The sequence below is a fragment of the Shewanella phaeophyticola genome, assembly GCF_025398315.1.
Taxonomy (GTDB): domain Bacteria; phylum Pseudomonadota; class Gammaproteobacteria; order Enterobacterales; family Shewanellaceae; genus Shewanella; species Shewanella phaeophyticola.
Window position 1 is genome coordinate 2,768,227 of sequence record NZ_JAODOQ010000001.1, and the last position, 57,671, is coordinate 2,825,897.

Annotated in this window: 38 protein-coding genes and 11 pseudogenes (2 of these 49 only partly in view); 9 read left to right on the plus strand and 40 right to left on the minus strand. The window is 44.5% G+C overall.

Annotation, left to right across the window (positions count from 1 at the left end; genetic code table 11):
• The 7 genes and pseudogenes from N4T56_RS12840 to N4T56_RS12870 all read left to right on the plus strand — a co-directional run.
• A pseudogene (locus N4T56_RS12840) lies at positions 1-7,266 on the plus strand (phosphopantetheine-binding protein) (it extends 933 nt beyond the left edge of the window).
• A complete protein-coding gene (locus N4T56_RS12845; RefSeq protein WP_261733512.1) occupies positions 7,263-7,463 on the plus strand; it encodes a hypothetical protein in 201 nt (66 codons plus the stop codon). Before N4T56_RS12840 ends, N4T56_RS12845 begins: the two are co-directional and overlap by 4 nt.
• Positions 7,450-8,502, plus strand: a complete 1,053-nt coding sequence (locus tag N4T56_RS12850) for a PfaB family protein (protein WP_261733513.1) — start codon at positions 7,450-7,452, stop codon at positions 8,500-8,502. The genes N4T56_RS12845 and N4T56_RS12850 overlap by 14 nt, the downstream gene beginning before the upstream one ends.
• 11 nt (positions 8,503-8,513) lie before the next feature.
• Positions 8,514-9,335, plus strand: a pseudogene (locus N4T56_RS12855) (PfaB family protein); the annotation flags it as partial.
• Positions 9,332-15,126 (plus strand): annotated as a pseudogene (locus tag N4T56_RS12860) (hotdog fold thioesterase). The pseudogenes N4T56_RS12855 and N4T56_RS12860, both read left to right, overlap by 4 nt.
• A gap of 18 nt (positions 15,127-15,144) precedes the next feature.
• Positions 15,145-16,775 (plus strand): annotated as a pseudogene (pfaD, locus tag N4T56_RS12865) (eicosapentaenoate synthase subunit PfaD).
• 27 nt (positions 16,776-16,802) lie between these two features.
• Positions 16,803-17,060, plus strand: coding sequence for a hypothetical protein (locus N4T56_RS12870; protein ID WP_261733514.1), 258 nt, complete (start codon positions 16,803-16,805; stop codon positions 17,058-17,060).
• Positions 17,061-17,129: 69 nt separating this feature from the next.
• Here the strand turns inward: N4T56_RS12870 and N4T56_RS12875 are convergent, their stop codons facing one another.
• The 4 genes and pseudogenes from N4T56_RS12875 to N4T56_RS12890 form a co-directional block, all read right to left on the minus strand.
• Positions 17,130-17,819: a fumarylacetoacetate hydrolase family protein gene (locus N4T56_RS12875; protein ID WP_261733515.1), complete on the minus strand. Its 690-nt coding sequence runs from the start codon at positions 17,817-17,819 to the stop codon at positions 17,130-17,132.
• A 283-nt stretch (positions 17,820-18,102) separates the two neighbouring features.
• On the minus strand, positions 18,103-19,113 hold the full coding sequence (locus N4T56_RS12880; protein WP_261733516.1) for a succinylglutamate desuccinylase/aspartoacylase family protein: 1,011 nt from the start codon (positions 19,111-19,113) through the stop codon (positions 18,103-18,105).
• Positions 19,113-20,019 (minus strand): annotated as a pseudogene (gene rimK, locus N4T56_RS12885) (30S ribosomal protein S6--L-glutamate ligase). Before rimK ends, N4T56_RS12880 begins: the two are co-directional and overlap by 1 nt.
• Positions 20,020-20,023: 4 nt before the next feature.
• Positions 20,024-20,455, minus strand: a complete 432-nt coding sequence (locus N4T56_RS12890) for an ATP-dependent zinc protease family protein (RefSeq protein ID WP_188917977.1) — start codon at positions 20,453-20,455, stop codon at positions 20,024-20,026.
• 553 nt (positions 20,456-21,008) lie between these two features.
• Between N4T56_RS12890 and N4T56_RS12895 the strand changes: the two genes are divergently transcribed.
• Together N4T56_RS12895 and N4T56_RS12900 are read left to right on the plus strand one after the other, a co-directional pair.
• Positions 21,009-21,680, plus strand: a complete 672-nt coding sequence (locus N4T56_RS12895) for a DUF2461 domain-containing protein (RefSeq protein WP_261733517.1) — start codon at positions 21,009-21,011, stop codon at positions 21,678-21,680.
• Between the two features lie 184 nt (positions 21,681-21,864).
• Positions 21,865-23,226, plus strand: a complete 1,362-nt coding sequence (locus tag N4T56_RS12900) for an RsmB/NOP family class I SAM-dependent RNA methyltransferase (RefSeq protein ID WP_261733518.1) — start codon at positions 21,865-21,867, stop codon at positions 23,224-23,226.
• A 113-nt stretch (positions 23,227-23,339) separates the two neighbouring features.
• Here N4T56_RS12900 and N4T56_RS12905 read toward each other — a convergent pair whose 3' ends face one another.
• The 36 genes and pseudogenes from N4T56_RS12905 to N4T56_RS13075 all read right to left on the minus strand — a co-directional run.
• On the minus strand, positions 23,340-23,738 hold the full coding sequence (locus N4T56_RS12905) for a DUF2802 domain-containing protein (protein WP_261733519.1): 399 nt from the start codon (positions 23,736-23,738) through the stop codon (positions 23,340-23,342).
• A gap of 77 nt (positions 23,739-23,815) precedes the next feature.
• Positions 23,816-24,310 carry a chemotaxis protein CheW gene (locus tag N4T56_RS12910; protein ID WP_261733520.1) on the minus strand — a complete coding sequence of 165 codons (495 nt, stop codon included), beginning with the start codon at positions 24,308-24,310 and terminating at the stop codon, positions 23,816-23,818.
• A 2-nt stretch (positions 24,311-24,312) separates the two neighbouring features.
• Positions 24,313-25,407: a chemotaxis protein CheW gene (locus N4T56_RS12915; RefSeq protein ID WP_261733521.1), complete on the minus strand. Its 1,095-nt coding sequence runs from the start codon at positions 25,405-25,407 to the stop codon at positions 24,313-24,315.
• The gene (locus tag N4T56_RS12920; protein ID WP_261733522.1) at positions 25,391-26,185 is read right to left on the minus strand and encodes a ParA family protein; all 795 of its coding nucleotides are present in this window, start codon (positions 26,183-26,185) and stop codon (positions 25,391-25,393) included. The genes N4T56_RS12915 and N4T56_RS12920 overlap by 17 nt, the downstream gene beginning before the upstream one ends.
• A 36-nt stretch (positions 26,186-26,221) precedes the next feature.
• Positions 26,222-26,686: a membrane anchored protein in chemotaxis locus gene (locus tag N4T56_RS12925; protein WP_261733523.1), complete on the minus strand. Its 465-nt coding sequence runs from the start codon at positions 26,684-26,686 to the stop codon at positions 26,222-26,224.
• A pseudogene (locus N4T56_RS12930) lies at positions 26,679-27,892 on the minus strand (protein-glutamate methylesterase/protein-glutamine glutaminase). Before N4T56_RS12930 ends, N4T56_RS12925 begins: the two are co-directional and overlap by 8 nt.
• A 24-nt stretch (positions 27,893-27,916) precedes the next feature.
• Complete coding sequence (locus tag N4T56_RS12935; RefSeq protein WP_390904054.1) at positions 27,917-29,827, minus strand: chemotaxis protein CheA; 1,911 nt, start codon at positions 29,825-29,827, stop codon at positions 27,917-27,919.
• Complete coding sequence (locus N4T56_RS22800) at positions 29,718-30,149, minus strand: Hpt domain-containing protein (protein WP_390904055.1); 432 nt, start codon at positions 30,147-30,149, stop codon at positions 29,718-29,720. Before N4T56_RS22800 ends, N4T56_RS12935 begins: the two co-directional genes overlap by 110 nt.
• A gap of 15 nt (positions 30,150-30,164) precedes the next feature.
• Positions 30,165-30,903, minus strand: a pseudogene (locus N4T56_RS12940) (protein phosphatase CheZ).
• A gap of 13 nt (positions 30,904-30,916) precedes the next feature.
• Positions 30,917-31,300, minus strand: coding sequence for a chemotaxis response regulator CheY (cheY, locus tag N4T56_RS12945; RefSeq protein WP_007649667.1), 384 nt, complete (start codon positions 31,298-31,300; stop codon positions 30,917-30,919).
• A gap of 45 nt (positions 31,301-31,345) precedes the next feature.
• On the minus strand, positions 31,346-32,065 hold the full coding sequence (locus tag N4T56_RS12950) for an RNA polymerase sigma factor FliA (RefSeq protein ID WP_261733524.1): 720 nt from the start codon (positions 32,063-32,065) through the stop codon (positions 31,346-31,348).
• A complete protein-coding gene (locus N4T56_RS12955; RefSeq protein ID WP_261733525.1) occupies positions 32,058-32,942 on the minus strand; it encodes a MinD/ParA family protein in 885 nt (294 codons plus the stop codon). The genes N4T56_RS12950 and N4T56_RS12955 overlap by 8 nt, the downstream gene beginning before the upstream one ends.
• Positions 32,943-32,946: 4 nt before the next feature.
• Positions 32,947-34,336, minus strand: a pseudogene (flhF, locus tag N4T56_RS12960) (flagellar biosynthesis protein FlhF).
• A gap of 29 nt (positions 34,337-34,365) precedes the next feature.
• Positions 34,366-36,465: a flagellar biosynthesis protein FlhA gene (gene flhA, locus N4T56_RS12965; RefSeq protein WP_261733526.1), complete on the minus strand. Its 2,100-nt coding sequence runs from the start codon at positions 36,463-36,465 to the stop codon at positions 34,366-34,368.
• Between the two features lie 114 nt (positions 36,466-36,579).
• Complete coding sequence (gene flhB / locus N4T56_RS12970) at positions 36,580-37,713, minus strand: flagellar biosynthesis protein FlhB (RefSeq protein ID WP_261733527.1); 1,134 nt, start codon at positions 37,711-37,713, stop codon at positions 36,580-36,582.
• Positions 37,714-37,722: 9 nt separating this feature from the next.
• Positions 37,723-38,526, minus strand: coding sequence for a flagellar biosynthetic protein FliR (gene fliR / locus N4T56_RS12975; RefSeq protein WP_261733528.1), 804 nt, complete (start codon positions 38,524-38,526; stop codon positions 37,723-37,725).
• Between the two features lie 3 nt (positions 38,527-38,529).
• A complete protein-coding gene (fliQ, locus tag N4T56_RS12980) occupies positions 38,530-38,799 on the minus strand; it encodes a flagellar biosynthesis protein FliQ (protein WP_188917944.1) in 270 nt (89 codons plus the stop codon).
• Positions 38,800-38,810: 11 nt separating this feature from the next.
• Complete coding sequence (fliP, locus tag N4T56_RS12985) at positions 38,811-39,536, minus strand: flagellar type III secretion system pore protein FliP (protein ID WP_390904120.1); 726 nt, start codon at positions 39,534-39,536, stop codon at positions 38,811-38,813.
• A 35-nt stretch (positions 39,537-39,571) separates the two neighbouring features.
• Positions 39,572-39,973 carry a flagellar biosynthetic protein FliO gene (fliO, locus tag N4T56_RS12990; protein ID WP_390904121.1) on the minus strand — a complete coding sequence of 134 codons (402 nt, stop codon included), beginning with the start codon at positions 39,971-39,973 and terminating at the stop codon, positions 39,572-39,574.
• Positions 39,974-40,015: 42 nt separating this feature from the next.
• Positions 40,016-40,399 carry a flagellar motor switch protein FliN gene (fliN, locus tag N4T56_RS12995; RefSeq protein WP_160054621.1) on the minus strand — a complete coding sequence of 128 codons (384 nt, stop codon included), beginning with the start codon at positions 40,397-40,399 and terminating at the stop codon, positions 40,016-40,018.
• A 10-nt stretch (positions 40,400-40,409) separates the two neighbouring features.
• The gene (gene fliM / locus N4T56_RS13000; protein WP_261733531.1) at positions 40,410-41,438 is read right to left on the minus strand and encodes a flagellar motor switch protein FliM; all 1,029 of its coding nucleotides are present in this window, start codon (positions 41,436-41,438) and stop codon (positions 40,410-40,412) included.
• 29 nt (positions 41,439-41,467) lie between these two features.
• Positions 41,468-41,990: pseudogene (gene fliL, locus N4T56_RS13005) on the minus strand (flagellar basal body-associated protein FliL).
• Between the two features lie 92 nt (positions 41,991-42,082).
• Positions 42,083-43,918: a flagellar hook-length control protein FliK gene (locus tag N4T56_RS13010; RefSeq protein ID WP_261733532.1), complete on the minus strand. Its 1,836-nt coding sequence runs from the start codon at positions 43,916-43,918 to the stop codon at positions 42,083-42,085.
• Positions 43,919-44,200: 282 nt separating this feature from the next.
• Entirely contained in the window at positions 44,201-44,647 is a 447-nt protein-coding gene (gene fliJ / locus N4T56_RS13015; protein ID WP_188917937.1) for a flagellar export protein FliJ, read from the minus strand.
• Positions 44,648-44,650: 3 nt separating this feature from the next.
• A pseudogene (gene fliI / locus N4T56_RS13020) lies at positions 44,651-45,993 on the minus strand (flagellar protein export ATPase FliI).
• Positions 45,990-47,057, minus strand: a complete 1,068-nt coding sequence (gene fliH / locus N4T56_RS13025; RefSeq protein ID WP_261733533.1) for a flagellar assembly protein FliH — start codon at positions 47,055-47,057, stop codon at positions 45,990-45,992. Before fliH ends, fliI begins: the two are co-directional and overlap by 4 nt.
• Before the next feature lie 106 nt (positions 47,058-47,163).
• Positions 47,164-48,210 (minus strand): flagellar motor switch protein FliG, encoded by a 1,047-nt coding sequence (fliG, locus tag N4T56_RS13030; RefSeq protein ID WP_261733534.1) that lies wholly within the window; start codon positions 48,208-48,210, stop codon positions 47,164-47,166.
• Positions 48,203-49,885 (minus strand): annotated as a pseudogene (gene fliF / locus N4T56_RS13035) (flagellar basal-body MS-ring/collar protein FliF). The gene fliG and the pseudogene fliF overlap by 8 nt, the downstream one beginning before the upstream one ends.
• Before the next feature lie 72 nt (positions 49,886-49,957).
• Positions 49,958-50,299 carry a flagellar hook-basal body complex protein FliE gene (gene fliE / locus N4T56_RS13040; RefSeq protein ID WP_238107128.1) on the minus strand — a complete coding sequence of 114 codons (342 nt, stop codon included), beginning with the start codon at positions 50,297-50,299 and terminating at the stop codon, positions 49,958-49,960.
• A 189-nt stretch (positions 50,300-50,488) separates the two neighbouring features.
• Entirely contained in the window at positions 50,489-51,838 is a 1,350-nt protein-coding gene (locus tag N4T56_RS13045) for a sigma-54-dependent transcriptional regulator (RefSeq protein ID WP_261733535.1), read from the minus strand.
• Positions 51,831-53,042: a sensor histidine kinase gene (locus tag N4T56_RS13050; RefSeq protein WP_261733536.1), complete on the minus strand. Its 1,212-nt coding sequence runs from the start codon at positions 53,040-53,042 to the stop codon at positions 51,831-51,833. The genes N4T56_RS13045 and N4T56_RS13050 overlap by 8 nt, the downstream gene beginning before the upstream one ends.
• Positions 53,043-53,459: 417 nt before the next feature.
• On the minus strand, positions 53,460-54,890 hold the full coding sequence (locus N4T56_RS13055; protein ID WP_261733537.1) for a sigma-54 interaction domain-containing protein: 1,431 nt from the start codon (positions 54,888-54,890) through the stop codon (positions 53,460-53,462).
• A gap of 428 nt (positions 54,891-55,318) precedes the next feature.
• Positions 55,319-55,723, minus strand: a complete 405-nt coding sequence (gene fliS / locus N4T56_RS13060) for a flagellar export chaperone FliS (RefSeq protein ID WP_261733538.1) — start codon at positions 55,721-55,723, stop codon at positions 55,319-55,321.
• A gap of 6 nt (positions 55,724-55,729) precedes the next feature.
• Positions 55,730-56,056, minus strand: coding sequence for a hypothetical protein (locus tag N4T56_RS13065; RefSeq protein WP_261733539.1), 327 nt, complete (start codon positions 56,054-56,056; stop codon positions 55,730-55,732).
• Between the two features lie 13 nt (positions 56,057-56,069).
• Complete coding sequence (fliD, locus tag N4T56_RS13070) at positions 56,070-57,434, minus strand: flagellar filament capping protein FliD (protein WP_261733540.1); 1,365 nt, start codon at positions 57,432-57,434, stop codon at positions 56,070-56,072.
• 107 nt (positions 57,435-57,541) lie between these two features.
• A protein-coding gene (locus N4T56_RS13075; protein WP_261733541.1) for a flagellar protein FlaG crosses the window boundary here: on the minus strand, positions 57,542-57,671 show its 3' end. 272 nt of this gene lie beyond the right edge of the window; the window shows 130 of its 402 coding nt (coding positions 273-402); its start codon lies beyond the right edge, outside the window; it ends in the stop codon at positions 57,542-57,544.

The following is a 57,671-nucleotide window of genomic DNA, read 5'->3' on the forward strand; positions in this document are numbered from 1 at the left end:
TCTTCTGACGGTAAATTTAAGAGTATTTATGCGCCGCGCCCTGAAGGCCAGGCCAAAGCATTAAAGCGTGCTTATGATGATGCCGGTTTTGCCCCGCATACAGTAGGACTCATTGAAGCCCATGGTACAGGTACTGCTGCAGGTGATGTTGCCGAGTTTAATGGCTTAAAATCAGTTTTTGCTGAAGATAACGACAGCCAACAACACATCGCGCTTGGTTCGGTTAAGTCTCAGGTTGGCCACACAAAATCAACCGCTGGTACCGCGGGAGTAATTAAAGTGGCGTTGGCATTGCACCATAAAGTATTACCGCCGACGATTAATGTGAGTAAGCCACATCCAAAACTGGGCATCAGTGATTCACCGTTTTATCTCAATACCGAAACTCGCCCATGGTTACCTCGCCCTGACGACACGCCGCGCCGCGCCGGTATTAGCTCGTTTGGTTTTGGTGGCACTAACTTCCATATCGTGTTGGAAGAGTACCGTCAAGATCACGCCCGTAATGACAAATACCGTCAACGCGCGGTGCCACAAAGCTTGTTAATCAGTGCGGATAACAAGGCGGCACTGCAAAGTAAATTGGCTGAGCTACAAGCTGAAATAGCCGCCATCGATACCAGCAAAGCCAATAGTCAAGAATTGGCATTAACCGAGCTAGCCCAGCGCTTTGCCATTTCTGACATTACGCCAACAGCAGCACGTTTAGGCTTAGTTGTAGCGTCAATTGCTGACTTAACCGTGCAGCTTACTCAAGCCCTAGCCCAGTTAACTAACAATCATGCCGATAACTGGCAATTACCCTCTGGCGCAAGTTATCGCAGTGCCAGCTTAGTCAATAAAAAAGCAGCACCTAAGGTGGCGGCATTGTTTGCAGGCCAAGGGGCGCAATATGTCAACATGGCCACCGAGCTTGCATGTTTCTACCCTGAAATGCGCCAGCAATTAATGCAAGCAGACAAAGTCTTTGCCAAGCATAAGCAAACGCCATTATCACAAGTTATCTACCCTATTCCGGCTTTTGAGGCGCAAGAGATTGCGGCGCAGCAAGCCGCACTAACCAACACAGCTTATGCTCAAAGCGCCATTGGTGCGGTCAGCATGGGCCAATACGCACTGTTCACTCAAGCCGGTTTTAGCCCTGACATGGTCGCGAGCCACAGTTTTGGTGAACTGTCAGCCTTATGTGCAGCTGGGGTTATCAGCCAGGACGATTATTATCAATTAGCCTTTGCTCGTGGCCAGGCCATGGCTGCCACACCTGCCGATCAAGACCCTGGCGTCATGTACGCCATCATTGTGCCGCCACAAGCAGCCGAACAAGGTGTCAGTCAGTTAGAAAACTGTATCAGTGCCTTTGATGGCGTAAAAGTCGCTAACTACAATGCGCCAACGCAATTAGTGATTGCAGTACCAACAGAGGCTTGCGCAGATGCAGCAAAAGCCATTACTGCAGAGTTAGGCTTTAAAGCCATTGCCTTGCCAGTATCAGGGGCGTTCCACACACCTTTAGTTGGCCACGCGCAAAAGCCGTTTGCCAAAGCGATTAGCAAGGTTAAGTTTGCTAAGCCTAACGTGGCGTTATACGCCAACGGTACAGGTCAGCGTCACCCAAGCGACGGCAAAGCAATTCAAGCCGCCTTTAGCGAACATATGCTGCAGTCAGTGCATTTTAGCGAGCAACTCGTTGCCATGTACGATGCTGGCGCGCGAGTATTTGTTGAGTTTGGCCTAAAAACATTTTACAAAAGCTGGTTGAGGCCACATTGAGCAACAAACCTGAAGCGGTCAGTGTTGTTAGTCTAAACCCTAATCCGAAAGGCAGTAGCGACACTCAATTGCGTCAAGCGGCAACGCAATTAGCGGTATTAGGTGTGGCATTAACTGAGGTTGACCCTTATCAAGCGCCAATAGCAGAGCTTGCTAAAACCTCGCCGATGAACGTCAAACTGACAGCGCAAAACTACATCAGCCCAAGCACACAAGCAAAGATGCAAAAATCATTGCAAAGTGGCGAAGTCACCAGCAAGACAGTGGAAGTGCCTGTCGAGAAAATTGTGGAAAAAATAGTGGAAAAACAAGTGATCAAAACCGAATATGTTGAAGTGGCCAGTGCACCTACTGCATCAGCTGAAACGCCCATTGCACAAGCGCCTCTTACACAAGCAACTGCGCAAGCTAGTCAAACATCAGCTCAAGCGCACACAAAGGTAAGTAACGACAGTTTAAATGCATTTTTTGCAGCGCAGCAACAAACAGCTACGTTACATCAACAGTTTTTAGCCATTCCACAGCAGTATGGTGACACCTTTAATCAACTGATGACAGCCCAGGCGCAAATGGCATCATCAGGGGTTGCTATCCCCGAAAGCTTGCAACGCTCGATGGAACTATTCCACCAGCATCAAGCGCAAACACTGCAAAGTCACACACAGTTTTTAGCACTGCAAGCGCAAACCAGCCAAGCTGCATTAGCCATGTTACAAGGGCAAGCACCCGCCGCTGTAAATACCTTTGCCAATAACCTTGCAGCGCCACAAGCGGTTACAGCACCTGTTGCGGCAACCCAAACACCAGTAATGGCTCAAGCCGCTGCGCCAGCACCTGTTGCAGCCGCGGCCACAACACCAGCACCTACACCCGCAGCAGTATCAGAGCCAATCGCTCAAGTAGCTCAACCAGCAGCACCGATGCCTGCAACGGCACCAGTAGCAAGTGCATCTACAGGCTTATCGGCAGATGCAGTGCAGCTCACCATGATGAATGTGGTTGCCGACAAAACCGGTTACCCAACTGAAATGCTTGAACTTGGCATGGACATGGAAGCCGATCTAGGTATCGACTCAATCAAGCGAGTGGAAATTTTAGGCACAGTACAAGATGAGCTACCAGGCTTGCCAGATCTTAGCCCAGAGGATCTAGCCGAATGTCGCACCCTAGGTGAGATTGTTAATTATATGCAATCTAAGCTGTCTGCCGCGCCAGCGTCTGTATCGACTCAAACCGCTAGCGCACCTGTAGCACAAGTAACAACTTCGCCAACATCAGGTTTAAGTGCCGATACCGTATTAACCACTATGATGGCAGTGGTGGCCGACAAAACAGGTTACCCAGCAGAAATGCTTGAGCTCACCATGGACATGGAAGCCGATTTGGGTATCGACTCAATCAAGCGCGTCGAGATATTAGGCACAGTGCAAGATGAGCTACCGAGTTTACCTGAGCTCAACCCTGAAGATTTAGCGGAGTGTCGCACCTTGGGTGAGATTGTTGATTATATGCAATCTAAGTTGTCAGCTGTGCCAGCTCAAACATCAGTGCCAACATCTGGCTTAAGCGCTGAGACCGTATTGAATACCATGATGGCAGTAGTCGCTGACAAAACCGGTTACCCAGCCGAAATGCTTGAGCTCACCATGGACATGGAAGCAGACTTAGGTATCGACTCAATCAAGCGCGTGGAAATTTTAGGCACAGTGCAAGATGAGTTACCAGGCTTACCAGAACTCAGCCCTGAAGATTTAGCAGAGTGTCGCACCTTGGGTGAGATTGTTGACTATATGCAATCTAAGCTTGCACCAGTACAGGGATCAACAGTGCCAGCCCCAGTGGCCGCATCTACTCAAGCGATAACAGTCCAAGCGTCTCCAATTCAAGCATCAGGCTTAAGCGCTGAGACCGTACTGAATACCATGATGGCAGTAGTCGCTGACAAAACCGGTTACCCTGCTGAAATGCTCGAGTTGACCATGGACATGGAAGCCGATTTGGGTATCGACTCCATCAAGCGCGTGGAGATTTTAGGCACGGTGCAAGATGAGCTGCCGGGCTTACCAGAGCTTAGCCCTGAAGATTTAGCTGAGTGTCGCACCTTGGGTGAGATTGTTGACTACATGCAATCAAAGCTTGCACCAGTACAGGAATCAACAGTGCCACCCCCAGTGGCCGCATCTACTCAAGCGATAACAGTCCAAGCGTCTCCAATTCAGGCATCAGGCTTAAGCGCTGAGACCGTACTGAATACCATGATGTCAGTGGTTGCCGATAAAACCGGTTACCCAGCCGAAATGCTCGAGTTGACCATGGACATGGAAGCCGATTTAGGTATCGACTCCATCAAGCGCGTAGAGATTTTAGGTACGGTGCAAGATGAGCTGCCGGGCTTACCAGAGCTTAACCCAGAAGATTTAGCAGAGTGTCGCACCTTGGGGGAGATTGTTGATTACATGCAATCGACCTTGTCTGCCTCAACTGAGTCAGCCTCAACTGTGTCTGCAGCGCCAGCGGTACAAGTCGAAGCCTCAAACTTAAGCGCGGAAACCGTGCTCACGACCATGATGGCAGTGGTAGCCGATAAAACCGGTTACCCAGCAGAAATGCTTGAACTCACCATGGACATGGAAGCTGATTTAGGTATCGACTCAATCAAGCGCGTAGAGATTTTAGGCACGGTGCAAGATGAGCTACCGGGTTTACCAGAACTCAACCCAGAAGATTTAGCCGAGTGTCACACCTTAGGTGAAATCGTCAGCTATATGCAAGGTAAGCTAGGCGCACCAGCCTCTGCTACCGTTACGGCAACATCGAATACTGAAGTTATCGATACATCTGACTTACCGCCACACAGCGGGGTAGCGCTAAAAAAGTTGCCAGCGGCGGATAAACTAGATGCATGTTATTCAACAGACAGCTGCATTGTCATCACAGATGATGGTCATAATGCCGGTGTACTTGCTGAAAAACTTCATGCTAAAGGATTAACCGTCGCCGTTATTCGTAACCCAGAAACCATCAGCACAGCTCACTCGCCTTTAAGCAGCGACATCAGTAGTTATGCCTTAACCAACATTGATGATGCAAGCATTGCCAAGGTGATCAATGAGATTAGTGCTTCACACCCCATTGCGGGCTTTGTGCACTTACAGCCACAGTTTAACGCTGACAGCAAAGACTTAGTCAGCTGCAATGAGGCAGCAAAATCCGCTGTTGATAACGCCTTTTTATGGGCGAAACATCTGCATGCTGAATTTACTAAACCCCTGCAATCACGCTTAAGTTACTTTACCGTAAGCCGTATCGACGGTGGCTTTGGCTACCTAGATAGCGCAGCACTAAGTAAAGCTGAATTAAACCAAGCGGCACTGTCTGGCCTCACCAAAACCTTAAGCCATGAATGGCCAAATGTGTTCTGCCGCGCGCTTGATATCGCCAATAACATTGATGCCAAAACATTTGCCAATGCCATTATTGCTGAACTGTTTGATGTTAATGGTGAAGCACCCAGTGCTAAACGCATGACCGAAGTGGGCATTAGCCAGCAAGGCCGCGCAACATTAATTGCAGCAAAAACTGGCAGCTCGCAATACCCAGCAGCAGTGTTAACCCAACAAGACAACATATTGGTCACTGGCGGCGCTAAAGGTGTCACCTTTGAATGTGCGCTTACACTGGCAAAACAAAGTAAATCACACTTTGTACTTGCTGGTCGTAGTCAGCACCTTGGCAATAACATGCCAGCTTGGGCGCAAGGTAAACAAGCCTCAGAGCTGAAAGCGGCAGCCATTAGTTACATTCAATCTCAAGGCGAAAAACCCACACCAAAGCAAATTGATGCATTAGTGTGGCCAGTACAAAGTAGCTTAGAGATTGACCGTTCCCTCGCCGCCTTTACCAAGGTAGGCGCCAGCGCGCAATATGTGGCGATGGATGTCAGCAATGCTAAAGGCGTTATCGACGCACTTGCAGCGTTAACTGATGCTAACGATAAAAAGTTAGTCATCAATGGCGTCATTCATGGCGCTGGCGTATTAGCAGATAAACACATTCAAGACAAAACCTTAGATGAACTGAATCGCGTTTACAGCACTAAAGTCACTGGCATCACGAGCATCATTAATGCGCTTGATCCACAAGAGATCAAATTGGTCGCCATGTTCTCATCGGCGGCAGGGTTTTATGGCAATACAGGTCAAAGCGACTATGCGATGTCGAATGAAATTCTTAATAAAACCGCATTAAAATTGGCCGCACAATTGCCCCAAGCCAAAGTCATGAGCTTTAACTGGGGCCTATGGGACGGCGGTATGGTGAGCTCTGCACTGAAAAAGATGTTTGTTGAACGTGGCGTATACGTGATCCCGCTTGAAGCTGGTGCCAACTTATTTGCTCATAGCTTATTAAGCTCGCAAGGCGTGCAAATGCTAATTGGTTCAGATATGCAAGGTTCAGCTTCACAGGATGCTACTGCAAAAAAGCCTAATGCGAACACTTTGCCACACGCAGAGGGTTCGCTGACGTTTTCTGCGCCATATTTGGCTACAGACAGCAAAATCATTACGGTAACTCGTGTGCTTCAGCGTAATGAGTTGGAATTTGTAAACGATCACCGTATTGCTGGCAACCCAGTGTTGCCGACAGTGTGCGCTATACAGTGGATGCGCGAAACCGCACAAGCTTTGTGCCATCAACCTGTAAGCGTTGCTGACTATAAATTACTCAAAGGGGTTATTTTTGATACCGACCAGCCACATTTACTGCAGTTGCAACTCACTCAAACTGACGCGGGCATAAGCGCGTTAATAATGAGCCGTTTGTTAAACGAGCCAAACTCGGCGATGAAACCGCAATATCAGGCTACCTTAGTCGCGAATGACGCGTTAACAGACTCGGCCATCACTGCATCAAGATTACCTGCAACGGTACTGCAAAATTTGTCACAAATGACTGCCATACACCAAGGCAATAGCTTGTATCAAAATGGCACCTTGTTCCATGGAGCCGCGTTTGCAGGGTATTAAGCAAGTGTTGAGTTTTGATGATGAACAGCTGTTGTGCCAGGTTAAGTTACCGCAAATTGATCCTGTAGACTGCCCCAGCTTTGCGCCATCATCAGTCGCAGGTGGCAGCCAACTGTTTGCCGAAGATTTGCTGTTACAGGCCATGTTGGTTTGGGCAAGGCTCAAATACGATGCTGCCAGTTTGCCATCATCAATGGGGCAATTTATCACGGTAGCGCCTTTTGTCAGTGGCGAACAGGGTTACATTCAACTTGAGGTGTTAAAACACAGCGGCAGAATGTTAATGGCCAATGTGAGCTTGTATAATCAAGATGGGCGTTTAAGTTGCCAAATGCGTGATGCCAAAATAACCATTAGCAAAACCCTGAATCAGGCCTTTATTAATAAGCATGAGAATCAACATGAGAATCAACATGAGAATCAGCATGAGAGTCAGCCTGCAAACCAGCACAGCAAGGACAGCGTGTGACCTTTTCAGTAAATGTGATGTCCGTAGATCAGCAAGCAGCGTTAACCGAACAGTTAACCGTTGATCTCAAACAACAACTAGCCAAGCCAATGCGCTTGGCCTTGTTGTTGGCTGCGCCAGCACTCTCCAATAACAACACACTGTCCATTAAGCATCTTGCATTAGCATCTGGAGCTACTCGAGATGCTTTTGCTTGATGCCGCAAGCCTTATTGCACATCATCACTGCGATATCGTCAATATCGGCGATAAACTGTGGTTTATGTCAGCAATGACGGCTGCAAAAAATGGCATTCATGCCCATGCATATTTAAACGGCATAGGTTGCGGTGATAACAGCGAGCAAGCCATAGTTCAAGCACTCGCTCATGCCAAAAGACAACATGTTCAACCTCAAGCTGTAGAGTTAACTCAGGCTAATAATGCACTCAATGCATTGGTCACACTTGTCGCAGACATTGCCTATCGACGCGTACCGAACAGTCAAGGTTTTTGGTTTACGCCAGCCCATCAAAGCCGCGTTGCCAGCTTGTGTTACCCAAGCAACATCGGTGTGCTCGCGTTAGTACTTACACAGGGCAGTCAATTACGTAGTGCTAAACCGTTATTAGCAGCAAACCGATTAATGCTGCCACTATCAGCACAAAACATTGATCAGCTACACACGCAATTAACAACCATTTGCGACACACTAATCAAGCCACGCGATGAGCTAAACTTGCTTAAATTTATTCGCCAGCAATGGCTGCAATATCAATCGCAAGCACCCTATGCCTTGGTGTTAATGGCGACGAATCAAAGCGGTTTACAACAAGAAGCCTGCGCCATGCTCGCGGCAATTGAGGCGCAGCAAACACAAAATACGACAACGCTTAACAAAACGTTTCACTACAAAACGCCAGCAGGCAGTTGCTTTACCGCTTCGCCATTAGGAGCCAACGGGCTGAGTTTTGTTTACCCAGGTGTCGGCACGGTGTACCCGCAGATGTTTAGCCAATTAGGCCATGTGTTCCCTCAAGTCTTTGCCAGCTTAGAGGCTGAAGGTGACTTGCCTGCAATGCTGCAAAGCCAAGCGATTTATACGACGAAAGAGAAAAACAACAACCACATGAGCCTCAGTGAGCTTGCCATTGCAGGTGTTGGCGCAAGTTACATGCTGAGTAAAATATTGCAGGATGAATTTGCCATAACACCACGCTTCGCTTTAGGTTATTCAATGGGTGAAGCCGCCATGTAGCCAGTTTAGGCGTATGGCAAACACCACAAAAACTGATTGAAGCCACCCAAAACAGCAGTATTTTTAATCAAGATATTTCAGGCGAGTTGCGCAGTGTGAGACAAGCATGGCAATTAGCCAATGATGAACCCATTGTGTGGAACAGTTTTGTTACCCGCGCTACCGTTGCCGACCTTAGCCCGCATTTAGCCGATTATCCTCGCGCTTACATTGCCATTGTGCAAGGCGACAGCTTAGTGTTAGCCGGCTGCGAGCAAAGCTGTAAAGCATTACTTAAACAAGCCGGAAAACGTGGCATTGCCGCCAATAGAGTCACCGCAATGCACACCCCTGCTGCGCTCAATATAATTGAGGATGTAAAGCAGTTTTACTTGCAGCCTTTAGCAGCGTTGCCCTCATCGACTCAGTTTTTATCGGCCGCGCAAACACAGCCAGTTGAATTAACCTCGCTCGCTATTGCCCAGTCGATTGCCGACACCTTTTGTCATCCGCTGGACTTTAGCCAGCTTATCAGCGACTCAATTAGCCAGGGCTGCCGTTTATTTGTTGAAATAGGCGCCGACAGACAAACTGCGACGTTAATCGATAAAATTATTGGCCAACAAACAACCTATGTGCAGGCGCAAGCATTGGCGGTTAATGCCAAAGGTGCAGACGACATCATCAGTTTATTGAAATGTTTAGCCCAGTTAATGACTCACAGAGTACCCATGTCATTAACCCCGTTTATGCAAAGCTTAAACGAAGCCATCGAACAACAAACCTTATTCATTGCCGCCAACAGCTTTGCTGTTGAGCATGGTGACACTTTATTAGAAGGAGAACCTCATTGAGTTCTCAAGCTGCTCCCAAGATAGCCGTTGTAGGCTTAGCCAATCAATATCCCGATGCCGACACTCCGGCAAAATTTTGGCAAAACCTCGTCAACAAAAAAGATTCGCGTAGCCCAATAAACGCGCAAAAACTTAATGCATCACCAGAAGACTATATTGGTGTGCAGGGTCAGTCAGATCGTTTTTATTGCGACAAAGGCGGATATATTCAAAACTTTCGCTTTAATCCTGATGGTTATCATATCGATAGCAATGCTTTTGACGGCCTAGACGACAGCTTTTTATGGCCACAGATACGGCACGTAATGCGTTAGCAGATGCAGGGATTACCGATCTTCATCATCCAGGCTTACAGCGCACCGGTATTGTGATGGGCACCTTTGTCGTTTCCAACGGCAAAATCAAACCAATTGTTTGTACCGCTTTACCACAGCGTGGTCGAAAAAGCCTTACAAACCAAATTACAGCAGCCCAACTTTGTATTGCAAAACTTTGGTTTAGCCGCACAAAACGAGCAATATAATTGGCGTAATGGCGCAGTAGCTCACAATGCCTCCAAGTTAGTCGCTGATGCTTTAGGCCTTGGCGGCGCGCAATTAAGCCTAGATGCCGCCTGTGCTAGCTCGGTTTATGCTTTAAAGCTGGCGTGTGATTATTTACATACTGGCAAAGCCGACATGATGCTGGCTGGCGCAGTGTCTGGCGCAGATCCGTTTTTTATCAATATGGGCTTTTCGATATTTCATGCCTATCCAGACCACGGCATTTCAGCACCGTTTGACAGCAACAGCAAAGGCTTATTTGCCGGTGAAGGTGCTGGCGTATTAGTGCTAAAACGTCTTGAAGATGCAAAGCGCGATGGCGACCATATTTATGCCCTCGTCAGCGGCATTGGCTTATCAAACGACGGTAAAGGTCAGTTTGTGCTTAGCCCAAACAGCAAAGGCCAGGTGCAAGCATTCGAACGAGCCTACCGTGAAGCCGCCTCATTAGACTCAAGCATTACCCCTGCCAGCATTGAAGTAATTGAATGCCATGCCACCGGGACGCCATTAGGCGACAAAGTTGAGTTAACCTCAATGGAGCGCTTTTTTGAAGATAAACTCAATGGCAGTGCCACGCCATTAATTGGCTCGGCTAAATCTAATTTGAGCCACTTACTCACCGCCGCAGGCATGCCAGGGATCATGAAAATGATTTTTGCCATGCGTGAAGGTGTGTTACCACCGAGTATTAATATCAGCGCGCCTATTAGTTCGCCTAACGGTTTATTTGGTCAAGCAACCTTGCCAAATGAAGTCCTCCCTTGGCCAGATAAAGCCGGTAATAGCACTCGTCATGCTGGTGTGTCAGTCTTTGGTTTTGGTGGTTGTAACGCACACTTGTTATTAGAATCCTGCTCTGAAACAGCGGTAAAATCGCCAACCTCAAGTAAAATGGTTAACGCCAGCGAGCAGCCAATGCACATTACCGGTATGGCAGCCCACTTTGGCCAGTGCAGTAGCATTAATCAGCTTGCTGAGCGTATTCGTGCCAAGCAGAATTTGTTTACGCCATTGCCGACTCAGCGCTGGAAAGGCATCAACAAGCATCCAGAGCTATTAGCCAAATACGGTATTGAACACGTGCCTCAGGGCGCTTACATTGATCAATTCGACTTTGATTTTTTACGTTTTAAAGTGCCGCCCAATGAAGACGACAGACTCATTTCGCAGCAGTTGTTACTGATAAAAGTCGCCGATGAAGCCATTGTGAATGCCAACCTAAAACCCGGCAGCAAAGTGGCCGTGCTAGTGGCCATGGAAACCGAGCTAGAATTACATCAATTCCGTGGACGAGTAAACTTACACAGCCAGCTCGCACAAAGCCTGGCAGCCCAGGGCGTTAAGCTCAGTGACGATGAATACCAGGCGCTAGAAGCCATCGCCATGGACAGCGTGCTCGATGCCGCCAAATTAAACCAGTACACCAGTTTTATTGGCAATATTATGGCGTCGCGGATTTCATCGCTATGGGACTTTAACGGCTACCAGCCTTTACCATTTCGGCTGCAGAGCAATCAGTTAATCGCTGTATTGATGTGGCACAAAACTTATTTGCCATGGGCTCACTACAAGAGCCATTAGATGCAGTGATTATTGCAGCGGTTGATTTATCTGGCAGCATTGAAAACTGCCTACTCAACAATGCACACCTGCAAGCCGCAGGAACGCAGGCAAGCACAACCCACTTAGGTGAAGGTGCTGGTGCGATTGTATTACAGCAAAATCATCCAACCGACAGCTTTGCCAGTATTAATGACGTACAGTTTGCCAAGCAAGATCAACTTAAGCTCGAGCAAGCCTGCGATATTAGCGAACTTAACATAGCACCACTTTGCCAACAGTCTAATTTTGGACAGCAATTAACCAGCCAGTTAACTCAACTGGCTAAGCCAAATAGCATTACAAGCGCGCAGCATGTGATGATAGCCATACCTTTGCCGCTTCAGGCATGGCAAGCTTGCTCAATGCGCTTATACAAAGCCAGCAGATACAACAAGCTGACATTAGTGCACAGGTGGATTAGTGCCAGTGAAAATCAATACTCACGCATTGGTTTATCGCTCAATACATTACAGCAACAGGCGCTTGCCAGCCGCGTAACACTGCCACTGACACAACAACTAACGCAAAGTGCCAAGCTGAGCTTGATTAAACAAGTCAGTTTAGGTGGCCGAGATATCTATCAGCATATTGTCGACAGCCAAGTTGCTGCAATCGACAACATTGTTAGCCAATGCGCGTCGATTAAACCCGTTTCAGTGCAACAAGCCCCAACAAAAATGAATATAAACGAGCCCACTATGCCCGCAAGCCATTTCGCACATAAACCAGGTACGCAGCCGCAAACAGAAAATCAGACTCATTCAACTCAAGCTATGAGTCAGGCAAACGCCACCCGCGCACTTAACGGTTTTTCAGCAAAACCAATGGCTAGCACAACAAGCCCATTTAGCCTTTTTAGCCAGTCGCGAAGCAGGGTTAAAAGTCGCCGACAGCTTATTAAAAGCACAACTGGCCTCGATAACATCGACCACAAGCGCACAAACAATAACACCTGCGTTTACAGCCAAAGCGCCAGCTGAACAAAACGTTGAAGCTCAACCGGTACTGGCAGAGCGCAAACCTAATCATGCGCAGGTTCCGGCTTACACAGCCCCCATTCCAGCGAATAAACCGTGTATTTGGAACTACGCCGATTTAGTGGAATATGCCGAAGGTGATATCGCCAAAGTATTTTACCAGATTATGCCATCATCGACAGCTACTCACGCCGCGTACGCTTACCCACTACCGACTACTTACTGGTGTCTCGAGTAACAAAACTTGATGCCACTATGAATCAATACAAACCTTGCTCAATGACCACAGAATATGACATCCCTGTTGATGCGCCGTATCTGGTTGACGGTCAAATTCCCTGGGCGGTCGCGGTTGAGTCTGGCCAGTGCGATTTAATGCTGATTAGCTATTTAGGCATCGATTTTGAAAACAAAGGCGAGCGGGTTTATCGCTTACTCGACTGCACCTTGACCTTCCTAGGGGATTTACCCCGTGGTGGCGACACTTTGCGTTATGACATTAAAATCAACAACTTTGCCCGCAATGGCGACACCTTGTTGTTTTTCTTCTCGTACGAATGTTTCGTTGGCGACAAGATGATTTTGAAAATGGACGGCGGTTGCGCCGGCTTCTTTACCGATAAAGAATTGTCCGATGGCAAGGGCGTTATCCAAACCGAAGATGAGCTTAAACTGCGCCAACAAGTGCTTAACAACCCAAATAAACCAACATTTGCCCCCTTACTACACTGCGCACAAACCGCTTTTGATTATGGCCAAATCCACCATTTATTAACCGGCGATATTGGCAGCTGTTTTGGCGGCGAACACGTTGGCCATCAACTGCAAACGGGCATGCAAAAGTCGCTGTGTTTTGCGTCTGAAAAGTTCTTGATGATTGAGCGCGTAAGCAATTTACAAGTGAGCGGCGGCACATGGGGTCTTGGTCTAGTTGAAGGCCACAAACAATTAGCCCCAGACCATTGGTATTTCCCGTGTCATTTCCAGGGCGATCAGGTAATGGCGGGTTCGTTAATGGCTGAAGGTTGTGGCCAATTACTGCAATTCTTTATGTTGCATATTGGTATGCATACGTTAGTTGAAAACGGCCGTTTCCAGCCGCTCGAAAATGCCTCACAAAAAGTGCGTTGTCGTGGCCAGGTGTTACCGCAACACGGCGAGTTAACTTACCGTATGGAAGTGACCGAAATCGGTATTTCACCACGTCCATATGCTAAAGCCAATATTGATATTTTGCTTAATGGCAAAGTCGTGGTCGATTTTCAAAACCTTGGGGTGATGATCAAAGAAGAAGCGCAATGCACCCGCTACCTTGGCGACTCAATGGCTAATACCAGCACCAAGTCAACAGCAGATACAACAAATCAAACACCGACTGGCACAAACAGCTCAGCCAACCAGCAAGATATCGCCCCGTTAATGGCGAAAATAGCCGACACCAGCGCGCCAACCAATAAAGGCGTTATTCCGCTTAAACATGTTGAAGCACCGCAAGTCAGCGCTAATTCTAAATACGCAAACCGCGTGCCTGATACCCTGCCATTTACGCCGTATCATATGTTTGAGTTTGCCACAGGCGACATCGAAAAATGCTTTGAGCCAGACTTTAGCATCTATAAAGGGTTAATCCCGCCGCGTACACCTTGCGGTGATTTGCAGTTAACCACCCGTGTTATCGACATTAATGGTAAGCGCGGCGAATTGAAAAAACCATCATCGTGTATTGCTGAATATGAAGTGCCAACCGATGCATGGTACTTTGCCAAAAACAGCCACCAGGCGGTAATGCCATATTCGGTGTTAATGGAAATCTCATTACAACCCAATGGCTTTATTTCAGGCTATATGGGCACCACATTGGGCTTCCCAGGGCAGGAGTTGTTTTTCCGCAACCTAGATGGTCATGGCACCTTATTACGCCATGTGGATTTACGCGGCAAGACCATCGTTAACGACTCACGTTTACTGTCTACCGTGATTGCGGGCAGCAATATTATTCAAAACTTTACCTTTGATTTAAGCGTCGATGGTGAACCGTTTTACACAGGTGGCGCAGTGTTTGGCTACTTTAAAGCTGACGCGCTTAAAAACCAGCTCGGTATCGACAATGGTAAAATTACCCAACCCTGGCATGTCGACAACAATGTCACAGCCGACACGGTAGTCAACTTGCTCGACAAACAATCACGGGTGTTTAATGCACCAGCGCACCAGCCTCATTACCGCTTAGCGGGTGGTCAGCTTAACTTTATCGACACCGCTGAAATCGTCAATAACGGTGGCAAGTATAATCAGGGCTATTTAGCTGCATCACGCACCATTGACCCAAGTGATTGGTTCTTCCAATTCCATTTCCATCAAGATCCGGTGATGCCGGGTTCATTAGGCGTTGAAGCTATCATCGAGTTAATGCAAACTTACGCGATTACTAACGACTTAGGTGCCGGTTTTACCAATCCTAAATTCGGCCAGATTTTGTCTGATATAAAATGGAAATACCGCGGCCAAATTAATCCGCTTAACAAACAAATGTCGTTAGATGTGCACATCAGCGCAGTAAAAGACGAAAACGGTAAACGCATCATCGTCGGTGATGCCAATTTAAGTAAAGATGGATTACGTATTTACGAAGTTAAAGACATCGCTATTTGTATTGAAGAAGCCTAGCTTTTCAAGGAAACAATAATGACAACCCAATTAAAAAACGAAAAGCTTTCTCCATGGCCTTGGCAAGTGAGCCAGCAGCACGTCAGTTTTGACCCTGCAGGAATGAACAAAAAGCTTAAAGACTTATCACAAGCCTGTTATGTGGTGAACGATGCTCAGCAGGGTTTAGGTGTTGCACAACAAGCTCAAGTAGTGACCGATACCATCACCGCCGTTAACGCCCTGCCTGTTAGCGCCTTTGCCCCCGCCCTTGGCACCCAAAGTTTAGGTGACAGTAATTTCCGCCGAGTGCACGGGGTTAAATACGCTTATTACGCTGGAGCTATGGCCAATGGTATTTCATCTGAAGAACTGGTTATTGCATTAGGTCAGGCTGGGATTTTATGCTCATTTGGTGCTGCAGGGCTTATCCCATCACGGGTTGAGCAAGCCATTACGCGTATTCAAGCAGCCCTGCCAAATGGGCCTATGCGTTTAACTTAATCCATAGCCCAAGTGAGCCCGCCCTAGAGCGCGGTAGCGTAGAGCTATTTTTAAAACACAAAGTGCGCACCGTAGAAGCCTCAGCCTTTTTGGGCTTAACACCGCAAATTGTCTATTACCGCGCAGCAGGCTTAAGCCGTGATGCTCAAGGTAACATTCAAATAGACAACAAAGTCATCGCCAAAATTAGCCGCACCGAAGTGGCAATTAAGTTTATGCAGCCTGCCCCGGCCAAAATACTGCAACAACTAGTGGATGAAGGCCTTATCACGCCAGAGCAAATGGAGTTAGCCCAATTAGTGCCGATGGCCGATGACATTACCGCGGAAGCCGATTCAGGTGGTCATACCGATAACCGTCCATTAGTGACGTTACTGCCTACCATTTTGGCGCTAAAAGATGAAGTCCAAGCACAATACAATTACAAAACCCCTATTCGCGTCGGTGCCGGCGGTGGTGTGGGTACGCCCGATGCGGCTTTGGCAACCTTTAACATGGGCGCGGCGTTTATTGTCACAGGCTCAATTAACCAGGCTTGCGTAGAAGCCGGCGCTAGTGAACACACCCGTAAGCTATTGGCCACCACAGAAATGGCCGATGTGACCATGGCACCTGCGGCCGATATGTTCGAAATGGGCGTAAAACTGCAAGTGGTGAAACGCGGCACCCTCTTCCCGATGCGCGCAAACAAGTTATACGAAATTTACACTCGTTATGACTCAATAGAAGCCATTCCGGCTGATGAGCGTGAAAAGCTTGAAAAACAAGTATTTCGTTCAAGCCTAGATGATATTTGGAAGCCGGTACCGTGGCACATTTTAATGAGCGCGACCCTAAGCAAATCGAGCGCGCTAAAGATAACCCTAAGCGCAAAATGGCATTAATTTTCCGCTGGTACCTTGGGCTGTCAAGCCGCTGGTCAAACACGGGTGAAACCGGCCGTGAAATGGATTATCAAATTTGGGCAGGCTCAGCCCTTGGCGCATTTAACGCCTGGGCAAAAGGCAGTTATTTAGATGACTATACTCAACGACATGCAGTCGATTTAGCCAAACACTTAATGCATGGCGCAGCTTACTTAGCACGAGTAAACTTATTGATCGGCTCAAGGCGTTAGTCTACCAGTTGCCTTGCAGCGCTGGCGCCCTGCAGATCAAGTGAAGTAGCCTGCACTCGAGATAATAGGAACGATAATGAGCGACAAACAAAAACTCGATTTTTCAGCGGTAAATGGTTCAACGTTGGCGTCATTCAACCAGCAAAAAAACCTGATAAAGCGCATGCTAAAAGGCAACAGCGCCACGTGTGCCGACTGCAATAAACCACTCACATTGCAATTGCCACCAAACAGTAAAAATGCCAAGCCAGCTGCAAAAGCCCCCGGCATTTATTGCGCGAAAGGCTGTACCGATATTGAGCTTGACATGGAAGCTGTTGCATTACTGAAATAATGCCGAACTGATATTAGCAATGAATAAAAAAGACCCTCTACGTTAAGAGGGTCTTTTTTGCTTTTATGCTCAAACTGCCTTCCACTGTTTAACTAACATGGCTGAGCCACAAAGCTGAGCCATCGATTTATCACCAGACAGCGCTATTTCAAATACCTCAAACGGCACATTTGGCCACAGGCTGATTTCAAACGATGTATTGGCCAAAACAGTGCCAACGCCTTTTGGGGTACCTGTCATCACAATATCACCGTCATTCAAGCTCATAAACTCACTGATGGCGGCAAACATGGCATTGGGCTGGTAAGTCATTAATTGCTGGTGCCCAAGTTGAGTCACCACGTTATCAATGGTTAATTGAAAACACCAATTTTGCTGCGTTGATGTGATGGGAATAAATTCGCTAAACAATGCTGAACCGTCAAATGCTTTACTGCGCTCCCACGGTAAACCCTGCTTTTTGAGTTTGCCCTGTAATTCACGCTTGGTCATATCCAGTCCAACGCCTACAGCGCTAAATTGACCATCCTTAACCATAAAACACAGCTCAGCTTCATAATGCAGGGGTTCACCCATTTCACTGTGTAAGGTGTCAGTAATGGCAGAGCTCGGCTTTAAAAACACCACCATTTCATCGGGAATGTCATTGCCCAATTCATGAATATGGTCAACGTAATTACGCCCAATACAGACAATTTTTGATGGTGTAACGGCTAAAATCTGCTCGGTTTGTTTTAGTACTACATTGGGTAAATTCACATTAACCTCATCGGAAGTAAAACACTTCTACAACACATTAATACCATTTCCATTAATTATGTGACCAACCAGAGTCGCTCAGGTTAATTTAGAATAAGGGTTACACAAGGCATTGAGCAATTAAAATTTTTAGTTCTCAAGAAAATATGAGATGAGGGGTGGAAATCTATACAGCAGATAAAATTCAATAACAGAAGCCAAAATAGACTAAAAACATGCTAACTAAAGCGTTAAAGATGAATAACATGAGCGCACACGTTATCCATCTTTTTGCACTAATGGGTTAAGCGTATTCCTGCATAAAATCATCAAGGTTATCGTTAATAATTTCTATTTCATCGCCAGTAAACTGAGCGATGTGGAACAAGGCTTCACCTTCATTGGTCACCGGAATATTACTGTTACCAATAATAATACCATCAGACGGTGCTAAAAGCGGGCATGGTTCACCACCTAAAGGGTTAACGATGTTAGCCAATACCTGACCTTTTGACACTCGCTCACCTAATTTAAGTTTAATATTAACCAATCCATCAGCTTCACTGCGCACCCAATAGCTACGACTGGCATTGACACTGTTAGTCGCCTTAATTTTGCCTTTCAACATGCCAATACAACGCATCACATTAATGACACCATTGAGGCCTGATTTAATCGACATATCACTAAAGCGCAGCGCTTCACCCGCTTCGTATAAAATACACGGAATATCAAGGCTGTTGGCAAAACCACGCATTGAACCTTCGCGCGCTTTTGATGACATCACCACAGGCGCACCAAACGCATTGGCCATGGCCAACATGGTTTCATTGTCGGTATCACAACGAATTTGTGGTAAGTTTTCGCGGTGAATAGCGCCAGTATGTAAATCAACAATGTGAGTCGCACGCTTAACTAACATGCTACTAAACAAATGCGCTAGGCGACTGGCTAAAGCGCCTTTAGCAGTACCAGGAAAACAGCGATTTAAGTCGCGGCGATCTGGCAAGTAACGTGATTGTTGAATAAAGCCAAACACATTGACAATCGGTACCACTAACAAGGTTCCTGTTAAGGTTTTAGCATTCACACGACCGAGCAAGCGTCGACATATTTCAATGCCATTTAACTCATCACCATGAATAGCTGCGCAAACTAATAATGTCGCACCAGGTTTAGTGCCGTGGAACACTTCCACATGCAAATCCATTGGTGTGTCGTTATACAGTTTTGCAGCAGGCAGCTTGACACTTAATTGTGTCCCAGCGGTAACAGATACATCACCTATAACAAACGGTTCGTGCTTTTTTACCATTAACCGACTCCTTTAGTCTTGGCACTGGTTGATTTATCATTTTTTTCAATAAATTGAATGATCTTCTCTGCCACATCAATACCGGTTGCTTTCTCAATACCTTCAAGACCGGGTGAAGAGTTAACTTCCATGACTAACGTAGCCATGTTTTGAACGTAAAATATCAACACCTGCCACATTTAATCCCATAGTTTTCGCTGCACGTAACGCTGTTGAGCGTTCTTCTGGGGTTAATTTTACAAGACTGGCAGAACCGCCTCGGTGTAAGTTTGAACGAAACTCACCAGGCAATGCTTGGCGTTTCATGGCGGCAATCACACGATCACCAATCACAAAACAACGAATATCAGCACCACCAGCTTCGGCAATGTACTCTTGCACCATAATGTTGGCTTTTAAGCCCATAAAGGCTTCAATGACCGACTCTGCCGCTTTACGGGTTTCGGCCAATACCACACCAATACCTTGCGTACCCTCAAGCAATTTAATTACGCAAGGAGCACCACCGACCATGTCCAATAAATCAGGCACATCAGCAGGCTGGTTGGCAAAACCCGTTACCGGTAGACCAATGCTTTTACGTGATAAAAGCTGTAAAGAACGCAGCTTGTCGCGTGAGCGAGTAATGGCAACTGATTCATTTAACGGGTGAGTGCCCATCATTTCAAATTGACGAAGTACCGCAGTACCATAAAAGGTCACAGAAGCGCCAATACGTGGAATAACCGCATCAAACTTAGGTAGCTCTTCACCGCGAACATGAATGCTAGGCGCATTCATGTTGATGTTCATATAACACTTTAATGGATCAATAATTTTCACTTCATGACCACGGGCTTCAGCGGCTTCTTTTAGGCGACTGGTTGAGTAAAGATTGCGATTTCTCGACATAATGGCGATTTGCATGTTGCTATTCTCCTGCTAAAAACGACTCTGCCGAATTGACTAAAAAACGCCCTTCTAATGCGCGTCTACCGAGCAACATTCTAAATTTCATGTGGTCTCGATTAGTTAACGTCAGCTCAATATCAAATTGTTGTTCACCGATAATAATCGGCGTTTTTATCACGTAGCGGTTAGTCACATGGCCACCAGAGTCACTGACGGCTCGGCGATCAAATATTGGGAATTCGCACACTACTTCTCGAGTTGAATCTTGCTCCGGATGAAGCCAAACTCGAACCCATTTTTGTTTTTCTTTTTGAAAAGGTTTTATTTTAAACGCATGTAAACAGGATGTTTTTGCGCCGGTATCCACTTTAATTTTGACTCTTTCATTGTCAATTTCAGGAAAAGTGCCCCATTCTCGCCAACCCACAATACCGAGGGAGTGTTCAGTCATGGTCAATCCTTTCTTGTAGAGGAATTCTCATTCCAGAGTGTAATCTATCAATATAATCTATGTACGATTATCTACTGTTATATCGTTAATCTGTGACTTAATTGTCATCATTGTGACTCTGTTCAATATATTCTGGCACACAATCGCGCTCAGTAATTACACTAACATGTTAATCCATCACAAGATGATAGGTGTCAGTGAGTAACGTTACATATGAGAATATATGGAAATAAAAAGTCACAAGAGAAGGGATAAAACAACCTTTAAGATAATTTTACCATTAATGTTTTATTTATATCAAACTAACATTTAATGAATGTAGAAAATAAATCAAAAACTCAGTAAGTTACAAGCACAGCAAGCAAGACAAAAAACCATCAAAAATACACATTAACTTTTGATATTTGAGGTATAAAACTCAATTAAAAATAAAAAAGACTAAATATCACCCACTTTTAAAACCGGCTAATTAGTAACGCCAGTTTCACTCATTAATGAGATTGATTATGATGTGGCATCATTCAATATCTCATTCATTTCAAAAGGTATGCTCATGTTTAGCCAGCAAAGCTTTGATTTTTTAACTCTTCTTACCGCTAATAATGACCGAGAATGGTTTAAGGCCAATCAATCGCAATATGAAGACCGCGTACGCACCCCTGCACTGAATTTTATTGAAGCCATGCAAGATCCCATTTTAGCTCTGTCGCCTCGTTTTACCGCAATACCTAAAAAAGTCGGTGGCAGTTTAATGCGCCCACAACGTGATAGCCGCTTTAGTAAAGATAAAACACCTTACAAAACCAATGTCGGCATTCAATTTAGGCATTTTCAAGCAAAAGATGTTCATGCGCCGGGCTTTTATGTGCATGTCGCCAATGATGAATGTTTTATTGCTGCCGGTATTTGGCATCCAGAATCTCAAGCCTTAAATGCCATTAGACACTGCATTGATGAAAACCCAAACGGCTACAAAAAAGCCCTCGCAACATTAAAGCAAGCTGGTTTTGAATTAACAGGCGACAGTTTGATTAGACCGCCACGGGGATTTGACAGCCAACACCCATTAATTGATGAGCTTAAACGTAAAGATTTTATCGCCATTAAACCCGTCACTAAAGCACAAGTGTGCAGTGACGACTTTGTCGAATTTTGCAGTAAAGAATTTGAGCAAACACGTTCATTAATGGCTTACTTGTGCTTTGCGTTGTCGTTAGACTTTTAACTCAGACAACATTGAACCTATAACAATGAGCAGGCCTGAGTGCCGGTTCATTTTTATGGTTGTTTTAGCAACGCTAACTAACTCCGTTGTCTATGCTGTTTTCACCTCAAGACATGGTAAACTAACGCCATATTGCATTAAGTTGCACCTACACCTTTGCTATTTTGCCACATCAGGTTATTTCATGAGTCAAACACATTCTGCTAAATCCTTTCAATCAGTATTTAATGACAGCGTTGTTATTGATGCCAGTACACCCGCGCAAAAGCGTGCGCTGAGTTATGCCACCACCATCGAAATGTTGTTTAACCAAGTTATGAACAGCAAAATGCCTGCCGATAGAATTATTAGTCAATATTTTCGTGAGCACAAAAAGCATGGTTCAAAAGACAGACGTGTGATCCGCGAGAGTTTATTTGGTTTGTTCCGTTGGTGGGGCTGGTTAAGTCAATTACAGAGTGAGCAGCCACACGTAACCTGGTTTAGACAGTTAAGTGCTTGTGCAGCTCTTGAGCAACATGCATGGCAAGATATCACTCAAGCATGGAACACCTTAGCCGCATGGCCAACAACAGAAGCGCATCCAACAGCCTGCGACAATATCAATGACAAACTCAGGATGTTTATGTCGTTATCTGGACTAACAGCTTGTCAAATCAGCGATTTATTACCCAGCTGGTTTTGGCAAACCTGCCCAGTTGCACCAGTAGATCAGTTAGCGGTAGTGGAAGCGATGACTAGTCGCCCGCCAATTTGGGCGAGAGTACAGAACATAAAAGCGTCACCTGCCATAGCGCAACTGAATAAAGCCGGCGTGGACGCCATTGCCAGTCAATACTTTGCAGATGCCATTAGCCTGGGTCATAAAAGCATTAACCTCAATGAGATTGACACCTACAAGCAAGGACATCTTGAAATCCAGGATTTAGCCTCACAAGTCATTGGCCAAATCTGTCAACCAGATGCCGATCAAATCTGGTGGGATGCATGTAGCGGCGCGGGTGGCAAAACCTTACAGCTACGCTCGTTGATGTTACAACAAGATCCCCAAAGCCCTGGCACGATTACCGCGTCTGACATACGCAACAAGCCATTAGAAGAGCTCAAAAAACGAGCTAAACGCGCCAACTTTAACAACATTATTGTTGCCCCGTGGAAATCAGATGCTTTACCGGTTAATGCGGGTGCATTTGACGGCGTGTTGGTTGATGCACCTTGCAGTTGTACAGGAATCTGGCGACGAAACCCAGATATGCGCTGGTTAGATGATGCAAGCGCGGTGACCGACAAGCCAGAACTGCAATTCGATATTTTAATCCGCAGTGCTGCTGCGGTGAAATCAGGTGGGCAATTAGTGTATGCAACGTGTTCATTGTCACCAAGTGAAAACGAACACCTTGTTGAGGCATTTTTAGCGCAAACCAATGAATTCGAATTAGTGCCTGTGATCCACCCATTTACAGGTGAATCATGCAGCATGCTTACCATTTGGCCGCAAGTTGCAGACAGTGATGGTATGTTTGTCGCTAAAATGCGCCGAAAATAAAATCTAATTCATTCAAAATCTTATGAATCAGTACAACTATTACTGCTTAATCATAAGCAAAAACGCCATCTAATTAGATGGCGTTTTTTTGTTTAAATCGTTGTAATGATTCATTACTTTCGATGCAATCTTAAAATTAATTCAGCTTCGGCTTTAGGTAATTCGCACTCTTGCATTAACTCTTCAACCCCAGCCCCTAAGCCCACCATTTTAACGGCACGAGAATACAGTTTAGCTTGTGGGTCTTGTTGGCTGGCTTCTTCAAGCATATCTGACTGTTGGGAGAGCTTCTTTTCAATCTCAACAACTCGGCGGCCAACGCCAATGGTGCCGCTGCGCAGTTCATGCAATTCACGCTTTACAGCTTCACGCTGACGATCGCTTTCTTTAACTAATACCGTTAACGCATCGACTTTAATTTTCAGTTTGCGGGATTGTTTTTGTAAATAAAGCACATAGCCAAGACAAGCAACAACGCCAACTAAAGCTGCAATTAAAAATTCATCACCCATTAACATACCTTTATTGCGCTACCGGCTAAGCAAAAGCCAACACATGATTAGGTTGACTTTTTGAGACAAGGTTATGATTAGAGCTGAGTTAATTCAACCCACTCTTCATCTGATAACAATTTATCAAGGTCAACCAAAATCAATAGCTCATCATCGCGATTACTCACACCTTGAATAAATTTGGCGCTTTCTTCTGTGCCAACATTAGGCGCATTGTCAATTTCTGAACGACGTAAATAAACCACCTCAGCAACGCTATCGACCAAAATACCAATGACTTGTTTTTCAGCTTCAATAATCACGATACGGGTTGAGTCATCAAGCTCTGCTGATTGTAAACCAAAGCGTGAACGGGTATCAATCACCGTGACTACGTTACCGCGAAGATTAATAATTCCTAATACATAATGCGGCGCACCTGGCACTGGAGCTATTTCGGTATAACGTAATACTTCTTGAACTTGCATTACATTAATGCCGTAGGTTTCATTGTCTAACTTAAATGTTACCCACTGTAATACTGCATCGTCTTTACCTGCAGCAACCGCTGCTTCACTTCTAGAATCGCTCATAGTTAACCTCGGTCAATCGAATCCTGACAGCCTAAACCTGCATCAAGCATTTCGATTAATGCTTGAACATGCAAAATGCCACACATTTGTTGTTTTACTACCCCAGCAAGCCATGGACGCTTACCCGGTTTTTCACGCCAATTGACGTGTGATTTATCTATTTTAACGGCATTAACGAGTGACTCACACGTTAATCCCCAAGCACTGTCTTCTAACATTACAAGATATTGATAATCTACTGTTTCTGCCAATTCCGGTGTATATTTTTCGGGCATAACCCAAGCACAAGTATCGACCACGTTAATTTTACTGTCACGGTGTGTCTGCACACCTTTAAACCATGATGGACGGCCAATAATGTGATTAATTCTGTCTATCTTGATAATGCCACCCAAACTGACCAGTGGCACAGCTAAGGTTAACCCGGCAACATTAAAGAATAACACCTGAAACTCATCTTCTAATACTTCTTGTAGATTATGAGTAATACTTGGCGGTGTTGCCCCTGTTTGGGTTTGCGCCTGTTGTTGTAATGCCTTCGCTTCAGCAAGCTTATCATGCTTAATAATAGCTTCTTTTAGTTCAGCTAGCTCACTATTATCAGTTTTTATATCGACTAACGGTTTGATTTCTTTATTCGTTAGTGGTTTATTTTGTAAGTTTGCACTATCAGACGCTGGTTGCTCAAGGGTTTTGATCTCAGTTTGACTAATTGCTTGGCGTACACGCTCTGCACTGGCTTTAATTTGCTGCTTTATATCCACATTTGGCGTTGCGGGCTTAGAAACTGCAGACAACAATTTTTCAAGTGCGAGCTTATCGACAACAGATTTAGGCTCGGCAAATTCTCTGTTTGTGGCTGATTTGCTAGCCGATATTTGTGCGCTAGCGATGACTACTGCCGATGTGTTACTGCTAAGCAGTGCATCAATCGATTTTTTATTGGGAGTAGTGGGTTTCGCTTGTGCAGCTTTACCCTCTGTAATTTGAGCTTGTGATAAGGCTTCAGGTTCGACAGAAGGCTCCGATTGTTGACTCGGTTCCTGCAATAACAAACTGAAATAATCAAAAACAGTTTCATCAACCGATTTTGACATGAGCAAACTCCCGAGCGTATAAAAAATCAAGCAGACGATTATAAGCTTTCACCCCACGACTTGTCGCAGAATAATGTGACGCAGGTAAATGCGCTAGGCTGGCGTCTCTAAATTTAGTGTCAACGGGGATCACATCATTAGGCCATAACGTTTGGCCATATTTATCTTGTAAGAACTGCAATGCGATGGGGGATGCTTTGGTGCGCTTGTCGTACATGGTGGGTAAAACCGTGTAACTGTAACGCGTTTTTTTAGATCGCCCCATGATTTCCATGGTTTTTACCATTCTTTCTAAGCCTTTAATCGCCAAAAACTCGGTTTGCACCGGAATAATAATATGTTGGCTTGCCGCTAACGCATTCACCATGAGTACGCCAAGTACTGGAGGGCAATCAATGATTGCGACATCGTACTTGTCTTCGACTAATGCCAATAAATTACGTAACACCAATCCCATGCCTTCTTGATGCCCTAACGAACGATCTAACGTTGCTAATGCCATATTAGCAGGAATGATATCTAAGCCTTCGATTTGCGTGGGGATGACATTTTGCAGTATTAATTCTTGTGTCAACGATTGATGATTTAAAAACACATCATAAAGCGAACCAGGCACTTCTTCGGAATCAATGCCTAAATAATAGCCCAAAGAGGCATGTGGATCGGTGTCAATCATTAACACCCGCTGACCACGCTTAGCTAACGCTCCCGCGAGGCTAGCAACTGTGGTGGTTTTACCCACGCCACCTTTTTGATTTGCTACCGTCCATACTTTCAAAAAAGCCTCTCAACTTATCATTATGTGATGGAATGTTTATTGTTGTTGCTGCTGTTTATCATCACGGGTTGTTACCCGTATTCCGCCATTGGGTAAGCTTATCACTTTAACCCCTTGCGCATTTTCTGACACTATAACTTCTTGAGTTTTAAATGTCTGTGCGCTATCGGACGATTGCGGCAAGTGGCTATCTTGGGACTCGGTGTCATTAATGGTTCCAGTGCCGATTAAGACACTTTTTGCTTCATCTTGAGTCCCCGTTTTAATAATGGCTTGGGTTTGTTCAGGATGTTGGCTTAACCAATTAGCTATATTAGCCGCTTGTTCTTCAGGCACCATCAATAACACTTGAGATGATTTTAGTTGCTCAATTTCCTGAGTCATTAATGCCATTTTACGTCTGGAATCAACATATAAACTGGCCAAAACGATGATAGCAATACAGCACAAAAATAATACTAGCATGAGTTTAGTCGAAAAAGTGCTAGCGGGCTTAGCCACGGCTAGTCTCTTTTAAGATGGCATCGGCCATACTATCAAGCGCGATTGAATGAGCAGCAAGACCAGCAGAAACAATTGCTTGTGGCATACCGTAAACCACACAGCTTGCTTCATCTTGGCCCAAATGGTTGCCCCAACAGACTTGAGCATTCTGGCACCTTCGCGGCCATCGGCGCCCATACCCGTTAACACCACTGCCAACACATCACTACCAAAAGCTTTTGATGCCGAGGCAAAGGTAATATCAACCGAAGGTTTGTAATTCATGTCGCTAGTGCCTGACACCACCTTTAAACGGCTCGTACTGCCATTACGCTCTATCATCAATTGCATTCCGCCAGGTGCAAGGTATGCGCAACCAGGACGCAGCATATCGCCGGTTTCAGCTTCTTTGACATTGATTTTACACAGCGTATTTAATCGTGAAGCAAAAGCTGGAGTAAACGCAGCTGGCATATGTTGAATCAACACAATAGGATGTGGGTAATTAGCTGGAAATGCAGTTAACACTTTTTGTAGCGCGACTGAGCCACCAGTAGATGTGCCAATTAACAGTGCTTTATACTGCTTACCGCTGGCACGAATAGTAGACGTTGAAGTTACGGGTGCGGCTGTTGGACGTTCCATTGCGGGTGTTGTTAAAGCACTACGAGAGACAGGCTTAGTAATACTATTCGGCGTTGTACTTGGAGTAGTGAGTCGCGATGATATTGGTCTACGATCAGTGCTTAAACTAGATTGAGTTAAGCCACTCGAGCGGCGTGTTTCAATGGTCGTTGGCGAAGAGGTAGTCACTGGACGATACATTCGTCTACGCCCCAACGCTTTGATGCGTTGTTGCAACAGGCTAATGGCTTCGTCTTTATTGGTGGCGATATCTTCAAAACGTTTTGGCAAAAAGTCGAGCGCACCCGCTTCTAATGCATCAAGCGTTGCTTTCGCGCCGTCGTGGGTTAACGAAGAAAACATCAAAATAGGGGTCGGATTACTTGCCATGATTTCACGGACGGCACTGATCCCGTCCATAACCGGCATTTCAATATCCATCGTGATGACTTGCGGTTTTAATTTTGCAGCCATTTCAACGGCTTCTTTGCCATTGACAGCGACAGCAACGACCTCGAGATCAGGATCTTGATTAACAATCTCACTGACTCGACGTCGAAAAAAGCTAGAATCATCTACAACTAATACTTTTATGGCCATTTAATTCCTTAAATAATGGAACTTTTATTTTTTGTTTTTGTTTTTGGCGTAATGTTTTAGTAAACCAGGAATATCCAAAATAAGTGCAATACCACCGTCAGAAGTAATCGTTGCGCCTGCCATACCCGGGGTTCCTTGCAGCATACTTCCAAGCGGTTTGATGACCACTTCTTCTTGACCAATTAAAGCATCAACAACAAAACCAATTTGCATTGTACCTAGTTGTACAATGACAACATGACCATGTTTTTTATCACCATGTTTAAAGGTAGTCTTTTTACTGTGTAGCCATTGCTCTAAATAAAATAATGGTACAGCTTTATTACGGAAAATAACCGTTAATTGACCATCTACAATGTTGGTTTTACTTAGATCTAAATTAAAGATCTCATTCACACTTGATAATGGTAAGGCGAAAACTTGTTTCGACACATCAACCATTAAGGTTGGCATGATAGCTAAAGTTAACGGTACTTTGATTTCAAGCACTGTACCTTTGCCCTTCATTGAATCAATGTGCACGGTACCGTTTAGCTGATTAATGCGGGTTTTTACCACATCCATACCAACGCCACGCCCTGAAATATCAGAGATCTCAACCTTAGTTGAAAAACCTGGCGCAAATATCAGGTTGTAGGCTTCATTGTCTGTCATTCTCGCAGCGGCATCTTCATCTAATACACCACGGGAAATTGCAATTTGTTTCAGCTTTTCCGGGTCCATACCTGCGCCATCATCCTCGATTTTAAGCAGGATATGGTCGCCTTCTTGGCTGGCAGATAAAGTAATGGTACCTGCGCGAGGTTTGCCACTGGCTTCACGAGAAATTGGCATTTCAATACCATGGTCAACTGAGTTTCTCACTAAGTGGACTAATGGATCGGCTAACGCCTCAACTAGATTTTTATCAAGATCGGTATCTTCACCAATCATGATTAAATTAATTTCTTTGTTTAAGGTTCGCGCCATATCACGAACAACACGAGGAAAACGACCAAATACTTTCTTAATGGGCTGCATGCGGGTTTTCATTACCGCGCCCTGCAAGTCAGCAGTCACCAAATCAAGGTTGGCTAATGCTTTAGACATTTCTTCGTCTTCACGAGTAATGCCAAGGCTCACTAAGCGGTTACGCACTAGCACTAACTCGCCGACCATGTTCATGATTTCGTCAAGGCGGGCTGTATCAACACGAACGGTTGTTTCACCTTGTGGCACTGCAGGCGCTTTGGCTGGCGCGGGTGCTACGGCTTTATCTTTAGCAGCTTCAACTTTAGGCACTGGGGTTGAAGGAGTCGCTTTAACTGGGGCGCTTGTTGGCGCTGCAGGTTTAACAACCTCAGTCACTTTAGGGGGTACTGGCGAACTGGCAGTTGCTGCTGGCGTTGACGACTTGGCTACAATAGGAGCGCCGCCTTTGCCATGTAATTCATCTAATAAACGCTCAAACTCATCGTCTGTGATTTCATCTGAGTCAACCATGGGCTCAACCACAGGTTCAGCTGGTTTTGGTTTTTCTGCAGCCGGTTCATTGTTGGCTTTAAACGAGCCAGAACCATGTAGTTCATCAAGTAAGGCTTCAAATTCGTCATCGGTTATTTCATCGCTGTTTGACGATGCTGTTGAGGATGAAGATGTAGGTGTTTCAATGGCTGATGATGCAGCATTTGATGTCGGGCTTTTACCTGTACCATGAAGCGCATCAAGCAAAGCTTCAAACTCAGACTCATCGATCTCATCAATACTTGATGTTGACGCTGAAGCTTCTGAACTAATGTCTTCTACGTATTCGGGTTCGACAACCTCAACCGCTTCTTCAATAATTTCAGGCTCTGCAGCTGTCTCGCCCATTTCTGAAGGTAATGGTGCACCAGAACTTAATAGTTTTAATTTTGAGAGTAGTTCGCCATCGGCGGGATCTTGCTGTTGGCTCATGCTGTGTTTGGCCAAACATCGAATTGATGGCATCAACGGCTTGCAAAATAATGTCCATTAATTCTGCATTGACGCCGCGTTTGCCTGTACGTAACAGGTCAAATGTGTTTTCAGCTTCGTGACAAACGTCAACCATTGGCTTCAAACTTAAAAAGCCAGCTCCACCTTTTACCGTGTGAAAACCACGAAAAATGGCATTTAATAAATCACTGTCATCAGGATTATTTTCAAGAGCGACTAACTGCTCTTGTAGAAGCTCTAAAATCTCACCAGCTTCAATTAAAAAGTCCTGGAGTATCTCTTCATCAACATCAAAGGACATTAAATTGACTCCTAATTAGAAACCCAGACTTGATAGCAGATCGTCAACTTCATCCTGACCCGTGACCACGTCTTCGCGCAACTCAGCGTTCACGATTGTAGCCTTCTGCTTCTATCTTATTATCGTTAACTGTAGGTAATGATTCAGCAGTATGCTCACCGAATACGGTTAACATAGACACTAAATTACTTTCTACCTCGCGCACCAATTCAATCACACGACGTATCATCTGACCGGTTAAATCTTGGAAGTCTTGCGCCATCAAAATTTGATTGAGCAATTCACGAAGTCGGTTAGAGTCATGCTCACTGTTTGACATAAATTGTTGTACGTCATGGCAAAGTGATTTGAATTCACCTAATGCAATATCACGACGCATCAATTTATCCCACATAGGAGTCACTGATTGAATGTTACTAATAATGGTATCGGCCAAAGGTAGACATTCTTCAACTGCATCCATGGTTTTATTTGCAGCTTGTTCTGTCATATCAATAACGTAGTTTAATCTTTCTTTGGCATCTGGTATTTCAGTGTTAGCCAATTCAGACAAACGGTTATCAACTTGAAAATCCTTGAGTGCACTGTGCAATTGGCGTGTCAGTTTACCGACTTCCTCAAACAGCTCGCGCTGAAGCGGAGAAGCAAGTTCTCTAATGACTTCGTCAGCTTGTTCTTGCATTCCCGCAGAAAGCAGTTCAACAAGTTGCTGGGCCTGTTCGAGAGTAATTAACCCCGATAATGATGCCTGCATGACTTATCCTTGCTTATGCGAGTCGTTCAAAGATTTTATCTAACTTTTCTTTTAACGTAGCAGCGGTAAAAGGTTTAACAACATAACCGTTTACGCCAGCTTGAGCCGCAGCAATGATTTGTTCACGCTTAGCTTCAGCGGTAACCATTAATACGGGTAAATGTTTCAGTGAATCATCTGCTCGAATTGCTTTAAGTAAATCAATACCCTGCATTCCAGGCATGTTCCAGTCTGTTACAACAAAGTCAAAATCGCCTTTTTGTAACATCGGTAAGGCCGTTGAGCCGTCATCTGCTTCTTGAGTATTATTAAATCCCAAGTCTCGCAACAAGTTCTTAATGATACGTCTCATTGTTGAAAAGTCGTCAACAATAAGAATCTTCATATTCTTGTCCAAGGTTTCCTCCGGTGAGCTAACAATCGTTTGCTCTATAATTAGTTATTATTCTTGTGTCCAATGCTTGAGTTTCGCTTTTAACCGCAGCATAGCCTGACTTAATATCTGGCTAACTCGCGATTCGCTAACGTCAAGGATGGCACCAATTTCTTTTAAGTTTAATGCTTCGTCGTAGTATAACGACAGCACTAACGCATCTCTTTCTGGCAATGTTTTAATTGCTTCGACTAGCGCAGATTGGAATTGTGTCTCAGCAAGAGAGTCAAATGTTTCATCTGGTGATTCGTCATCGGTGATTAACACATCCTGAGACACACCAAGATCTTCTATGCCTATGATTTTCCCCACGGAAACATCATTTAAGATATGATGGTACTCATCAAGAGACATATCAAGTTTTTCAGCTATTTCTGTGTCACGTGCATCACGGCCTAACTGTTGCTCTAGTTCGTCAATGACTTGAGCAACACGACGATTGTTACGATGGACAGAGCGCGGAACCCAGTCACCACGACGGATTTCGTCAATCATTGCCCCGCGAATACGAATACCAGCAAAGGTTTCAAACTTAGCCCCTTTGCTGCCATCAAATTTTGATGATGCTTCAAGTAGCCCCATCATACCGGCTTGTAATAAGTCGTCTAGTTGCACTGATGCTGGTAACCTTGCCAACATATGATGAGCAATTCTTTTCACCAACGGTGCATACTGTTCAACAATCGATGTTTTGTTATCGAACTGAGTATACGCTGCGGCTTTATTCACTCGCTCTGTCCTCTTCTGTTGGCTTACGTTGTACTAAACGTTCAACAAAAAACTCTAAATGACCACCCGGCTGCTGTGGAATAGGCCAAGTCATAATTTTGTTAGCCAAACCATGGTAAGCAATCGCTGATGGAGACTTGGGAAAAGCTTCAACAACTAATTTTTGTTTACGGACAGATTTACGTAAGTTCTCATCAAAAGGAACGGTAGCCACTAACTCAAGTGCCACATCTAAAAATCTGTCTGTCACTTTACTGAGTTTAGCAAATAATTCCATACCTTCGCGTAAACTACGCACCATATTTGCCACAATTTTGAAGTGGAACACACCGTGCTCACGACTTAAGATTTTAATTAAGGCATAGGCATCGGTAATAGATGTGGGCTCATCACACACAACAATGAGCACATCTTGCGAAGCACGTGAAAAACTCAACACCATATCTGAGATACCCGCTGCAGTATCGACGATGAGTATGTCAAATTGCGTACGCATTTCGCTAAATGCACGAATTAATCCGGCATGCTGTGCTTGAGTCAATTCAACCATGGCTTGAGTGCCTGAAGTTGCTGGCACAATACCAATGCCTTTAGTGACTTCACGCACAATGATGTCATCTAGCTCTGCATCGCCAGATAATACATGTGATAAGTTTTTCTCTGCTCGGATCCCGAGCATAACATCGACGTTGGCTAAGCCTAAATCAGCATCAAGCACCAATACACGTTTGCCCTTTTCGGCTAATGCAACTGCGGTATTAATTGACACGCTTGTTTTGCCGACTCCACCTTTACCACCGGAGACGGCAATGACTTTAACTTTATCGTTATTTGGTTGATTCATCATACGTAAACCACTTGCTTGATCCCGAGTCATATCTTTACTCAAATGCATAGGCACTGTCGTTTGACCATGCCGTGTCTTGTGACGTTTGTTGTTCTGTATCGTTTAATGCTGTTAGGGCTTGTTTAGCTAATGCTAACGTATCTGCCACTTTCATGTCTTCAGGAACACGTTGGCCGTCAGTCACATAACTCAATGGTAACTCATTTTGAATCAATACGCTCAATGCACCTGCAATTGAGACGGATTCATCTAATTTGGTCAAAATTGCACCTGATAATGGAATGCGTTTAAAGTGCTCTACTGCATCTTGTAACACACGACGTTGCCCTGTGGCAGACATAACCAAGTAACTACGGATAGGGATCCTACTATTTGCTGTCAAATTATCAAGTTGTTGATATAGACGCATGTCACGTTGTCCCATACCCGCGGTATCAATTAACACTAACTTACGATTTCTAAATTGATACAAAATTTGTTCTAGCTCACTTAAATCATGTGCTTGCTTTACTGGGCAGCCCATAATTTTACCATATGTCGCTAATTGCTCATATGCCCCGATACGATAATGATCGGTCGTAATTAATGCAACTTGCTCTGAGCCATGGTGTGCTGCAAAACGTGCCGCTATTTTAGCAAGTGAAGTGGTTTTACCTACTCCAGTAGTATCCCACAAATGCCACTACACCACCGCGTTTAACAATGTCATCACCTTGATTATCCAGTAAATTAGCCAAGCTTTGTGGTAATGCTCTAACGAGGTCAGCTGGCGAGTAATGCTGGCTTAATCCTGCTAGTTTAGCAGCAACCGCAGGAGAAAACTCTGCAGCCACTAATTTACTTTCTAACATTGCGCCCACAGGGTCAGTTCGCTTTTTATGATCTTTCATTAACGATGACACTTGATGAGTTAACAAGCTTCTCAGTGATGCCATTTCTTCACGCAATGAATCCATTTCAGCGGATTGGTTTTTATTGGATTTGTTAGATTTATCTAGCTGATTAACTGGCGGCGTACTTGGGTTTTTCTTAGGCGTTTTCGCCCCTTCTAATTGGCGCGCCCATTCAGGTAATTCAGGCTCATCATGACGCGAAGCGGTCATTTGCTGCGTCATGCGATTGTGTTGTTTTTCAAGTAAGGCTTGTAATGAATCAGCCGCTGGAGGCGGGCTCACTTTTGAATGCGCTTTAACCGCGGGCTTAGCTCCAAGTGAGACTTTATCTTCGCTCACATCCATAAAGCCAGTTGTAGGAGCTTGAGAAGCAATGGCCGCTTTAGGCTCGTCATAGTCAACTGCGGCAACGATTTCGATGCCACCCGTGACTTTTTTGTTTGACATAATGACAGCGTCAGACCCTAAGGTGTCTTTTACTTGAGCCAATGCTGCACGCATATCTTTGGCAAAAAATCGTTTAATTTTCACGTACGCACCTCTTTAAACTGACATTATCACTATTGACCTACAGCAGAAACAATCCTGATTTGTTTCTCATCGGGAATTTCTTGGTAAGAAATCACCCGTAAATTTGGAATAGTGTATTTAACAAATCGTGACAAAGTGGATCTTAGCATGCCAGATGTCAATAATATGGCTGGTTGCCCTACCATTTCTTGCTTCTGGGCAGCGTCTAAAAGTGACTGCTGCATGCGTTCTGCGAGACCGGGTTCAATATTTGACTCTTCCCCACCTGTCGCCTGCATAGACTTATGCAACATCTGTTCCAACTCCGGCGCCAATGTTATGACAGGGATTTCTAATTCTGGGCCTGAGATTTCTTGAACTATCATGCGTTTTAACGCGATACGCACCGCTGCGGTCAGTACTTCGGTATCATTACTCTTACTGCCATACTCTAACAAGGTTTGTACAATTGTACGTAAGTCACGTACCGACACCCCTTCGTTAAGTAGGTTTTGCATCACTTTAACCACTGAGCCTAACGGCATAATGTCTGGTACAAAACCGTCCACTAGTTTTGGCGAGTTCTTAGCGAGCATATCCATTAATTGTTGCACTTCTTCGTAACCCAACAATTTAGCAGCATTGTTACTGAGTAATTGACTAATATGGGTCGCGACAACGGTTGCGGTATCAACCACGGTGTAACCTAGTGTTTGTGCATGTTCACGTTGCTCCGGTGCGATCCACACAGCTTCTAAACCAAAAGCTGGGTCGCGGGTTTCGATACCATCAAGCTTGCCATAAACCTGGCCAGGATTAATCGCCAGTTCACAATCATGTCTCACTTCGGCCTCACCGACCACCACGCCCATCAATGAAATACGATACGCATTAGGCGATAGGTCTAGGTTGTCACGAATATGCACTGCTGGCACTAAAAATCCGAGTTCTTGGGACAATTTTTTACGTACGCCTTTAATTCGGCCTAATAATTCACCACCTTGTGACTTATCAACCAATGGGATCAATCGATATCCCACTTCTAGGCCAATCGTATCGACATGGCGAACATCTTCCCAGCTCAGTTCTTTTGGCTCTTTATCTTTGGTTTCTGCAGAGCCTTTGGTCGCCACTGCTAATGCCGCTTGCTTTTTATCCATATTACGTTTGTAAACAAAATAAGCTGCACCCGCAGTAATAAAAGCAAACGTTAAAAAGGCAACATGAGGCATGCCAGGCACAATTCCCATGATAAATAATAACCCTGCAGCAATGGCTAACGACTTATGATTGTCAAACATCTGACTCATCATCATCTGGCCCATATCACCCGACTCGTTTTGACGCGTTACCATTAAGGCCGCAGCAATAGACAATAGTAAGCCAGGTATTTGAGCCACTAAACCATCACCAATAGTTAATAGAGTATAAATTTCAACAGCACTTGAAAAATCAAGATCATGTTGCACCATACCAATAACAAAGCCACCTAGAATGTTGATCACAAGGATCATAATACCGGCAATCGCATCACCTTTAACAAACTTCGATGCACCGTCCATTGCACCGTAAAAGTCAGCCTCGCGTGTCACTTCAGCACGGCGAATGCGCGCTTGATCTTGGGTTAAAGTGCCAGCGTTTAAGTCCGCATCAATGGCCATTTGCTTGCCGGGCATTGCATCTAAGGTAAAGCGGGCGCTGACTTCAGAAATACGTCCAGCACCTTTGGTCACTACGGCAAAGTTAATGATAATAAGAATAAGGAAGACCACTAGACCCACAGCATAGTTACCACCAATCACTACAGACCCAAAGGCCTCAATCACCTTACCTGCAGCGTCGCCGCCATTATGTCCTTCAAGTAATACGATTCGAGTAGAGGCAACGTTTAATGCTAATCGCAATAGCGTTGCAACCAATAACACGGTAGGAAATGCAGCAAAATCAAGAGGACGGTCAGTATAAATCGCCACCAGCAATACCACTAAAGCCAGTGCAATATTAAATGAAAATAAGATATCGAGCAGAAAAGCAGGCATTGGCAATACCACCATGCCCAACGCAGCAAGCACCAATAATGGTGTGCCTATGCCTTTAAACGTGGCAGGTCTTATTTGTTTAAATTGCCCAAAAGCTGCTTTTGCATCCATAAAAGAGGAACCCTTTGTGTCAGTCTACGGCGTCAAAGGACTGTTAATTGACGCGAATAAACCTACGAAGCAAAAATTAAGCCATATATAGTAAAGCAACAAAGATTAATTGATTTAGTATTTTAAATCGTCAGGAATAGGTTGATTGAGTGGGATAGGTTTAGGTCGGCGGCCTTTACCTTTTTGATATTGCCTAAGTTGAAAGACATAAGCTAAAACCTGCGCGACGGCAGTAAATAAACCTTCTGGCACTTGTTGATCTATCTTGGTGGTATGGTAAATCGCCCGAGCAAGTGGCGGCGCTGACACAATCGCCACGTTATGTTCGCGCGCAATTTCACGAATTTTAAATGCAACATCATCCACACCTTTGGCGAGTAAAAATGGCGCAGATGAACGAGTCACATCGTATTTAACCGCCACCGCGTAATGCTCTGGGTTAACCACAATCACGTCGGCATTCGGCACTTCTGTCATCATCCGCCGCTGAGCCATTTCGTGTTGCATTTGTCTAATGCGGCTTTTCACTTCAGGCTTACCCTCGGTATCTTTATACTCGTCTTTGACTTCTTGTTTGGTCATTTTAAGCTGTTTATTGTGATTCCAAATTTGAAATGGCACATCAATTGCTACAATTAACAACATCGAACAGCACAATAAAATAAACATCCACACCAGCAGTTCTAATGCGTGATATACATTACCAGGCAGGTGATCGCTTGATAGCGTTAAAATATCAAAAAAGTAAAAACGTAATAAAAAATAAGCAGATAACGCCACAACAGAAAATTTAGCAATCCCTTTGGCTAGCTCAACTAATGCTTGAGTTCCAAACATTCGCTTAAAGCCATTCATTGGGTTTAATTTACTGCCCTTTGGCATAAAGGCTTTAACCGAAAAAGACATACCACCTAACGCAACATTGCCAATAAATGACACCAATGCCAATAAAGCAATAAAGCTAATCAGCGGCCAGGCAAGTTCGTTACCGACGACACCCCAAACACGAAACATCGAGTTAGTATCAAATATTTGGTCGCGCTCCATCGTAAAAATTTGTTTCATGATGGTGTAAAGACTGATGGCGATTGACGGCTCTGTCATTGCAAAGCCCACCGATGCGGCGAGTAATACTGCTGCGGTGCCTAACTCTTTTGAACGAGCGACCTGACCTTTCTCACGAGCCTGTTCAAGTCGTTTACTGGTGGGTTCTTCTGTGCGTTCTTGACTGCTATCATTTTCTGCCATGCGACCCCCTTAAAATACGACAACAGCATCGGTTTGACATTGAAGTTGCAGTACATCGCACATCAATACCTGTGCGGCCTGCCAAACTTCATCAAAATGCGCCATGATAGAGCCTAAGGTTAACCATAAAATCAACAAGCCACTGACCATGGTTACAGGGAAACCGATTGAGAAAATGTTGAGCTGCGGTGATGCTCGGGTCATCACACCAAACGATAAGTTAATCAATAACAAAGCTACAATCGCAGAAATCGACATGGTCAATGCCGAGCCAAACATAAAGCTGCCCCACTCTGCCAAAGCGCGATAATTTTCAATCGCTATACCTTGAGTTGACACAGGAATGGTTTCGAAACTGGCCACCAGCATTCTAAACATCAGTAAATGGCCATCAACGGCTAAAAAGATTAACGTCGTTAATAATAAAAAGAAGTTACTTACTACCGGCGTTTGCTCACCTGATCCTGGGTCGACCATTGAAGCAAAACCGAGACTGGTTTGCATACCAATAATTTGCCCTGTTAACACAAAGGTTTGCATCACCATTAATGTGATAAACCCCATCGTCACACCAATTAGAATTTGCTGCGCAATAACAAACACCGAGCTAAATGCCATCAGCTCTATGCTTTCCATGGGGGGTAAAACAGGCGCAACAGCCATGGTAATAGCCACCGCTAATAACAGTCTGACTCGAGAGGGAGTGGTGTTAGCGCCAAATACCGCCATCACCATCAACATTGACGAAATACGAAAAAATGGCAACAGGTATGCAGCAATTGTTTGACTGATTTCATCAAACAAAATATCCATGACTTACCCTATCACCATGGGAATGAGATTCACCATCTCAATAAAGAAGTCCATCATGGTTTGCACCAACCAATGTCCTAAAAACATCAAGGCAAATAAGGTCATCAATAAGCGAGGTAAAAAACTTAAGGTTTGTTCGTTAATCGAGGTGGCCGCTTGGAATACCGCAACAATTAAACCAATAAATAAGCCAGGTAAAATAATCGCTGACACGATCAGAACAATAACTGATAGTGCTTCTCGAAAGATATCAATGAGCGATTCAGGAGACATAAATATCGGCCTTATATTCCGAAACTATTGGCTAATGTACCCATGACTAGGTCCCACCCATCAACTAACACGAATAACATTATCTTAAACGGTAGCGACACAATCATCGGTGACAACATCATCATACCCATGGCCATCAAAATACTGGCGACCACTAAATCGAGCACTAAAAATGGCACAAATAACATAAAGCCTATTTGAAAAGCGGTTTTTAGCTCACTGGTAATAAACGCGGGGATCACCACGCTCATTGGCGCTTGTTCGGGTGATTGAATGTCTTTATAACCCGATATTTCAATAAAGGTTTGTAAGTCCGTGGTGCGAACTTGCGACAACATGAATGTTTTAATCGGTTCTTTACCCACATCATAGGCCTGGGTCAATGTCATGGTTTCATTAACATATGGCTCAACAGCCTCGACGTAAATTTTATCAAATACTGGCGCCATAATAAAAAAGGTCATAAACAAACTTATGCCAATAAGCACCTGATTTGATGGGGTTTGCTGCAAACCTAACGCCTGACGTAATATTGACAACACCACAATAATACGCGTAAACGACGTTAGCATTATCACCATTGCAGGGATAAAGCTCATTGCGGTCATCAGCAACAAGATTTGTAACGTGACCGAATACTCGGTTGCACCATCTGCGCCTGTTGTTACGGTCACAGCAGGCAGCACACCGTCTTGTGCTAATGCCTCTGGTGCAAACAACATTGCCACCATGGCCATGAGGGTGATCACCAATAAACTGGTGCATTTATTCATTATTGCTGTTCCTTGGCTTGTTTAAGACGGCTGGCAAATGAGCTGGTTTGTACGTCAACTTGGGTGTCCAATTTATCAATTAGGCTGATTTGCTGCGAAGTCACACCGAGTAAATATTGTTGACCGTTGACCTCAATCAACACTACTTTTTCACGTTGGCCAATGGGGGTTACTGCGAGGCTTTTAATCACTCCGCCGTTTGAGGGCACGAGCTTTAGCCGTTTGACGATGTATGCCAATACAAAAATGAGGGCGAGTACCACAATTAACCCGCCAACCATGTTTGCTAAGGTGGCGGTATTTGACACCTCAGAAGTGCGGGTTAATACAGCCGTAGTCGTTGAGCTAGGCGCATCGACGTCGGTCAATGCTTGAGCCATAACACTGAGCATTGAAATCATATTCGCCACGGTAATCCCTTGTGTTGTTGTCGATTAAAAAGATTACTTTAGCTTTTTAATGCGTTCAGTTTGACTAATCACATCCGTTAAACGAATACCAAATTTATCGTTAACCACGACCACTTCGCCATGAGCAATCAAGGTACCATTAACCATCACATCAAGAGGTTCACCTGCAACACGGTCTAGTTCAACTACCGAGCCCTGGTTTAACTGCAGTAAATTACGAATGCTGATAAAACTGCGACCCACTTCCATTGAAATCGTCACCGGAATATCAAGGATCGAATCGAGTTTAGCGGCTTCTTCCTTGGTTATCGGTTTAGAATCGTCAACTAACTCATCGAGTTCTACTTGTTGCGCTTCTTCTAAAGCCTGCTCAGCCATTGCTGCAGCCCAATCATCACCAGTATCTTCTGTACTCATTTACATCACCTTATAAATCTGAAATATCACGAGATTTACCTTTACGTGTTACCAGTTGTAATTCTGATTTAACCGTTTCAGGTCTAGCTATTTTTTCACTGATTTTTAATGCTAAATTATCTCGTGACTTGCCTAACTTACAACGATAAGTGGGTAAGTCTTCAATTCGCATCATAATATGCTCTGGTAGGTCTATCGGAATAATATCACCGGCTTTAAACCCCATGACATCACGCAACGTGACTTCATGCTCAACAATGTTGGCGTCAAAGCCGACTTGAACGTCCATGATTTCATCACGTAACGCTTGTGACCAGCGCATATCAGTATCTTGTTTATCACTTTGTACACCAGCATCGAGCAGTTCACGAATGGGCTCAATCATCGAATAAGGCATAGTGATGTGAAAATCACCGCCGCCGCCATCGACTTCAATATGGAATGAATTAATCACCACGACTTCCGTCGGACTCACAATGTTGGCCATTGCAGGGTTAACTTCTGAGTCAAGATATTCAAACTCGACATCCATGACCGGCGCCCAAGCATCTTTATAATCTTCAAAAATAATCTTTAACAACAACTGCACAATTCGGCGTTCTGTCGGAGTAAATTCACGGCCTTCAATTTTGGCATGGAATCGACCATCGCCACCAAAGAAGTTATCCACCAATATAAACACTAAACGTGCTTCCATGGTGATAAGTGCTGTGCCTTTTAATGGGCTAAAACGCACCATATTCAAACTCGTTGGTACAAATAGCGTGTGTACGTACTCGCCAAACTTAAGCATTTGCACGCCATTAATTGACACTTCAGCCGCACGGCGCATCATGTTAAACATGCTTATGCGAAGATGGCGGGCAAAACGTTCGTTGACGATTTCAAGCGTGGGCATACGGCCACGCACAATTCTGTCTTGAGACGAAAAGTCATATGAGCGAGCATCTTCACTGCTCTCCTCAATTTCATCCTCATCGACATCGTCTACTCCATGTAGTAGCGCATCGATTTCATCTTGGCTTAATAAATCACTCACATCGTGGCCTTAGCAGTTAATGCATTGAGTTATTGCATAACAAAACCAGTAAACAGGACTCTTTTCGACCACTTTTTTGCCTGTTATTGGTTGCAGCGTATTTTGCACATTAAGTAATGCTAATTGACGAAGCTCATCTTTACCGGCTTGGGTACTGAGCTTTTGCACATCTGCACCACTAAACGTAGTCAATAATGCATCTTCAATTAAAGGAATATGTTTTTTGGTTAGCACACTGTCATCTTCACCGCGTACCATCAGTTGCACTTTAATTTCAACTAAACGCGCACGGTCAACACCCGGTAAATTAAATAGAAATGGTCTTGGCATGCCAACGTAATCGGCTTGAGCCATCTCTTCAGGCTCAGCGGTTTGAGCCTCTGGCGCGTTAGGATTGTCTGCGGCTGTTGGTTCGTCTGACCCCATAAAAAACCACGCAGCAGCACCCGCCAATAACACCACCACTAAACCAATGCCACCAAACAGCACCAGTTTGTTTTTCTTTTTGCCACCCTCAGCGGCATCTTGTAGCTCTAATTCTTCTTCAGCCATAATGGCTCCCAATCAACAACGTGATCAATATGATGACAAACTCAATCAACCATTGTTATAAAAAAATCGCATTATCTCTATAGGTTACCTGCTTAAGCATAATAATCTATAGCAGAATGTAAACTCCTTGACGAATTTGTCATCAAGTTCACTTCTTGTGCTGCTATTTCATCCAATTGACTGTCTGCGGCTGCGCCCTGATGTCCACTTTGTCCTTGCTGTTGCTCTCGCCCGTCGCCACCTTGAGACACATGACTATAGGTCAGTTGTAATCCTTCACTGGCTAACATGTCGCGTAAACGAGGAATCGCTTGTTCAACTAAGTCACGAGTTTGTGATTGTGCAACGTTAAACTGCACCTGGGTTTGGTCACCCTGGATTTGAATCTTCACCGTAAGGTGGCCTAACTCTGGTGGATCAAGGCGAATTTCAGCCTGCTGAATACCATTGCTTACCATAGTGATTAGCTGTTGTTTCATCACCGGTGAAAACTTCTGGATCATCTCCTGCATTTGCGTGCCAGCCTCTGCCTGAGCTTGCGGCCTTAACGATAGTTGAAACTGCGGTACCTCACTCTTGTGAGCTGGGGTAAAACTGCTTTGATTTTGCAACGCTTTAGTATCTGTTTCAGCGGTTTCGGACATAAAACCTAGATCACTTGTGGTCACGCTGGCAATATTGCTTAATTCATTGGCAGATACTTTAGCGGCAACAGAGTCGAGCACCACAGAAAATTCAGCCTTTGCCAAAACCTTACTGTTGCTAGGATCGGCTTGAATATTGCCATCAATACGGGTTTTATCGCCTAAAATTGATTTAGCGTCTGCAGCCCAAGCGCTCGCGGATTGTAAGTCAACTTTAGAGACTGAAGATTCAGCGCCAAGTGCTGAGACTGAAGCCGCATTTGATGATAACGATGCAGCCACCGGAGACGTTGATTGCGTCAACATGGCATCCATATCGTCACCATCTGTGCTGTCCATGTTAACGGTTGTAACATCAACATCTTCTGAAGATGCTGTCGGAGCTTTAATATCACTTTCTTTTGACGCTGTTGTAAAATCAATGCCTTCAACATCATCAGTTACAGCTTGTGACATTGACGCGGTATTCGCTTTGACTTGTCCCGTAAAAGTGGCGCCAAGCGCTTTGTCTATTTCACTTTGCTCATCACTATTCAGCAGTTGCAGTGATACCTCTTCTGCATCATCTAATTCAAAGTCAATGTCTGCCATGGCTAAAATTGACTCATCGACCACAGGGACCTGTAAATTAAAGTCCTTAATGATTGCGCTTAACTGATCGCGATCTAAAGCCTGCAATTCTTTTGCTGATAAATGACTAAAGGCCATTAAACCACTGAGCTCTTGTTCACTTAATTGCGCCACCACCTCTTTTGACGAGCTAAGCTGCGGTACAAGGTCAATCGTATTAGTAAATAGTTCGCCTTCAATCTCAATAGAATCAAGGTTAATTTGATCAAGTTCGAATGAGTTATCTGTCACAGGAGCCACAGATGAAGAAACCACACTTGGCGCATCAACAACAGGTTCTAATTGAGCACTTTGCTCAACGTATACGCCGAACTTGTCGATATGCGGCAATTGATTTCCGCCACCCGAGTGACGCTTACCGATAGAGTCAGCCATGGTGAGCTGGGCAAAAATCATATCAGCGTCAGCATTTTCATCAACCAGTTGCTCAGCCGTTTTATTAAGTTCTTTTTCGATATCGGCATCGTATATTGGCACTTCGATATTTGTCTCTACAGCGTTAACACCGGTGCTTTTTACTTGTTCACTTGATTCATTTGCTTGAGAAAAAGCAGACAAGAATGATGTATTTTCAATATCTTGCATATTATTCTTCGAACTAACATCAGCAGATTGACTGCTATTGCTCAGTAAGATATTGCTCATTTGCTGCATAATGGGCTCCACTTCATCAAATCAAGTTTGCTGTTGTATTATCAACAACGGGTTCAACTTATTATTCATCAGAAAGGTTCATGATCCTGTTCACCCAGACGATTAATACGGCTAAAAAACCGTTGGTGACTGTCACTTCGCTGACGACTTTGCTATCCATTAATAACATTAAGCAATTAAGGTGCCACTTATTTTCTGTACATGATGATAAAGGGGCAAAGAGAAAGTGAAATGACTGAAAAAAATCAAGCGGAAGTAGAGAGCGTAATAACAGTGAACGCACTATTTCATTTTGTTTCTAAAATATTGTTGCATGGCAAACTCATCAGACATTTTTTGCTCACGTTTTGACTCAGCGATTTGCGCTTTGGTGGCTTTTTTAGCGAGTAGCATTTCAACGGCTTTACGTTTTTGTTGGGTTTCTTGCCAATGTTGTTGCCGATAACCAACTTGTTTTTCACCGTCTTGTACAACCGCAACTTGCTGATTAATCGCACTGTCTACCTGGCGAATAAACTGATGAAACTGATGATACTGATTCGCACGTAATGTGGTGCCAGTGTGGCCTTCCATTTGCTTCATGTAATCTAGACGGTAATTATTTAATGCATCAAGTTGTCCTTGACGCTTTTGCCGTTCAAATTGCGCCGCTTTTAACTGTAATGCGGCTTTCTCTTCGGCCTCGACCGCTAATTTAAGTACTGTTACAAGGGGATCCGTTTTAGCCATGGGTTAGCCTTGGCACTGCGCTGCAATTTGAGTCAGCATCACTTTACTGTCATCAAAACTCACTGGGTCTTTAAAACCTTGGCGTAAAAACGCATTCATGGCAGGTTGTAAGCGAATGGCATTATCAATACGCGGATCGCTACCTTGTGCATAAGCCCCAATAGAAATTAAATCGCGGTTTTGTTGGTATAGCGAATACATTTGCTTGACTCGGCGCATGGCCTCTAAATGCTCAGCGCTAATCACCATGGGTGCCACACGGCTAATAGACGCTTCAACATCAATGGCGGGGTAATGGCCAGAGTCAGCCAGTTGACGCGACAACACCACGTGGCCGTCTAAAATCGCCCGCGATGCGTCGGCGATCGGATCTTGTTGATCATCACCTTCGGTTAACACAGTATAAAACGCAGTAATTGAGCCTTGTCCAGGCTCGCCATTGCCTGCGCGCTCAACTAAACGTGGCAATTTAGCAAACACTGAGGGCGGATAACCTTTGGTGGCCGGTGGCTCACCCACCGCTAATGCAACCTCGCGCTGAGCCTGGGCATAACGGGTTAAGCTGTCCATAAGCAGTAATACGTCGTAGCCTAAATCGCGAAAATATTCAGCAATTCGGGTCGAGGTTTCGCAAGCACGCAAACGCATTAATGGCGATGTGTCAGCAGGCGCAGCAACCACAACCGAGCGAGCTCGGCCTTGCTCACCTAAAATCTCTTCAATAAATTCTTTGACTTCTCGGCCACGCTCACCCACGAGTCCAACCACAATAATGTCGGCAGTTGAGCCGCGAGTCATCATCCCTAACAACACACTTTTACCCACACCAGAGCCAGCAAACAAGCCCATACGCTGTACCTCTTGCCAACGGTGAGCATTGAGTTAATGGCTCTTACGCCCACATCTAAAGGTTCAGTGATTGCCCTGCGAGATAAAGGGTTAATATTAGGGCCGTGGCGAGCCGCTTGCTGATCGGTATTAAGTGGCTCTAATCCATCTAATGGTGCGCCACTGCCGTCGAGCACTCGCCCAAGCAAGGATAAGCCAACATGTAAACTCGACTGCTCACCTAATGGTCTGACTCGCGCACCGGGTAATACGCCGCGTAACTCTTCAATTGGCATGAGGTAAAGTAACTTGTCATCAAAACCCACCACTTCTGCAACCAATTCACCCGCCATGGTTTCAATTGAACATAAGCTGCCCACTGGCGCACGGCAACCAGTGGCTTCGAGTGTTAAGCCAACAACACGCACTAACTGCCCGCTGGCAACTGGGCGTAACGGCAACACTTGTTTATGGTGAACGGCAAATTTATTGAGTAATTGTTGCTGACGTGAACTCATCCATTGTCCTTAACATCTTTAGGCTCATCCGTTAGCGTCATGTCTTGCTCAGCACTTTCGCGAGAGACTTGTGATTCTGTTGTTGCGACAGTTGGATCGAGTTCAGGCGCGAGTTCAGCAGCAGCCTCTGGCGTTTGCTCGGTTTGCGCGACATCTTGCGTCGCTATATTCTCTGATTCAGTTTGCTTAGCTTGAGTTTGCGCTTGCTGGTAAGCACTTAAATCATCCACTGTGGTTGTTTGATATGTGGGAGTTGCGGTTTCTAATTGCTGTGCATTTTTGGCCAATTGATCGGCCTGCAGTGCTAACTCAGTAAACACTTGTTCAATGCGCTGCTCTACCCTTAAGTCTACCGATGAACGCACGCTCTCGATAACGCAGTCGCCATTTGATAACGTTGGGTCAATATCGATTTGCCATTGATTCTTTTGCAGTTGCTCTGGCGGATAACTGTGGGAAACCACATCAGCATCATGTTGATTTAAGCGTAATTTTACTAATTGATCTTTTAAAGGCAGTGCGTCAACACCTTGACGAAGAGCCGATAAAATATGTTCTGGGTGGGTTTTTAATTCATGCCCAACGACCGACTTAGCCAAGCTAATGGTCATGGCCAGCAATTCTGCTTCGATTTCAGCATCTAAAACAGCTAGCGGTTGTTCAAACTGGCTAATGAGTTGAGACAGTTGCTCAAGCAACTGATTAACTTGGGTTTGACCAGCTTCTAGCCCTTGTTGTTCACCTTGAGCAAAACCCTCACTGTGGCCTTGCTCTAAGCCCTCTAAACGACCTTGCTCTAACCCTTGCTGGTAACCGTCTTGCTTGCCTTGCTCAAACCCTTCTTGTTCAGCCGCGGCGCGAATATCTTCAATTTGTGCCATGGTTGGCGGCGCCATTGATTTTTCTGCGGTGACCGGTTTAGCTTCGTAAGGTTTTGACGATTGACCAAACATATTTGATGGGTCTTGGCTTTGATCTCGGGTGATATCGGGCAGTTGCCAATGACTGAATTCAACTTCATCATCAACACTAAGCACTTTTTTAGACGATTTGGATTCAGACATAGGAGTCTCTTCAGTTGTCGCTGTCGGTTATCGCGGCAACAACGTATTGCCGCTTTCAAACTGTATCAAAGGCTAGCAAGATAAGGCTAGAGTGATAAGCTAAGAATTATAAAAACTCTTCGCCACCGCCACCGCCAAGCATAATCTCACCACTGTCGCTTAAACGACGCGCAATCGATAAAATCTCTTTTTGCGCCACTTCCACTTCGCTGATACGAATGGGCCGCATTGCCTCTAAATCGTCACGTAATAATTCTGCGGCACGTTTAGACATATTGCCCAAGATTTTCTCTTTTAAGGCATCATCAGCACCTTTAAGGGCTTTCATTAGCACATCTTGCTGTACTTCGCGTAACAAGGCTTGAATACCGCGGTCATCTACATCGATTAGGTTTTCGAACACAAACATCATGTCTTGAATTTGCTGCGCCATCTCTTCATCAGACTCACGCATAGTCTCCATGATTTGGCTTTCAATGCCAGTATCAAGGTAGTTCATGATGTTTGCAGCGGCTTTTAGGCCGCCCATTTTCGCCGCCTGTGCCCCACCTTGGCCAGCAAATTGTTTCTCCATAATATCGTTCAATTCTTGTAATGCTGCTGGTTGCACTTCTTCAAGGTTGGCAATACGCATCATTAAGTCTAAACGCGTGTTTTCAGGGAACTGACTAAAAATCTCAGCCGCTTGATCAGGCTCTAAATATGACATGACAATCGTTTGAATTTGCGGATGCTCGTTTTGAATAATGGTGGCCACCTGGCGTGCATCCATCCATTTTAACGAATCAAGCCCTTTAGCGCCGCTACCCATAATGATTTGTTCAATCAAGTTACCGGCTTTATCTTCACCGAGCGCTGCGGTTAACGCTTTACGGACAAATTCTTCGCTGTTAAAGCCAATTGACGAAAACTTTTGAATATCGTCAAGAAACAGCTTATGTACGCCAATGACCTTTTCTTGACCAAAGTCTTCCATTGCCGCCATCGCCATACCCACTTTTTGAACCTGCTTAGGCTCTAAGTGCTTTAAAATTGACGCAGCATCGGCCTCACTTAAACTCAGCAGTAAAATTGCGGTTTTTTCAATTCCGCTGAGTGACTCAGGGTCAAAAGCTGCGGCTTTTGCGGGTGCTTTTTCATTTTCATTAGCCATTATCTTGTAACCAATTCTTAACTACTTGAGTGGAAAGCTCAGGCTCATTGGCCACGAGTGCTCTAATTGCTTTAATCATATCATCATCTTTATGCAAATTAGGAATTTGAATTGATCCATCATCAGCATAACTGTATTCGGCTTCTTTGGTATTGAGCATACCTAGAGTATCTGCGGCGTACTGATCTTCAATTTCAGCTAATTCATGCCCAGGACGTATTTCCGGTGGCATTTCGGTGCCTTGCGGGTTGGTAAGCTTTTTCAGCATTGGACGAACCACGGCTAAAAACAACACTAAAATTAACAATGCGCCTAACACCAATCTAATGGCGCGCCAAAACCAAGGTTGCTCCCACATGTCTGGCTCTGGTAGTTCTTCAATCAACTGATCCATAAACGGTACTGTGACCACCTCAAGCGCATCACCACGTTGAGTGCTAAAGCCTACAGCACCTTCAAGTAAACGGCGAATGTTGGTTAGCTCTTCTTCAGTGCGAGGCACTCGAGACACCTGGCCATTTTCATCTACTTGGCCGGGTTTAAAGTCAATGGCTACCGACACACTCACGCGGCGCACCACGCCTATTTGTTGGCGAGTATGGCTAATGGTGGTATCAAGTTCATAATTACGGGTCGCCTCTTTAGACATATCGCCCGAGGTTGTTGAAGTACTGCCCGCCTCGCCTGCAACTTGCGGAATGTCTGACTCCATTGGCGGTTGATTACTTAACGCCCCAGGAATGCCGCCAGAACTTTGACCTGTTGAGTTACGTTCAATTGTCATTTCGCTACGGATAGCCGGTAAATCAGGTGAAAAACGCTTAGCGGTTTGCTCAATCGCGGTAAAGTCCATATTCACATCCACTTGCGAAGTGAAGTTTTCTGACTTAGTATTGGCATTAAAATCGATTCGATTTTTCTGCGGTACTCAGCTTCTTTTTGTTGTACCAGCTCAGACTCACGGCGTGCTCTAGCTGATGTACCATCTTGGCTGCCCGAATTTAATAGGCGGCCGTTTGAGTCAGTGACTGTCACGCGAGACGGCTCAAGCCCCTGTACTGCAGAGCCGACAATATCAACAATAGAATCAATTTCTTCTTGGCCTAATCCACCACGTCGCACATTAACAACCACAGTAGCGCTGGCCTTTGAGGCATTACGAGCAAATACGTTTTCTTTTGGTAGGGCTAAAATGACTTTGGCGCGGCTAATGCTTTTTAACTCTTCAATGGCACGTGCGAGATTTAATTCTTGGCTGTGCTTTAAGCGTAGCCTGCTCCATGCGCTGACTGACGCCAAAGCCACTGTCTTGGCTTAAGTAGTCATTCGCTTGTGTGCTGCTTTCAATACCTGCACGGCTTAATAGTAATTTTACATCTTGATAAACGTCTTCTGGTACTTTGACCACATCAACATTAATTTGATAATCAATTTGGTTTTTATCCAGTACATCAAGTACCTGGATCATTTCGGCCGTGTCCATTTTACCCAGAGGACGATATTCTGGCTCTTGCGCCCACATCATCACAAATACGGCTAACGCAAGACACACGGCCAACGCCAAAATCATGATCACCTGGCGCATCATGTCAGCACCGCCAACACCGCCCATTAACCCAGACTTATTCTCTTGTTGGACACCGGCGTCAACTGTCGAATCTGAACCTACCATTATGTCTGTGCTCACAATATGTACCTGCTATATGTCTGATGTGATTAATTACCTAGCGCTTAAAACCGACAGCGGCTAAACAGGCATACTCATGATTTCTTTATAAGCATCAACTAACTTGTTACGCACTTGCACCGTGGCTTCAAATGCCACACCGGCTTTTTCACGGGCAATGACCGTGTCAGACAAACTGACCGTGGTGTCACCCATGTCTAATCGTGATGCTAAATTTGATGATGTTTGTTGAAGTCCGTTCACGCTACCCACAGCCTGAGATAACAACTGACTAAAATCAGCCCCTGTAGTGTTATTTACTTGCTGGGTTAAGTTAGGAGCAATAGACGAGCCAATTGAAGGCGCTATTTCGCCACGAAGCGATTGCATTTCTTGTAATAGTGGATTTGCGCTAATCTGCATGATGTCACTCCCGTTTGTCGACTTTTTGACGACTTCAATAATCTTATAAGGAGTTAAAGCAATATAGATGCCAAGATTTAAAACGAAAGGAATCACATCGAACAAAAACAACTTACCTACCTGTATGTAGATAAGTTGCTTTTAATTAAAGCCAATTTAATCAATAATTTAATTTATTTAAAAACAAAACTACGCTGGTAATTGAATCCCCATATCGCGCATTTTTGCCATTTTATAACGCAACGTCCGCGCACTAATGCCTAATTTTTCAGCGACCATTTTCCGACTCCCGTGACATTGATTCAGGGTTTCTAAAATAATCACGTGCTCCTGGGCTTTTAATTCATCGCCTAGACCTTCAACATCATGGGGCTTGTCATTATCAACTTGCTCCGCTGGCATTAAACTGACATCAGCAGAATCAATAATAATATCATTCACCCCAATCTCATCATTAACCCGTAAAATCAGCGCCCGCTGAATCACATTATCAAGTTCGCGGACATTACCTGGCCAACGATGGGTCAATAAACGTCGAGTCGCGGCATCGTCAAGCTTTGGCACTGACGTCATATTTAATGCTTTAGCATGCTTAGCCAGTAAATGACGCGCTAACGGTAAAATATCTGCCGGACGTTGATGCAGTGCTGGCCACGTTAACGGAAACACATTAATGCGGTAGTATAAATCTTCTCTAAACTCGCCAGACGTTGCCATGGTTTTAAGATCGCGGTTTGAGGTGGCCAGTACTCGCACGTCTAACTTAATGGTTTTACGACCACCTAAACGCTCCACTTCACGCTCTTGCAATACACGCAATAACTTGGCTTGTAAGCCCAGTTCCATCTCAGATATTTCGTCTAATAATAGCGTGCCGCCTTGAGTCTGCTCAAACTTACCCGGACATGCCTGATACGCCCCAGTAAATGCGCCTTTTTCGTAGCCAAAGAGTGTTGCTTCAAGCATGTTTTCTGGAATGGCGGCACAGTTAATCGCAATAAACGGCTGACCATTACGTTGGCTATGCTGATGAATATATCGTGCTAATACTTCTTTACCTGAGCCGCTTGAGGCCATGATCATCACCGAGGCGTCAGACACTGCAACACGCTGAGCCAGAGCCAGTAACGCTAAACTCTTGTCATCGGCAACCACAGGATTATCGTGGTTTTGCTTTAAGGGTAAATAACGAGACACTTGGTTTAGCAACACTTCAGGCGCAAAAGGTTTAGCGAGGTAATCAACCGCGCCTAACTTCATGGCACTTACGGCACTATTAATTGTGGCATAAGCTGTCATTAACAGTACCGGCACCTTGGGTTGATGTTGCTGCATGTAACTTAACAACCCCATGCCACCAATGCCGTCCATTTGCACGTCACTGATCACCATATCAAATTGATTGGCTTTTAAGGCTAAAATGGCATCTTCAGCGCTACTCACATCAACACAGTCATAATGTGCCAATAATAAAGTGTCTAACAATGCTTCACGTAAATCAGCATCATCTTCAACAAGTAATATATGTGCTTCAGCCATGTGCCACCTCCTGATGCTGTGCTTGTTTAACGTGCGGAAAAATCAATCGAATACGGCAGCCCATTCCCGGTTTGCACGACAATTGAATTTGCCCACCATGGTTACGAACCACAGACTGAACCACGGCTAACCCAAGGCCAGTGCCTTGGCTTTTAGTCGTATAAAAGGGTTCTAACACTTGTTTTTGCATGGCAGGGTCAAGGCCTTTACCATTGTCGATGACATCTAATAATAGACCTTCTGCGGTTTCACTGGCAGAGACTTTAATTTTAGTCGCGCCCGCTTCAATGCTGTTCATCACCAAATTATTCACCGCCGAACTTAACGCATTGGCGTTAGCAAGCATGGTCGAATGCGAAGTGTCTTCAGCTTGTAACTGGCAGTGTTTTTTATCTGCTATTGGCTCACAGTTTGCCATTACCTGGGTAATAATGTCATTGAGGGTAACCGACTCAGCCATGCTGTCTTGACGGCCTTTAGCCATTAGCAACATGTCATTAACTTGACGCTCTAACTCGTTTAAGCGATTCACCAATTTAGATTGAAACTTAGTTCGCGCCGTATCTGTTAACTTGGGGCTAGCAAGATTGGAGGCATACAACAGCGCGGCAGACAACGGCGTACGCACTTGATGTGCCAGGGTTGCCACCATTTTGCCGAGTGAAGATAAACGCTGTAAATGCGATAAATTCTTTTGTAATAAACGGGTTTCAGTTAAATCAGTCAATACAATTAACTGGCCAGGCTCGGGCGCTAGTGGCGTAATGGCCAGTTTTACTCTGCGGCCATTTTTAAGCGACACTTCATGGCCGTCATCATCTTGCGGCGCAAATGCGCGGTGAATAATGTCAAACCAACGCGCCCCTTGTAACGGGCGGCCTAATAACTCTGTTGCGACAGGATTGGCTAGGGTAACCACGCCATCACCATCGATAATCACTACGCCTGATGGCATCGCTTGAAGAATATGCGCCATTTGATTAGACATATTGGCAGCCTTACTTGAATAAGCACTTACAACCGGCGCAAATACCGGTGCTTTAGCATGCGCAATACTTTGACGGATTGCATTGTCACTCGGCCGATAATCAGACTGTGACGCTGCATAAGGTGTGGCAATAAGTGGGGTGGCAGAAAGCGATGCTGTCATCGGCAACTCAACCTCCGCGACACGCGGATTTGATAACACTTGAGCTGAATACATGGCCACTCCGTCAAAAGAATTACATTTAATCACCTTAATGCATTTAGTGTGCCAAGGCGAGAATCTTGGGGCTAGGAACTCGCAGGCTCGCTAGAGAGCGGACTTCGTCCTTCTAGGTTCTAGGGTCAAGGAACTCGCAGGCTCGCTAGAGAGCGGACTTCGTCCTTCTAGATTCTAGATTCTAGATTCTAGGTTCTAGGTTCTAGGTTCTAGATTCTAGGTTCTAAGGTCTAGGTTCTAGATTCTAGGTTCTAAGGTCTAGGTTCTAGGTTCTAGATTCTAGGTTCTAGGTTCTAGGTTCTAGGTTCTAGGTTCTAGGTTTTAGGGTCTAGGAACGAAAAAACACATCCGTAGATGTGTTTTTAAAATAATCGCGAATAACCAATCAAAGCAATCAAACCAATCACAAGCTAATGGTTATTCTTTGCTCATGCCGTATTTGCGCATTTTTTCAACCAGTGTGGTTCGGCGGATACCGAGCATTTCGGCGGCGCGGGCGACGACATTATCTTGTTGCTCTAATGCTTGGCGGATCATGTCGATTTCGAGCTCTGCCAACAAATCTTTAAGGTTAACCCCTTCTGGCGGTAATTCACTCGGAAAACGTGTTTCGGGTAACTCTACCGGTTCATCATCATTGAATATCGACGCCAGAGCATCACGTTCAAGTTGCTCTTCGCTAATTTCAACGCAGTATTCGGGAACATCAATGTAACGATATTTATGCGGTAAATCGTTTACATCAACGAGTCCACCTGGGTATAAAATCGTTAAACGCTCAACCAAGTTAGATAATTCACGCACGTTACCCGACCAGTTATGCTCTTTTAGTGATTCAATGGCGCGTTGGGTAAAACGTACCTTGCCGCGGCCTTCATTAAATACTCGGTTCACTAACTCGTGCAGCAGTAAAGGTACATCATCTCGGCGCTCGCTCAAGGCCGGCATTTCGATTGGAAACACATTGAGGCGGTAATATAAATCTTCACGGAAATCATTTTCAGTAATCATTGACTCTAAATCACGGTGAGTCGCTGCCACAATACGCACATCAGTCGGAATGGTTTTACTGCCGCCAACACGTTCAAATACACGCTCTTGCAATACACGCAGCAACTTAACTTGCATTTGCAGCGGCATATCACCAATTTCATCTAAAAACAGTGTGCCGCCTTCAGCAAGTTCAAAACGGCCTTTACGGGCAGATATCGCCCCAGTAAATGAACCCTTTTCATGGCCAAACAATTCGCTTTCAAGCAGTTCTGGCGGAATAGCACCACAGTTAACCGGAATAAACGGTCCATCGCGGCGCTCAGATAAATAATGAATATTACGCGCCACCACTTCTTTACCGGTACCCGACTGGCCTAATACCAGTACGGTAGCGTCAGAACCAGACACCTGATTAATTAAATGCCTTACGTTAGCAATGCCTTCACTGCGGCCCACTAAACTGCGGAATAATTTGGTTTGATTACCACTGGTTAAGGTGTGTTCGCGTTTGGCTTGGCCAAAGACCTGACAAAAATGCAGTAGTTCGGTTAATTGTGGGTAATTGAATGGCTCTTCTATTTGCCCAAGGATATTAGATAATTGCAGCGTTGTGTCGCCCAATATTAACAGGGGCTGCCACGGTACGATAGACGCAATATTTTTGATGCTCTCTTCGCTGATGTTGTCATTAACAATCACCACTGCACGAAACCTCGATTGTTCAATCAAGGTCAATAAAGATTCATTCGAGACGACTTCGCACTGCTCACCTAAGAATTCGAAAATGCAGCACAAACGAGTCACGCGCTCTGATGGGGTACCGACAATTAAAATTCTTTGTTCTATTTGCATCATTCAGAAGGCCAAAAGCTCTTGTTATAGGTTTTCATCCGGGAAAGTAACATTGCCAAAAGCAACAAACTAAGGTTCAGTGTAGCCAAAAAACTGACAACACTAACGATATTCTATCATTATTCCTAAAACAGGATCGTAATTCTGTTATATACCATCAAGAAAAACAAACTCAATGATAAATACTCTTAACCCGAGTCAAAGTTAAATATTGTATTATCAGCCCGCCAGAAGCAAGCAACAGTTACATATTATCTACAACAAGGCACATTTTTTATAAAAATGCTGTTTTTTCAGTCAAAAAATCACGGTAAACACGATTAATTAGCGTTGCGCTTATATGAACAACTGATACAAAATCATGACTTTGCCCAAATAGCAAAAAAGACGCAAAGCGTCTTTTTTAGTTTTAATACAGTATGCTGTAACGTTTAGCTTGCCTCAGAGGTCAAGTGATGTTGATCTTGCGGGATAGCATCCCAACCTTCTTTAAGTGTTCTCAACACACTCACAGCATCATCAATAGCGTGAACATCATTATTCAAATTCGCCTCAGTGGCCTTCATAATGATAAAATCGTATAACTGACTCAAATTACCTGCAATTTCTCCGCCAGCATCCATGTTCAAACTGTTATTTAATCCATTTACAATCCCAATAGCTTTACCAATAAAGACACCTTTATCTGACATATTTTTATTTTCAATAGCATAGCGGCTCTGTGCGAGTCTCTCTAGACCTCCAGCAAACATCATCTGAACAATTCGATGCGGCGATGCAACTGAAATTTCGCTATCAAGTGACACCTTGCGATATGATTTTAAAGAACTTCTCATAATAACCTACCTATTTGCATCAATATTCTGATATACCTTAACTTGTCTTTGATGAGTGCGTTTCAAGTTCAATAAATTTTGTCTATGAGACATAATTTTAGCTGCTCTGCGACTAAAGTTTTCTGTTAATTTTAGTTGCTTAGATAAAGATGGTGCAAATGTGTCATCTACAGCATCATTGATCATTGAATCGATACTTATTTGACGCTCTCTAATGCTATCAAGCAATAATAATACCAATTTATCTGAATCTTCGTTTTCAGCAGAAATTTGTTCTATCTGATTCAATAAGCTTTCAATTTTTGCATTGGTAGCTTCAAGGCTATTATCCACAAGAGTATTCCTTTTATGAGCTTATTACGCCTGGTAGCGATGCTAAACTACTGGTCAAACTACTGCCTTGAGAATTTAATTCAGAAACAACCAGGTCCATTGCATTAAACTGCTTAAGTAAACGAGCCTCTAATTGTTCCATTTTTAAAGTAAAAGCTTCTCTTTGATCTGCTAAGCGGCTTGTTTGTGAAGTATAAGTATTATTACGAGCATCTATTATCCCGCCAGTTTTGGTATAACTTTCCACTAAATCATCAAATTGGTACGCCAGCCCTGTATCACTGGTAGAAAAAACACCCTCAACCAATGACATATTATTAGTAACGGCATCACTCAATTTATCATCATCAATCGACAACTTTCCGTCACGGTCTGTAGAAATGCCTAGTTCATATAAAGCAGACTCAACACCATCAACACTAACACGTTCGCTCACCATTTTTCTGAGTTGAGATTCTAATGATCGAATCATAGAATCGCCTTGTAATGCGGCAGCGGTATCTTCTTCAACATCAAAAGAGGATAACGTATCCATAGAAGTTATTAATGCATTATAAGCACTAACAAAACTCTCGATATTCGTTTTTACTGATTCAGTATCTTGGGCAATAGTGAGTGTTGAGGTTTCTCCCACATCTGCATCAGTTAGCGAAAGCTCGACCCCGGTAATCGCATCATCAATAGTATTACTTTGTGAGGTTAACTTCTGGCCATCGACATATATAATTGAGTCTTGTGCTTCTTGTAAAGATTCTAAATTAGTTCCACTGAACATATCAGATAAACCAGTACCGGTTGTATCTGTAGCTGTCACAGTCATTTGATTATCTGTGCCGGTTTCTGTCGAGGTAAAAACTAGCCTACTCCCCGAATCACTTTTAATAACCGTAGCAGTGACGCCAGAATTATCTGAAGCATTATTTATTTTAGAAGCTATGGCTGCAAGGTTATCAGTATCAGTAATAGCGACAGAAAAACTTTCGCCATTTACAGAAAAATCTAGACTTCCCTCACCGACACCTGCTGTAGCATCACTAACCGTTGCTCCAGCAAGCTTTTGTGACAGGGCTAGTTGCTCTACAATAATTGAGTAGCTACCAGGTTGGGAGTATTGATCCGCTGTAGCAGTAAAAAAATCACTGTCTCCTGTGGATACGGTACGAATATTTAAAAACTCGCCGCTTTGTAGCTTTTCGGCAGCATCTTGGAATGTAGATAAAGCACTTTTAAGTGTACCAATAGCTGACACTTTAGCATCAATTTTAGTTTCAGTTTCAGTAAACAATGCTTCTTTAGGAGTTTTTTCAGCGTCAACAAGCACACCAACGATACTTGAAATATCAAGACCTGAACCAATACCCGTTGCTGTTAAAGCCATAAAAACCTCTCATTAAGCCTTTTATTTATTGAAAAACCAACCTAAACAACTAGCATAATTAACTAGCATAAATTAAGCCAACTTTGCTGTTAGTGTTATTAAGGAAGCTACACTTCAATTTTCATCAATACACCTGATACTTCACTAATCTTTTGCGCTAACTGCAATGCTTCTTCACTTGGGATTTGCCTGATGATGTCACCTGACTCTATGTCTTGTACCTTAATAACTCGTTTA

What these genes read in the sequence shown, in the direction of transcription:
- N4T56_RS12935 (WP_390904054.1), bottom strand. Translation starts at nt 29,827, where the DNA reads ATGAGCCAACAGCAAGATCCCGCCGATGGCGAACTACTCTCAAAATTA.
- fliR (WP_261733528.1), bottom strand. Translation starts at nt 38,526, where the DNA reads ATGGATATTTTGTTTGATGAAATCAGTCAAACAATTGCTGCATACCTG.
- N4T56_RS22800 (WP_390904055.1), bottom strand. Translation starts at nt 30,149, where the DNA reads ATGTCCTTTGATGTTGATGAAGAGATACTCCAGGACTTTTTAATTGAA.
- N4T56_RS13045 (WP_261733535.1), bottom strand. Translation starts at nt 51,838, where the DNA reads ATGGCTGAAGCACATATATTACTTGTTGAAGATGATGCTGATTTACGT.
- N4T56_RS12915 (WP_261733521.1), bottom strand. Translation starts at nt 25,407, where the DNA reads ATGTCAAAATCGGTTGATGAAACTGTTTTTGATTATTTCAGTTTGTTA.
- N4T56_RS12890 (WP_188917977.1), bottom strand. Translation starts at nt 20,455, where the DNA reads ATGACTGAACACTCCCTCGGTATTGTGGGTTGGCGAGAATGGGGCACT.
- flhA (WP_261733526.1), bottom strand. Translation starts at nt 36,465, where the DNA reads ATGGATGCAAAAGCAGCTTTTGGGCAATTTAAACAAATAAGACCTGCC.
- N4T56_RS12955 (WP_261733525.1), bottom strand. Translation starts at nt 32,942, where the DNA reads ATGACTCGGGATCAAGCAAGTGGTTTACGTATGATGAATCAACCAAAT.
- fliN (WP_160054621.1), bottom strand. Translation starts at nt 40,399, where the DNA reads ATGAGTACAGAAGATACTGGTGATGATTGGGCTGCAGCAATGGCTGAG.
- fliS (WP_261733538.1), bottom strand. Translation starts at nt 55,723, where the DNA reads ATGAGAAGTTCTTTAAAATCATATCGCAAGGTGTCACTTGATAGCGAA.
- fliQ (WP_188917944.1), bottom strand. Translation starts at nt 38,799, where the DNA reads ATGTCTCCTGAATCGCTCATTGATATCTTTCGAGAAGCACTATCAGTT.
- N4T56_RS12895 (WP_261733517.1), top strand. Translation starts at nt 21,009, where the DNA reads ATGTTTAGCCAGCAAAGCTTTGATTTTTTAACTCTTCTTACCGCTAAT.
- fliD (WP_261733540.1), bottom strand. Translation starts at nt 57,434, where the DNA reads ATGGCTTTAACAGCAACGGGTATTGGTTCAGGTCTTGATATTTCAAGT.
- N4T56_RS12900 (WP_261733518.1), top strand. Translation starts at nt 21,865, where the DNA reads ATGAGTCAAACACATTCTGCTAAATCCTTTCAATCAGTATTTAATGAC.
- N4T56_RS12870 (WP_261733514.1), top strand. Translation starts at nt 16,803, where the DNA reads ATGAGCGACAAACAAAAACTCGATTTTTCAGCGGTAAATGGTTCAACG.
- fliG (WP_261733534.1), bottom strand. Translation starts at nt 48,210, where the DNA reads ATGGCTAATGAAAATGAAAAAGCACCCGCAAAAGCCGCAGCTTTTGAC.
- N4T56_RS12880 (WP_261733516.1), bottom strand. Translation starts at nt 19,113, where the DNA reads ATGGTAAAAAAGCACGAACCGTTTGTTATAGGTGATGTATCTGTTACC.
- N4T56_RS13010 (WP_261733532.1), bottom strand. Translation starts at nt 43,918, where the DNA reads ATGCAGCAAATGAGCAATATCTTACTGAGCAATAGCAGTCAATCTGCT.
- fliJ (WP_188917937.1), bottom strand. Translation starts at nt 44,647, where the DNA reads ATGGCTAAAACGGATCCCCTTGTAACAGTACTTAAATTAGCGGTCGAG.
- N4T56_RS12850 (WP_261733513.1), top strand. Translation starts at nt 7,450, where the DNA reads ATGCTTTTGCTTGATGCCGCAAGCCTTATTGCACATCATCACTGCGAT.
- flhB (WP_261733527.1), bottom strand. Translation starts at nt 37,713, where the DNA reads ATGGCAGAAAATGATAGCAGTCAAGAACGCACAGAAGAACCCACCAGT.
- N4T56_RS13050 (WP_261733536.1), bottom strand. Translation starts at nt 53,042, where the DNA reads ATGTATTCAGCTCAAGTGTTATCAAATCCGCGTGTCGCGGAGGTTGAG.
- N4T56_RS12905 (WP_261733519.1), bottom strand. Translation starts at nt 23,738, where the DNA reads ATGGGTGATGAATTTTTAATTGCAGCTTTAGTTGGCGTTGTTGCTTGT.
- N4T56_RS12910 (WP_261733520.1), bottom strand. Translation starts at nt 24,310, where the DNA reads ATGAGCGATTCTAGAAGTGAAGCAGCGGTTGCTGCAGGTAAAGACGAT.
- fliO (WP_390904121.1), bottom strand. Translation starts at nt 39,973, where the DNA reads ATGATTTCAATGCTCAGTGTTATGGCTCAAGCATTGACCGACGTCGAT.
- N4T56_RS13055 (WP_261733537.1), bottom strand. Translation starts at nt 54,890, where the DNA reads ATGATGCAAATAGAACAAAGAATTTTAATTGTCGGTACCCCATCAGAG.
- fliH (WP_261733533.1), bottom strand. Translation starts at nt 47,057, where the DNA reads ATGTCTGAATCCAAATCGTCTAAAAAAGTGCTTAGTGTTGATGATGAA.
- fliP (WP_390904120.1), bottom strand. Translation starts at nt 39,536, where the DNA reads ATGGCCATGGTGGCAATGTTGTTTGCACCAGAGGCATTAGCACAAGAC.
- fliE (WP_238107128.1), bottom strand. Translation starts at nt 50,299, where the DNA reads ATGCAGATTAGCGCAAATCCACTATTACAAGAAATGCAATCGCTTCGT.